Origin of the sequence: Cohaesibacter marisflavi (genome assembly GCF_963665895.2) — a bacterium.
GTDB lineage: Bacteria > Pseudomonadota > Alphaproteobacteria > Rhizobiales > Cohaesibacteraceae > Cohaesibacter > Cohaesibacter marisflavi.
In genome coordinates, this window is sequence record NZ_OY762534.1 from 2,698,837 (window position 1) to 2,756,117 (window position 57,281).

Below are 57,281 nucleotides of genomic sequence, written 5' to 3' on the forward strand. Positions count from 1 at the left end.
TACCTTATCCAGATAATCGGGGGCGTTATCCATCGCCAGCTCCAGATGCTCGGGTGCGATGCGGTTGGCCAGCGCCATGCCGGTTTCCCAATCGGGCACAGTGATCACGGCACCATAATCGGCCCAACTCGCTCCGGCGATCTCGGCCTTTGGCAACGTGGTCAACAGGCGCTTGACAGCTTCCTCGACGGCGTCGGCTGTGGCTGCATCATCGGTGATCAACATGGCTTGCGCCACCTTGTCATGCTCGGCCTGCGCCATCAGATCGACAGCCAGCCAATCAGGGTCATTATTCTTGTCGGCCAGAATGAGCACTTCGGATGGCCCAGCGATCATGTCGATGCCCACGAGCCCGAAGACGCGGCGTTTGGCAGCCGCCACAAAGGCATTACCGGGACCAACAATCTTGTAGACCGGCGCGATGCTTTGTGTGCCATAGGCCAGCGCAGCCACGGCCTGTGCGCCACCGATACGGTAGATCTCGTCCACGCCAGCCAGCTTGGCTGCGGCCAGCACCAGCGGGTTGAGCACATCATCAGGGGTTGGCACCACCATCACGAGGCGTTCAACACCGGCCACCTTGGCCGGCACCGCATTCATCAGAACCGAAGAGGGGTAAGCCGCCAGCCCGCCAGGCACATAGAGCCCGACCGCCTCAATGGCGTTCCAGCGCGAGCCGAGCTTAACCCCGAGCGCGTCTTCATAGAAATCGTCTTTCGGCAGTTGGCGTGCATGGTGAGAGCGGATGCGCTCTGCGGCCAGCTCCAGCGCCTTCATCACCTCAGGATCAACCTTGGCGACGGCAGCCTCTATTTCAGCCTCGCTAATGCGCAGGCCTTTTGAGCGCGCATCAAAGCGATCGAACTTGGCGGTATAATCGTAAAGGGCGTCATCGCCTCTCGCCCGGACCTCATCGATAATATCGCGAACGATGGCATCGACATCATCGGAGACTTCCCGTTTCATTGCCAGCAAATCAGCAAATGCGGCATCGAAATTGCTCTCGGTTGCGTCAAGACGAATGGCCATGGCGGATCCTCTCATGTGCGGCTTTTCTTGCAGACGGACGCCTCGGAGCACAAGAGATCGCCTGTGCGGACGTCGGCGCATTTATGAGAGTTTCTTTTGTGAGAGGCAAGGGAAAATCTGTAAGAGCGGCAAGTTTGACATGCGCAGCCGGACGACAGCCAGATTAAGCCCCGTCACCCGATGAATTTTTCACATACCGGACGCGGCAGTCAGGTCATGCTGGAAGACGCCTTACGTCAGGGACCAATCCTTGCGCCTTGCGAAAAGCGCGCAGCTTTTCCCTCTTCAGGCAACCGCCCTTTTGATATACGGCACGGCTTCCGGTCTATTTCTCTCCACGAGACCAGCGGCCATCCTTGGGTGATCGAAACCACATCATGAACAGCCAGAAAGCGCCCAGAGCGATAACCGCCCCAAAGATGATCCAATAGATATTTTCTAACATTTCTCTTCTCCCCTATAATGCAAGCCTACACCACAGCAATCCTGAAGCATATTCGGCTTTCCGTGCAACCCTATAAATATATGAATATATTCTGTTGATGACGGCTGCTTTTACGCGCAGCACCGTCCTCCTTTGCTCAAACCATTCTGAGATAAGTCCGGCATTCAAAATCGGTGATGGCTGCCGATACGATCCGTTCCTCTGCTTCGCGCGCGTGCGTGTAGCAGACATGGAAATCCTGCCCGAACAACGCCTCGGCCCATTCAGAAGTTCCAAAGCTGGCGATGGCTTCCTGCCAGATGGGCGTCAGCGGTTTGTTGGCAGCCACATCCTCCAGCGTTTCAACCGGCTCACCTGGATCGATGGCTTCGTCAAAGCCGGTCAGAGCGCCAGCCAGAAGGGATGCAATCACCAGATAGGGATTGGCATCCGCCCCCGCAACCCGATGTTCAAGGCGGGCTGCTGCGCCCTTGGCGGTGGGCACGCGGATGGCCACGGCTCGATGGTCATAGCCCCAGCATGGGGTTGTCGGCGCATAGCTTTCGGGTTGAAAGCGTCGATAGCTGTTGGCGTGAGGCGCATAAAGGATCTGGCATTCGCGCATATGTTTGAGCAAGCCACCGATAGCGTGGCGCAAGGGCAGATTGGCCTCAACGTCACTGTCGCCGCCAAAAATGTTGGTGCCCTCTTCATCCTGCACAGACATGTGGATATGGAAGCCATTCCCCGCCGAATGGGCATAGGGTTTGGCCATAAAGGTCGCATCCAAGCCATGTTTACGTGCCACATTGCGCACGACCCGCTTGAACAGCATGCAGTGGTCCGCCGCTTCCAGAGCGCTTGGCACATGCAACAGGTTCATCTCGAATTGACCGGGACCGAATTCGGAAATGGTCGTCTCGGCGGGAATATTCTGGATCTGGCAGGCCTGATAGATTTCGGCCAGAACCGGTTCAAAGGCGGCGATGATGTCCATATTATAGACCTGACTGCCCGTCAGGCGTTCGCCAAGACCGGGCACCATGGGCCCTTGCGGGTGACCGGTGGCGGTTGTTTCGCCATCTATGAGATAGAATTCCAGCTCTGTGGCAACGACCGGCGTCAGCCCTTTTTGAGAAAAACGCTGCTGCATACGGGCGAGAGTGCCACGGGTGTCATAGCCGCAGTCTTCCCCCGTCACCAGATCCTTCATGGTCACCAGCACCTGCGCGGTGGGCTCGCTGGCCCATGGCACCATGCAAAGGGTGCCGGGCACTGGCATGCAAACCCCATCCGGGTCTCCCTTCTCCAGCGCAATGCCGACTGCTGGCACATCATCGCCCCAGATATCAAGGGCAGCGGTGGAACGGGGCAGGCGCACGGCGCCATCGGCAAGCTTTGTCAGCATGTTTGCAGGCAACCATTTGCCCATCAAGGAACCACAGAAGCGGGGCAACAGCATTTCCACCTTGACCAGATCCGGGTGGGCCTTGAGGAAGGCCTCGGCCTCTGCCTTGAAGCTGATGGTTTGCTGGTTTGTCTTTTCGGTCTTCAGCATGAGTGTCTCGTTTGTTCAATTGGCCTTAGCAGCCCGGATCGATTGGATAAACAGGCTTACAGGGTTAGCCGCTTGCAAGCAACGGTTTCGCGCCTGAGACCGTTGCGTCCTTTTCTACCTTGTTTGTCATTTAGGTGTTTCTCAAGTCGCCATAAGCCTAAGCTCAAGCCATAGACCTAAAGATCACCCCTTTAGCCACCTGCAACAGCAGCCCTCTCCTCGCGACGGCGTTGCACTTCGCGCCGTTTGGTCAGAAGCGACGCAGCGATGACACCCGTTGAAACCAGCACCACGAGGATGGTCGAAAGGGCGTTGATTTCAGGGGTCACCCCAAGACGCACCTGAGAATAGATCTTCATGGGCAAGGTCGTCGCCCCCGGACCGGAGGTAAAGGAGGCGATCACCAGATCATCCAGAGACAATGTGAAGCTCAAGAGCCATGCAGAGACGATAGATGGCAGAATGATCGGCACGGTGATCTGGAAGAAAGTCGCCATGCGGCTTGCGCCCAAATCCATGGCCGCTTCTTCCAGAGACATGTCGAATGTGACCAGCCGCGAGGATATCACCACGGCGGAGTAACACATGGAGAAGGTGACATGAGCCAGTATAACCGTCCAGAAGCCACGATCGAAATCGAGCGAGACGAACAATAGCAACAGTGATAGACCGGTGATCACTTCAGGCATCACCAGCGGCGCATAGACCATGCCTGAAAAAAGCGTCTTGCCGGGGAAGCGCCCTGCCCGCACCAGCACGAGGGCCGCCATGGTGCCAAGGATGGTGGCAAGCGTTGCCGAAACAAGCCCAACCCGCACCGTGACCCACGCTGCATCCATGAAGCCCTTGTTGGCAAAAACGGTGCTGTACCACTTGGTCGAGAAACCACCCCAGACCGTCACCAGCCGACTTTCATTGAAGGAGAAGATCATCAGCAGCACGATGGGCAGGTAAAGAAAGGCAAAGCCCAGAGTGAGCGCGGAGGCATTGAAAAAGCTGAACCGTCTCATGAGTTACGCTCCCTTTTCCTGTTGCTTTTCCTGCTGCCGCTGGAACAGTACGATGGGCACCACCAGCAGGATGAGCAGGATAACGGCAACGGCAGAGGCCACCGGCCAGTCGCGGTTGGAGAAGAATTCCACCCACAGGGTCTTGCCGATCATCAACGTGTTGGAACCGCCCAGAAGATCGGGGATGACGAACTCTCCCACCGCCGGAATGAAGACAAGGAAGCAACCGGCCAGAATGCCGGGCATGGAGAGCGGCACAGTGATCAGCCAGAAGGCCTTGAAGGGCGAGCAGCCCAGATCGGTTGCGGCTTCAAGCAGGGAATCGTCCATCTTTTCCAGTGATGAATAGAGGGGCAGCACCATGAAAGGCAGATAGGAATAGACTATGCCGATATAGACCGCGATGTCCGTGTTGAGGATCGTCAATGGATCGTCGATGATGCCCAGATGCATCAGGGCCATATTGAGTAGCCCCTCTTTCTTTAGGATGCCGATCCACGCATAGACGCGAATGAGGAAACTCGTCCAGAAGGGCAGGATGATCAGCATCAACAATGTGGGCCGCCATTCGCTGGGAGCCCGCGCCATGGAATAGGCAATCGGATAGCCGATCAGCAAGGCCAGCAGGCTGGACACCACCGCAATTTCGAGACTGGAAAGATAACTCTTCCAATAGAGATCATCCTCCATCAGCCATGTGAAATTCTCCAGATCCCAGCCTGAAATCATATTCCAGAAGCCCGTCCAACCCTCGGACCAAGCGAAGGTTGGCACATAAGGTGGCATGGCAATGGCAGTATCAGACAGGGAAATCTTGACCACGATGATGAATGGCACAAGAAACAGAACCAGCAGCCAGATATAAGGCACCAGAATCAGCAGGCAACGGCCCCAGTTTTTTGGCAAGCTCATGCGGCGCTGTGTTTTCGGGCTGTCCGGCGGACCATTGGTCATCAGGCCAGCCCCTTCGGTGATGTTGCTCAATTCGCTCATGGCCTCATCGCTCCAACAACACGCAGCCGCCTGCGCGCCAATGCACAAAGACTTCATCGTCCCATGTGATGGCACGGCGATGCAGATGCTCCAGATTGGCTTCCTGCGACTTGATGATCTGACCGTCTTCTGTCTCCACATGATAGGTGGAAATGTTGCCGGTATAGGCGATATCGAGCACCTTACCCTTGAGGATATTGTGGGTGTCGGTGGGATATTCCTTGGTGATGCGCACTTTTTCAGGACGCACGGCCACCCACCTTTCCGTTCCCCTTTCGGGGAAACTGATCGGCTGCGGCAGGCGAATGCGCAAGGGGGCATAATCTTCATGCCATGCGAGCTGAACGATGTCGTCTTCCTTGTCGTCCGGCCCCAGAATGTGCCCGCCGATGATATTCACGTCGCCCAGAAAATCAGCCACATACCGACTGTTCGGCGTTTCATAGATTTCCCGTGGCGTACTGACCTGCACCAGCTTGCCCTGATCCATCAGCGCAATACGGCTCGCCACCGTCATCGCTTCTTCCTGATCATGAGTGACGATTACAAAGGTCGTACCGAGCTTCTCCTGAATGGTCATCAACTCGAACTGGGTCTGCTCACGCAGCTTTCTGTCGAGCGCCCCCAAGGGTTCATCGAGCAATAAAAGCTTGGGTTTCTTGGCGAGGGAACGGGCCAGCGCCACGCGTTGCCTCTGACCGCCTGAAAGCTGGTGCGGCTTGCGCTTGGCAAAGGCCTGCAACTGCACCAGCGCGATCATTTCCTCGACCCGGTCTTTGATCTCTGCCTTGGGGCGCTTCTCCTGCTTGAGACCGAAGGCGATATTCTGCTCCACACTCATGTGCGGGAAGAGCGCATAGGACTGGAACATCATGTTGACGGGGCGCCGATGGGGCGGGATGTCTGTCAGATGCTGCTGCCGCATCATGATGGAGCCCATGGTCGGTTGTTCAAAACCGGCAAGCATGCGCATCAGCGTCGTCTTGCCACAGCCGGAGGGGCCAAGCAGAGCGAAAAATTCACGCTCGTAAATTTTCAAATTCAAATTGTCGATAGCGACGAAGTCGCCGAATTTCTTGGTGACGGCGTCAAACCGTATCAGCGGCTTTTCTTTCGGATCACTCCAGGGCGCAAAATTGCAGCCGGATCCGGAATTGGGGGAACCATTCATTCTCACTCTCGCTATCCAAATGCCCGATGGACACCATAAAGGGAGGCTTTAGGCGATGCCCTCGAACCACATACAATGCCAATTTACGCCACTGGCTCACGCAGAAGCCCGGCACGCGGCCACCACGCTGCGCGCCTTGCCAAATGTCTGACCGTGCCCTGCAATCGGCAAACAGTTTGCCTCACCGCAAAGGAGGCTCAGACCGAAATGCCGGGCCAAAAGGGCCCGGCGCTTCTTCCTTACTGTCCTGATTTCACCTTGGTCCATGCGCGGGTAACCACACGCTGGATTTTTGGCGGGTAAGGCATATGTACAAACAGCTTTGCCGTGGTTTCCTCATCGGGATAGACCGCAGGATCGCCGATAACATCTTCTTCAAGCAGCTCCTGGGAAGCCTTGTTGCCATTGGCGTAATAGACATAGTTTGAGGCTTTGGCGATCACGTCCGGGCGCATGATATAGTTGAGGAAGGTGTGGGCTTCTTCCACATTTGCCGCATCGGCCGGAATGGCCATCTGGTCGAACCACATCTGAGCCCCTTCCTTGGGGATGATGTAATTGACTTCGACGCCATTATCAGCTTCTGCCGCGCGGTCGCGGGCCTGGAAGACATCGCCAGACCATCCGATGGCCAGACAGATGTCACCATTGGCCAGCGCGTTGATATATTCAGAAGAATGGAATTTCTGAACATAAGGGCGAATGGAAAGCAGCAGCTCCTCGGCGGCGGCGATATCGTCCTTGTCATGGCTGTTGGGATCTTTCCCCAAATACATGAGGGTCAGCGGAATGACTTCGGTAGGCGCATCCAGAATATAAATGCCGCAATCGGCGAATTTGGCCGCGACTTCCGGTTTGAAGACCATGTCCCATGTGTTGAGCGGCATATCGCCCATGCGTGCCTTGGCTGCTGCTACGTTAAAGCCTACGCCGGTGGTGCCCCACATATAGTTGATGGAATAGTCATTGCCCGGATCATAGGCCGCAGTGCGTTCGGAGACCGCGTCCCACATATTCTTCAGATTGGGCAGCTTGGATTTGTCCAGCTTCTGAAAAACGCCGGCCTGAATCTGGCGCTGAAGGAATGTGCCGGTCGGAACCACAATGTCATAGCCGGTGGAGCCTGCCAGCAATTTGGTTTCGAGCACCTCGTTGGAATCAAACACGTCATAGGTGACCTTGATTCCGGTTTCCGCTTCAAAATCGCTAATAATGGATTCGTCGATATAATCCGACCAGTTGAAAATATGGAGTTCTTTGTCCGCCGCGATCCCTGTGCCTGTTGCGGTAAGCAGCGCCGCTACAGCGAGTGCGGTTTTGGAGAAAAGCTTGCCTGCTTTGTCTGCCATCGTGTAAGTCCCCTCGATTCTATCGGGAATTGTGATGATTGCGATGGGCTGTTGTCGCCCGATTGGCCTTTTTGGCCATTATTGCAAAATTTGATCACAAAATTTTCCCTGCTGCAAGCCTTTTCGATCAAATTGTCTTTGCATGTTCGAGAAGCGCCGGTATAAAGGAGCCATGACCAAGGATGAGATCGCAGTAACCGACAAAACAATCGAAAACGCGGATGGACAAGATGCCAAACCGTTGACCGCGCACGAGCGGATCTATCAGGCCTTGCGCGAACGCCTGCTGTTTGGTGGCTTCCTGCCGGGTAAAGCAGTGACCCTGCGTGGTCTTGCGGATAACTTGGAAGTTTCCCCCATGCCGGTGCGTGACGCCGTGCGTCGTCTGACAGCAGAAGGCGCGCTTGAAAGTCACGGCAACCGGCGTGTTTCCATTCCTGCCATGACCGAGAAGAAATATCACGAGATCAACCTCACCCGCTCCCTGCTGGAGCCAGAACTGGCAGAGATGGCCCTACCCAATGTGACCGAGGCCGACATCCAACGTTTGATCACCATTGACGATGCCATTGATGCCTGTCTGGAAAATGGCGATGTTGAAGGCTACATGCGGGGCAATCACGCTTTTCACTTTGCCCTTTATGAAATGGCCCGGTCCGATGTCATCATCAAACTGGTGGAAAATGTCTGGATGCAATTTGGTCCTTTCATGCGTCTTGTTTATGGGCGACACGGCACAGCGAACCTGATTGACCAACACAAACAGGCTATTGACGCCCTGCAACAGGGCGATAGCGCAGCCCTGCGCACAGCCATCTCGGAAGATGTACATCAGGGCACTTTGCTACTGAGCGATGATCTTTAAGACACCCCCTTTCCAAATCCTCCGATTACCCGCAGACTGACCGCTGCCAGCCTTTCTTTGCGCTTCCGCGAAAGGGGCAAGGCAATAAAAGTGCAAAGTCTCTCAATTTGTGATCACAAATTTTCCTTGCTTTGTGATCACATCCTGCGATACGTTACAAATGCAATCGCACTGGCTGCGATTTGACTTCAACAGGTAATTTCATGACCAGCTCAGAAGACAAGACACCCAAAGCTCCTACCCCTACCCCGTCCGACAGTAGCAGTCTGGGAGACGGCATTCCCTTGCCGCAAAAGGCAGAAGAGGTGCGCGAATGGATGCGCTCGCGCCACATTGATGAAGTCGAGTGCGTCGTGCCCGACATCGTGGGCATTGCGCGCGGCAAGGCCATGCCAGCCTCGAAATTTTCAGGCCTCAATCCGACCTATCTACCGACATCCATTTTCTTCCAGACCATCACCGGCGCCTATATCGAAATGGAAGACCGGCAGGATTTCATGATGGAACGGGATATCCAGCTGGTGCCGGATCTCTCCACGGTGCGTTCAGTGCCCTGGGCCAACGATCCGACGGTGCAGGTCATCCACGATCTGTACACGCTGGAAGGCGAGCCGGTGGAGCTGGCCCCGCGCAATGTTTTGCGCCGTGTGATCGGCGGCTTTGAGGCGATGGGCTGGAATGCTGTTGTTGCGCCAGAGCTGGAATTCTATCTGACCAAGCGCAATTCCGACCCTGATTACCCACTTGAGCCCCCCATCGGGCGCTCCGGACGGCAATCTGTTGGGCGGCAGGCCTATTCCATTGCTGCGGTAGACGAATATGACCGCATTATAGAGGATATCTATGATTTCGCTGAAGCGCAGGGTCTGGAGATCGACACGGTCATTCAGGAAGGCGGCGCTGGGCAGCTTGAGATCAACCTCATTCATGGCAATCCGCTTGATCTTGCCGACCAGATTTTCGTCTTTAAACGCCTTATTCGTGAAGCGGCCTTCCGGCATGATTGTTATGCCACCTTCATGGCCAAGCCGATGGATAACGAGCCGGGCAGCGCCATGCATATCCACCAGAGCGTGGTGGACGCCAAGACCGGCGCCAATGTCTTCTCCAATGAAGATGGCGAGCCGAGTGAGCTGTTTTATCACTTCCTCGGAGGCCAGCAGACATATCTGCCGGACGTGATGAGCATCCTTGCGCCTTATGTGAACAGCTACCGCCGTTTGCTGGCGGGCGATTCCGCGCCCATCAATCTGGAATGGTCCATTGACAACCGCTCCGTTGGCTTGCGCATTCCCAACTCTTCGCCCAAGAACCGGCGCATCGAAAACCGCCTTGTTGGCGCGGATACGAATCCGTATCTGGCGATTGCCGCCAGTCTGGCCTGCGGCCTTCTGGGCATCATCAACAAAGACAAGCCCAAGCCGCAATTGCAGCATCATGCTCATCACATGCCCTTCTCGTTGCCGCGCTCGGTGCATCATTCACTTGGGCGGCTGGAGAAGAACGAGCAGTTGCACGATCTTTTGGGGCCGGATTTCGTCACCATCTACAGCCAGATCAAGCTGCATGAATCGGAAGAATTCAATCAGGTCATCAGCCCATGGGAGCGCGAGCACTTGCTGCTGACTGTCTAATTCACCCTTTGCCTTTGCCAATCGCCATCTGTCCAGCCGCCATCAAAGAGCGGCATCCAGAGACGGGAGACCAACATGACTTTCATGGCCAACCTGCCACCGACCCAAGAGCTGCAACAAAAGGATGCCGCCCATCATCTGCATCCTTTTACAGATACCCAGGAGCTCAATGAAAAAGGCGCGCGCATCATCACCCGTGCCGAGGGCGTGTATCTTTATGACAGCGAAGGCAACCGGATGCTGGATGGCATGGCCGGGCTCTGGTGTGTCAATGTCGGCTATGGGCGCAAGGAAATTCAGGAAGCTGCGATGCGGCAGATGGAGCAGCTGCCCTATTACAACACCTTTTTCATGACCTCCCACCCGCCAGTGGTGGCCCTTTCGGAAAAACTTGCCTCGTTGGCACCACCTCATATCAATCATGTCTTCTATGGCAATTCCGGCTCGGAATCCAACGACACGGTGGTGCGCATGGTGCGCCATTATTGGGCCAGCATGGGCAAGCCTGACAAGAAGGTCATCATCGCTCGCAAGAATGCCTATCACGGCTCCACGGTGGCTGCGGCCTCTCTGGGCGGCATGAAGGGCATGCATGCTCAGGGCGGTTTGCCCATTCCCGATATCACCCATATTGACCAGCCCTATTGGTATGGCGAAGGTGGGGACATGGATCCGGCAGACTTCGGCCGGATGCGCGCCCGCGCACTGGAAGAGGAAATTGACCGGATCGGCGAAGACAAGGTTGCGGCCTTTATCGCCGAGCCCATTCAGGGGGCCGGAGGCGTTGTCATTCCACCGGACAGCTATTGGCCGGAAATCCAGCGCATTTGCGATGAACGCGACATTCTGCTGATTGCCGATGAAGTGATCTGTGGCTTCGGGCGCACGGGCAACTGGTTTGGCTCGGACACCTACCAGATCAAACCCGATCTGATGACCATCGCCAAGGGGCTCTCCTCTGGCTATCTGCCTATAGCAGGTGTGCTGGTCTCGGATCGTGTGGCCGAAGGCTTCATTGCTCATGGGGGAGAATTTGCCCATGGCTACACCTATTCAGGCCATCCGGTCGCTTGCGCAGCTGCCTTGACGAATCTCGAAATCATGGAGCGCGAACATATCGTTGAGGGCGTGCGCGACCGGGCAGCGCCTTATCTGGCAGAGAAATGGGCCGCACTGGGCGATCATCCACTGATCGGAGAAGCCCGCTCCAAGGGGCTCGTTGCCGCACTTGAGCTAACGCCAGACAAAACTGCCCGTGCGCCTTTTGCCGCCAGCAAGGGAACCGTCGGCCTCATTTGCCGGGAACATTGCTTCAATAACGGTCTGGTGATGCGCCATGTGGGCGATACCATGATTATCGCGCCGCCACTGGTCATCTCCAACAGCGAAATTGATGAGCTGGTCAGCAAAGCCGCCAAATGTCTTGATCTGACGCTGGCCGACATCAAGGCCCGCGATCTTTACAAATAATTATGTCCTGCGGGAGAGACATAGGGTCAAGGCCAAAGGCCTAAGCGCAAAGCCTCTCCCACACAGCACGCATTGCAATAGGTGCTTTCATGAGTCTTAGCAGCCCCAAGGGCGGTTTTCTGCATGGCAACGACAAGCAGGGGACCTATCCAGACAGTTATTACGCCGCCACAGCCAACCCGCACGATCCTCTGCCCTCTCTGAAGGGAGAGCAACAATGTGATGTCTGCGTGATTGGTGGAGGCTATGCCGGGCTTTCATCGGCCCTGCATCTTGCCCAACAGGGGCACAAAGTCATTCTGCTGGAAGCCCATCGTGTGGGTTGGGGTGCTTCGGGGCGTAATGGTGGTCAGGTCTGCACCGGCCAGCGCCTGGAGCAAGATACGCTGGAGAAAATGGTCGGAACCGCCGATGCCCGTCTTTTGTGGGATATCGCGGTGGATGGCATCCAGATGGTCAAGGATCTGATTGCGGATCACGACATTGCCTGCGACCTCAAGCCCGGCACGCTGCACGCCGACCACAAGCCCCATTATGCCGAAGACTCCAAAGCCTATGTCGACAAGCTCAATTGCGAATATGGCTATGAGCATATTCGCTATGTCAACAAGGCTGAGGTGGAGGAGATGGTTGGCTCGACCGCCTATTATGGGGGTATGGTGGATATGTTTGCCGCCCATCTGCATCCGCTCAACTATGCCTTAGGTCTTGGAACTGCTGCGCGTAAGGCAGGCGCGATCCTTTTCGAGAATAGCGAAGTGCAGTCTATTGAAAAGGGAGACACCGTCACGATCAAATGCACCCAAGGCCACGTCAAGGCCAAGCATCTGATCATCGCCTGCAATGGCTATATCGAAAGTCTGGTCCCGAAGGTCGCCGCTCGCGTGATGCCAATGAACAATTATATCATCGCCACCGAACCGCTCGATGAGGGACTGGCGCGGGAGCTGATCCGGGATGATCTCGGCGTGGCAGACAGCAAGTTCGTCATCAATTATTATCGTCTTTCTGCAGACAAGCGTATGCTGTTTGGGGGAGGAGAAACCTATAGCTTCAAGTTCCCCGAGGATATCAAGTCCTTCGTGCGTCAACCGATGCTGGAAATCTATCCGCAATTGAAGGATGCGCGGATCGATTATGGCTGGGGTGGTACGCTGGGGATCACGGTCAACCGCATGCCCTACTTTGCCAAGCTCGACAAGAATATCATCAATGCCAGCGGCTTCTCCGGTCATGGCGTGGCGATCGCCACCATTGCCGGAAAGCTGGTGGCCGACCTGATTGACGGACAGGCAAGCCGGTTTGACGCCATGGAACATGTACCGACCTACCCCTTCCCCGGCGGACGGCACTTGCGCCATGCCCTTCTGGTCATGGCGATGCTCTATTACAAGATGCGCGACAGGATCGGCACGCCAGCACGACCATAAACCATCTTGAGATTTGCTTTGTAAAAAAGGGGCCTTGTGGCCCCTTTATCGTCTGGAATTGATCGTCCCGATCAGGGGCGCGAGACCGCCTTGATCTCAAGAAAATCATCCATGCCGAAATGGCCGCCTTCACGGCCCAATCCGCTCATCTTGTAACCACCAAAGGGGCTGCCCCAATTGATGTCGGAGCCATTGAGGCGCACCATGCCGGCCCTCAAGGCCTTGGCGACGCGCATACCGCGCGCTTCGTCTCCCGTTTCGATGAAAGCAGCCAGACCATAGGGTGTGTCATTGGCAATGGCGATGGCTTCCTCTTCGCCCTCAAACGGGATCATCGTCAGCACTGGGCCGAAGATTTCTTCCCGCGCGATGGTCATCTCGTTGGTGGCGTTGCCAAAAACGGTTGGTTTGCAGAAATAACCCACATTGCGCCCTTCCGGTTTACCCGTTCCTCCCGCCAGCAGGGTGGCGCCTTCGTCAATGCCTTTCTGAATGAGAGCCTGCACCTTGTCATATTGCATCTGACTGACCAGCGGACCGATATGGCGTCCATCTTTTGCAGGATCACCGACCTCGGTTGCTTCTGCTGCGGCCTTGGCGATCTGCATTGCCTCGTCATAGACGCTTTTCTCAACCAGCATGCGGGTTGGCGCATTGCAGGACTGGCCGGTATTGTTGAACACGGCGCGCGCGCCTCGGGTGACCGAGCTTTGCAGGTCTGGCGTATCGGCAAACACCACATTCGGGCTCTTGCCACCCAACTCCAGAGCCACGCGTTTGACGGTATCCGCAGCATCCTTTGTCACGGCGACCCCACCACGTGTCGAGCCGGTAAAGGACATCATCTGCACATCCTTGTGGCGCGAGAGAGCCGAGCCGACCACAGGCCCTTCACCATTCACAAGGTTGAACACGCCTTTTGGCACGCCCGCCTCATGCAGGATTTCCGCATAGAGCATCGCCGAGAGCGGCGTCAATTCGGATGGTTTGAGCACCATGGTGCAGCCCGCGGCCAGCGCCGGAGCGATTTTCAGCACCATCTGGTTCATCGGCCAGTTCCACGGCGTGATCAGGCCGCACACCCCGATGGGTTCGCGCAGAATGATATCGCCACAACAGGTGCTTTCAAATTCATACTCTTTCAGCGCATCAATGAAGCCTTGCAGATGCCCGACCCCGACACCGGCCTGAGCCGCATGGGAAAGCTTGCAAGGCGCCCCCATCTCGGCGGAGATGGCGTCGGCCATTTCATCGTAACGCGTTTTATAGACCGCCAGAATGCTTTCCAGCAGGTCAATGCGCTCGACCTTGGTTGTTTTTGAAAAGCCCGGAAAAGCGGCATTCGCGGCCTTCACAGCGGCATCTGCATCGGCTTCACTGCCCATGGAAATGACCGCGATCACCTCCTCGGTTGCCGGATTGATGACATCCAGATCCGTAGCAGAGATCGGGGCTACCCATTCCCCGCCGATAAAGAATTTGCGTTTGTCCAACATGATTGCTGCGCCCCTCTGCGCTTATCTTATATTATCCGGCGTTTGCCGCCTTTTTGTTGATCCATTCGGCTTCTCGCGCTTTGAGAAATTCCACGATCCCCGCACCGATGGCCACTCTGTCGATTGGTTGTGCGAGTGACGTTGCTGCCTTGTCTGCGATGGACGCCCCCAGAACATCGTCCCGCTTTTCCTCGATCAGATCTGCAACGAAGTCGGCGCTGAATTCGGGATGTCCCTGAAAGGAAAGCACCTGATCGCCATAGACGAGCGCGGCAGCCGGGCAGAAATCATTCGACGCGATCACCTCCGCTTGTGGCGGGACTTCAACCACCTGATCCTGATGGAAGGCAAGAATAGAGAAGGCATCCTGTCCGGCAAGATCCGTCGCGGCCAGCCAATCGGGTTTGGTCGTGCTCCATTGATAGGCCTGATGACCTACGCCCCAGCCTTTTTCAGATTTGATTACCTTGCCACCGAGCGCCTCAGCCAATATCTGATGCCCAAAACAAATACCGACCATTGGCACCCCTGCGACATAGGCCTTGACGATGAAGGCCTTGAGCGCATGAATCCATGGATAGTCTTCGTAGGCACCAAATTTGGAACCGGTGATCAGCCAGGCATTGCAGGTGTCGGGACTTGGCGGCAATTCGCCTTCAAGAGCCACATAATACTCAAATTTCCAGTGCTCAGGCGCGGTCGCGCCGACCATCTGGGCAAACATCTCGGCGTAGGACGGGAATTTTCCTGCCAGAGCCTCGGGTGGTCGCCCGGTTTCCAAAATGCCGAGCGTAAATGGTTCAGTCATGGGTGCTATCCAGAGCTCTGGCCTCAGAGCTATCTTGAAATTAAATTGTGATCACAAAATACTGTGTCAGCGGTCACACGTCAATCGTCCTGAGGCACTCTTTCTCCTCGGTTTCAGGGGCTAAAAAGCCTTAAAATCCATCAAGTATCGGCCACTTTCCTGCGTTTTTCGGGCAAAAACAGGAAGGATTGATCATTGTTTGATAGAATTTGTGATCAGAAACAATCGCATGAAGCCTCTTGCTGCAAGATCCATTCCTGTTTCCGTCCTCTGGCATGACTCCCATGAGAGTCAGATTCTGCGTATTGTCTCTCGATAAAGAATATTCTCAAAATTTAGAATTGATTGCCGCCTTTCAAGATGGCATACACAAGCATAGGCGTGATTTGTTCGCTCCGAGTCATCGTCGCTTGGCCCGGTCATAAAATGAGGTTGTTTCATGGACATAGGGCAAGGCATCTCGATCGAGGAAGTTGGTCAGAGGCTTAAGGCATTTCGGGTTGGCGCTGGGCTCTCACCCGAGGAAGTCGCTCAAAAGACAGGCATTTCACGCGCAGCCATCTATCGTTACGAATTGGGGCAGCCGATCCGCGTCGATACGCTGGGCAAGATCGCGACCCTGTTGGGGATTTCGCTTCCCACGCTGCTTGGCGTCGGGGTTGAATATATCGCCTCGGCTGTCAGCTTCTTTGAACGCATGCGCCAGATCGAAGAAAAGGTCGACCAGATTCTAGTTCTTTTCGGGCCGGTTTCCTATCTGCTCACCACTGACGCTTATGATGCCATTCTCCCTGATGTTCTCAAGGAAAGCATCCCGCTTGACGTTGAAGACCGAGCCAAAGCACTGCAGGATATTGAAGCCCTTCTGGATATCCTGCATGCGCGCAAGGTCTGCTACCATAATCGGATGCCGAGCATCATCAGCCTTGTGTCTGCGGCGGAGCTGGAACAGTTTTTCCGTAACGGCTTTATTGGAGCTTATGATCCGCCCGCGGCTGACATGAAGCTGCGCCGTGAGGTTGCCCGCACGGAAATCGAGAATATTGTCAAGATGTTGCGCGAACCACCAATCGGAACACAGATTGGTCTCGTGGTGGATTCCATGCCAAGTGCCAGCTTCCAGATTTTCAAACAGGCCGACCGATCACAGGTCGCCGTCAGCCCCTTCCGATTGGGTGCCTTTGCCAATATCCGTCTTGGCGTTGCCACCATTTCGGCCGCTCCGGAAGCCACGACCCTTTATGGCGCCATGACAGACAAACTATGGCGGCGAAGCCTCAAAGGGGATCAGGCTGCAGACTTTATTGAAAAGACCATTTTGCGCGCCTGATTTTCAGCCTGGCGGCATTTTTTCCTTCACCTTCTCTGCACATTACGCCCAGCAACTGACGAACCAACGTTCATCTTTCTCCAATGCACGGATTACAGCAGTCGGCATCTCTTGCCTATTTTCAAGGCAATTGTCATCAAATTGTTCCATATTCGAGATATGCTATATTAAATTCTCAAAATTGAGAAATTTCTTGACCAATCATGATCTACGGGTTTAATCTCTTTTTTTAAGCAACAGCGAAACTAGGAACAGGCGATGAATCTTCCCTTTTTGCGCTTTGGCCACTCCGCCGACTTTTCGGCATCTGCCAAGCAGACATTGCGGGTTTTAGACATCCGGTTTTTCAAGCATCACGCCACTGCCCAGAGCGCCATCCCGGTGGCTCGCCTTTTCCATGCTGTCACCCGGACATTGCGTATAGCTGGTGTTGTAAAACATCGTGCTTCCCATGACGCGATTTGGCGAAAGTGCCACTTTCTAGACCATCGCCGAAGCTTAACACTCAGCTTCAGATAGGTTTTCGGTCCCAACCGTTCCCCAAAATCTCCCTGCAACCGCTTTCTTCATTCCAAATGCCTTTGGAGTGAAGGGAGAGTCTTTTCTTTTTCCCAAACAGTTCCGTGACCGATATGACCCTGAATCCCATTTTCGAGACCATCTGTAGAGTCAAAAGCAACGAGCCGATCAATCGCGAATACAGGCTCATCGTGCTGGATGCACCGTCTCATATTCTCAAATGCGAGCCGGGGCAGTTCTTCCATCTCTTGTGTCCGACTAAAGGGGATTTGCGGCCCTATCTGCGGCGCCCCATGAGCATCTACGGCTTCTATCCCGAAGCGGGCGAGCTGCATTTTCTCTACAAGATTGCGGGCGAAGGCACGGCAGCTCTCTCTGCCCTTGAGGCTGGCGAAAACCTTAATGTGGTCGGCCCACTCGGGCATGGGTTCGACATCCAGGACGACTGGCAAAAGCTGATGGTCGTGGCTCGCGGTGTTGGTCTGGCGACTTTGGCCCCGTTGGCGCAAAAAGCCCAGCAGATGGGGCGCAAACTCACTGCCATATGCAGTGCGCGTTCTCCTGATGTGCTTATGTCCATTGACCATTTCAAGGCGCTCGGAGCGGAGGTCATTACGGTCACAGATTCCGAAGGGACATCCGGCGTCGAGGCGCTTGAGCAATTGATCGAAGCGCATATCCAGGCGGAGGGCGTGGATGCCTTTTATACCTGCGGCTCCAACCGGCTTCTGACGATGCTGCAAACCATTTGCGCCCGTCATGGCATTCCCGGCCAGATCGCTCTTGAGCAACAGATGGCTTGCGGCGTGGGCATGTGTCAGTGCTGCGTCCGGTCCTTCCGGCGCAAGGATAAAATCATTCATGAGCGGGTCTGCAAGGAAGGCCCCGTATTCAATCTTCAGGAGGCAATGGGATGCTAGATCTTTCAGTCAATATCGGGGCTTTGCGTTTGAAAAACCCGATCATGCCTGCCTCGGGCACCTTCTCGGAAGACTGTGCAAAGCTGTTTGATATCGATGTGCTGGGTGCGCATGTGACCAAGACGATCACCCGTGACATCAGAGGCGGCAACCCGACCCCGCGTGTTTGTGAAGTGCGCGGCTCAATGCTGAATTCGATCGGCATACCCAGCAAGGGTGTCGACTATTTCAAGACCAATGTCATCCCCTTTTATGATCAATATCAGACCCCGCTGGTGGTAAGCATTTCGGCTGGTAGTGCAGATGAATTCGCGCAGATCTGCGAAGAGGTGAGCGTGCCCGGCGTGGCAGCCATCGAGGTGAATATTTCATGCCCGAATATCGAGGCAGACGGCAAGGCCTTTGCCATGCGCCCCTCGACCACTGAAGCGGTTATGCGCAAGCTGCGGGCAGCAACAGATCTGTCACTCTGGGCCAAACTGACGCCCAACACGGGCGAAACAACCGAAGTGGCCCAAGCGGCAGAGGGGGCCGGAGCGGATGCTCTCGTGGTGGCCAATACCATGCTGTCCATGGCCATTGACATCCACACACGCAAGCCCAAGCTGGGCAATCTGATGGGCGGCCTTTCCGGCCCGGCCCTCAAACCGATTGCCCTGCGCATGGTCTATCAATGCGCCAAAGCGGTCTCTATTCCTGTGATCGGCTGCGGCGGCATCGCTACGGTTGAGGATGTTGTCGAATATCTGATTGCCGGAGCAAGTGCCGTACAGGTTGGCACGGCAACCTTTATCAGCCCGACGGTGATGGTGCGGCTTATCAGCGAACTGGAAGCATTTCTTCGCACAGAGGGGCTTTCAAGCGTTTCGGAGCTCATTGGCTCCATTAGGGATGAGGAAGCCAGTGACGGCGTGTTCTTTGCGGAGGCAGCAGAATGACCATGGTTTCCATGACACAGAGCCCAGCCCTCACAGCGGCAGACTATGAAGCAATGGCGGCACAGCTCTTTGACGATATCGCAGCTTTTTCTGCAGACACGCAAGGCATCAGCCGCCCTGCCTTCTCCGATCTGGAAACAAAGACCCTCGCCTATCTGGAACAGTTCGGCCTCAGCCACGGGCTGACTGTCACCTATGATGCGGGCCAGAACGCGGTCTTCTCCCTTCCCTGCGATGCGGAGGCTGATGCGTTTGTACTGGTCGGCTCTCATGTGGATACGGTGCCGCAAGGCGGCAATTTCGATGGTCTGGCCGGTGTCATTGCCGGTTTGATGTGCCTTGTACGCGCCCAAAACGAGGGAACCTCGTTTGCACGACCGGTGATGGTACTGGCTATGCGAGCTGAGGAAAGCGCCTGGTTCGGGCCATGCTACATTGCCTCCAAGGCCCTATTGGGCCGGTTGAGCGAAGCTGAGCTGCGCACACGCCACAAGGGCGACAATCAGACGCTGGATGCGCATATGGAAAGCATCGATATCGACATGGCACCCGTGCGCGATGGCACGCCGCTTATGGACGCCAACTCGGTTCTTGCCTATATCGAACTGCATATCGAGCAAGGCCCGCTGCTGGTCCAGAAAGACCTCCCAGCCGCTGTGGTTTCGGGCATTCGGGGCAACTTCCGTTACAAAACCATTCGTTGCGTTGGCGAAGCGGGGCATTCCGGCGCCGTTCCGCGCGCTTTCCGCCGCGACCCGGTTCTGGCGATGGCAGATCTCTTGACCCGCCTAGATGAAAGCTGGCTGACGGTCGTCCAACTGGGCGATGACCTTGTTTTGACCAGCGGCATGATTTCAACGGATGTGGAACGCCACGCCCTTTCGCGCATTCCCGATCAAGTGGATTTCAGCCTCGATGTGCGCAGCCAGAACGCCACAGTGCTCGATGGCATGCATGATCTATTGGCACAGGATATCCGCACAATCGAGCGAGAGCGAAAGGTACGCTTCGAGCTTGGTGAAAAACTGAGCACTGCCCCTGCCCTGTGCGACCCTGCCATTGTCGAGGCCATGTCAGGCGCCATGCAGCAGGTTGGACTAGAGCCTTTTATCATGCCTTCCGGCGGTGGCCATGATGCGGCTGTCTTTGCCAATGCAGGCGTGCCGACAGGCATGGTTTTCGTGCGCAACAGGAATGGCTCTCACAATCCGGCAGAAGCGATGGACGTTTCCGACTTCATGATCGCCTCGGAGATCATCTACGCCTATCTGATGGATGCGCAAGGATGAGGAAGAGCAAGAGACAATATCTCTGACTGTGCCTCTCGCCCCCAATAACGGGCAGGCACATAGACCCAACAAAGCAGATAAAGACCCTAATGAAAGGCAATCACATGTTCAAAAAATTTCACGACATCCTCATTGATGGCAGCAAGGGCGTCAGCGCCTACAAGAAATGCGCCAGCGTTGCACGGGAAAGCGCTCTGGAAAATCCAGATTATGCTGCTCCCTATTTCCTCATCAGCATCATAACGCAGGATTTCGCCGACAATTATGACCGCGAACCCCTCAGCAGCAGCGTCGCAAAGGACCAGATCGACCGCATCGAACGCTACACCAAACTGCTTGACGAAGCCTTTTCCACTGGTACGGCGCAGGATCAGGTTGCAGCGCTGAACTCGATTTCTCAGGAAATTGTCAAAGAGATCTCTTCGGCCTCTTAAGGCCGATTGCTCTTTGGCTTTGACATTGCGCTTATGGGCGATCCAGCCTTGAAGATCGCGTCAGCAAAGGGCTATCAGGCCCTTCGCTCAAACGGATACTTAACAGCAAGGAGGCGCGCAGCTTGTTGTGACGCGCCTAGCAGCCCAGATGCCCGGCAACCAGATCGGCCACAAAGCCGAAGGGCTTAATCACTTGTGTGCTCTCAGGCTTGATGCTCGGGGATTGTAAACCATGCGGCACCTCATGGATCAGCAGGGGTACACGTTCACGCGTGTGGTCGTTGCCGTGCCATGTGGGATCATTGCCATGGTCTGCCGTGAATAACAGAAGATCTCCCGCCTTCAGCCTGGCAAGAATCTCGGGCACACGCCGGTCAAACCGCTCGAGCGCCTTGGCATAGCCGCAAATGTCGCGGCGGTGTCCATAATGGCTGTCAAACTCGACGAAATTGGCAAAGACCAGATCGCCGCCTGTGGCCGTATCACAGGCGTCCAGCAGCTGGTCAACCAGCCCCATATCATCCGCTTTCGGGCCGACAACCGAAATACCCCGCATGGCAAAGATGTCGGCAATCTTGCCGACGCTGCGCACATCGCCCCCTTTGGCGATTACGCGATCACAGATGGTTGGCTCTGCCGGTTTGATGGCCAGATCCTTGCGGTTCTTGGTGCGCTCAAAGCCGGTTTCCACTGTGCCGACAAAGGGTCTGGCAATCACACGTCCAACACCGAGCGGATGGAAAATATCCGCCGCGATTTTGCAAATCTCATACAGTCTTTCCAGCCCGAAGCTCTCTTCGTGCGCTGCGATCTGAAACACACTGTCAGCCGAGGTGTAGGTGATCGGATAGCCGGTTCTCAGATGTTCCTCGGCAAAGCGATCAATCATCTCTGTGCCTGAGCCATGAATATTGGCAAGGGTGCCTTCAAGACCGGCACGAGCCATGAATTCCTGCATCAGATCTTCCGGAAAGGCCGGATCGGTATCGGGAAAATAGGTCCAGTCTTTAGCTAGGGGCAGCCCGGCCAGTTCCCAATGTCCGGTCTGGGTGTCCTTGCCCTTGGAAACCTCTTGCAGAACGGCCCAGTCGGCCTCTTGTGGCGCGTCATCGATGCCCGGTGCACGAGAGCCCGAAGCGAGATTGATGCAGCTTCCAAGGCCCATGTGGGCCAGATTTGGTAGATGCAACAGTCCATGCCGACCATCTTCGCATTCTCCCCTGCTACAAGCCTCAGCAATATGCAGAAGGGTGTTGGCGCCCTCATCACCAAAAGCTGCGGCATCTGGTGCGCCGCCACATCCGACAGAATCGAGGACGCAGAGAAACACCCTGCGCTCAAGAAGAGATGCTATATTGGTCATAAGAACCGGTCCTCAACGCGTCTGCGTGCGAAATCAAGAATGGCAAACAGAGCCCATCCAACGAAGGACAACAGAATCACCATGCCCATGACCGTCGCCGTATCGGCATTTTCCTGACCTGTTGCCAGAACGAAGCCCATGCCCTTGTTGGCCCCCATTAGCTCACCGATAACCGCAGCAGTCATGGCCAGAGTGGTGGCCACGGTGGCCCCGGCAAACAGAGTTGGAATGGCGGCGGGCAATTCGATATGCCAAAAGCGCTGCCATGGCGAAAGGCGCAGGACATGCGAAAGGTCCGCATAGGATTTGTTCATGTAACGGATGCCGGAAAGCATCGCGGTCATGACGGGGAAGAAGGTAACCACCGCAACGAGAGCAACCTTGGGTGCAGCCCCCAGACCAAGCCACAACAGCAGAAGCGGCGCGATTGCGATTTTCGGGATGGTCTGCAGAAGCAGAATAAGCGGCGTCAGCACGCGCTCAATCAGAGGGAAGCGCGCAAAGGCGAGCGCCGCTGCAATACCCACCACGGCCCCGAGGACAAATCCTCCAAAGACTTCGGAGAGCGTCACATAAATATGCCATGCCAGATCACCCCTCTGAAAGAGGAAGATGAGGCGTTCGGCAACGTCGATCGGCCCCGGAAGCAGATAGTGTGGCACATCGAAAATCGGAACCGCCGCGCCCCAAAGCGCGGTGATTCCTACGAGGCCAATGATGGCTTTTAAAAACATGGTCGATTACTTGATATCGGAAGGATCGACAACGAAGTCAGCCGCCTTTACGCCGCCTGAGATAACATCATATTCAGAGAGAATGTCGATGTTATTCTGCCATGCGTCCAAGTCAGCTGCGCCAAGGCCTTTTTCCTTGGTCAGATCGCTCTGCCATACGGATGCAACAAAGGTGTTTTCAAAGGCAGTGGACAGCATTGCGGTCTGCTCAACCCAGGTCGGGGTATATTTGTCCATGGAGATCTTCAGAGCGTCATCGATATGACCATCGATAACCCACTGGTAAGAAGCGCTAACTGCATTGGTCATGCGTTTGACGAGATCAGGATTGTCCGCAAGTTTCTCTGCGCTGGTTACCAGCACGTTGCCGAAGGATGGCAGGAAGTCGTTGGACAGGATCATGGTAACGTCGAAGCCATTGGCTTCCAGTGCATATTTACGCAGCTCGGAGAAGATGATGGCGTCTACATCGTCAGACTGCAGCGTCTGTACGATCGCACCGGAGGAAACCACTTCAACCTTGACGTCGTCAACGGTGAGACCAGCCTTTGCCAGACCAACCTGCAGCTGAAGATAGTTCGGGCTGCCCAAAGAGGTCACTGCAACGGTTTTGCCCTTGAGATCTGCATAGGTCTTGATGCCGCTTTCGCTCTTGGCAAGCAGAGCGCCAATGCCGCGCTGGTAGGTGGTGTGAACGACCTTGATCGGCAGGCCGTTGGAGGCAGCAGCAACAACAGCGTCACCATTGGGGAAGCCGAAATCCACGTTGCCAGCAGCAATGTTGGTCAGAATGTCGGAAGCGCCGCCATAGAGAAATTCAACTTCGATATCCTGATCGGCAAAGAAGCCATTTTCAACGCCAGCATAAAGCGGAGCGTAAAAAGGAACGACGTTGCCGTCGATCTGCAGAACGACTTTATCAGCTGCCGAAGCGCCTGATGTGAAAACGGATGCAGCAACAAGCGCAAGCGATGCTGCAAGGCCTTTGAGGGTGAAAGACATGATGGTTTCCCTTTTCGGTTTAGTGATTGTCTTGAGATCTGGCCAACGCGGTACCAGCAATATCGAGAAGTTTGCGTTGTGTAGGCTCATAGTCGACGAGCCAGTCATTCGTTGCCCGGTTACCATGGACTCCCAGAAGGCAGGCAGCCTTCAACCCCAGGCTCGGCGCAACAGACAGCACGGTCTGGCATTCCATATCCACGCCAACAGCGCCGCGTTCTTGCAGGTCTTTAAGATAGCTGATTTTAGGGGCCGTGCCGCTTGATGGCTTTTGGGTCCGGTCCTGACCGTAATAGTAGCTATCTGTGCTGCCTACCATGCCGGAGACGATCCGTGTATCGTCGCCAAGATTGGTACGCAGCAGAGCCTGGTACAAGTCGCGATCAGCATATGCCGTGGCATTCTCATCGCCGGAATAAAGCTTGGCGAGAGAGGAATAGCCTGTCGCCTTTTCCACGCACAGAAAAGCACCTGTAGGAATTTCTGCAACAAGCGAGGACATCCCCCCCGTACGCACCACACGCTTGGCGCCCAACAGGGACAATTCCATCAGGGCGATCTCCGTTGAGGAGCCGCCGATGCCGGTGGAGCAGATGGTCAGCGGATGGCCCTTATAGGTGCCCGAGATGACCGCAAATTCACGACGCCGGCCAAAGTCGCGCACATCGTCAAGACGCGCAGCCAGAAGAGCGACCCGATCCGGATCACCCGGCAGCAGGACATCTTCGCAGATATCCCCCGGACCACATGGCAGATGCGGTGGTCGTCCATCGGTAAAAGGATGTTCAGCTGTCGGTTTTGAACTAGTGCTCATTCGGTGTGCTCCAGGAAAGAAAGCGCGCTTCGATCTCGTTCAAAATCGCATGCATCGCGAGCCCCAAAAACGCAGTCAGCAGAACGGCGCCAAAGAGCAAGGGTGTTTTGTAGGTGGCGGTGGCGAAGGTCATGAGATAACCCAGACCATCAGAGCCGGACATCCATTCGGCCAGAATTGCCCCAACGAGAGCCTGAATTGCGCCAATCTTGACCCCAACGAAAATGCCTGGCAGAGCGGCTGGCAAATCGATCCGCAAAAAGCGCTGAAAGCGTGACAGATTCATCAACTGAGCTAGGTCGTGCAAGCGACTGTCTATCGAGCGGAACCCCGCAAGGGCTCCAGCAAAGACAGGGAAGAAAACAAGACTGAAGATGAGGACGATCTTGGCGGTAAGGCCCAGACCGAACCAGATTATAATCAGGGGGGCGAGCGCGATCTTGGGCGCGGTCTGGATCACCACCAGCGGGCCCTCAAGATAATCGCTCAAGGCTGGCGTCTTGAAAAAGGCATAGGCCAGCAACACGCCGAATACGGAACCAACCACCAGACCAATGACAATATTTTGCATCGTGAAGGCAAGATGGGGCAGCAGCTTGCCGTTCATCAGCATGGACCAGAGCAATTCAGCAACCGAAGCCGGAGACGGCAGCAGATAGGCAGGCATGCCCATCGGGCCGCTGACATACCACCATGCAGCAAGCAGAACCAGAAGCGCCGCACTATATTCCAGAACGGGTTTGATGCGCCCCTTCATGACGTCATCTCCCGCATCAAGGTGCGCAATTCGGAGACGAGATCAAGGAACTTCGGATCTCTTTTTGTCTGCTCGCCACGCGGCTGGGCAAGATCTACATCATAGGTGGCCTTGAGGCGCCCAGGACGGGGGCTCATGACCATGACGCGGCTGCCCAGATAAGCGGCTTCCTCAACCGAGTGGGTGACCAGAAGAATGGTCTTGCCGGTTTTCTGCCAGATTCGGCTCAGCTCATCATTGAGCGTTTCACGGGTAAGCAGGTCGACTGCGGAGAAGGGCTCATCCATCAGCAGGATCGGAGGATCATCGGCCAGAGCGCGGGCAATGGCGGCGCGCTGGCGCATACCGCCGGACAGTTGTTTGGGCAAGGATTTTTCAAAGCCCTTGAGGCCAACCAGCTCCACAAGCTCGGCCACCTTCTCGTTGGCCTGCTTGCGCGAAACACCGGTCGTGTCCAGCGGAAAACGGATATTCTCAGCAACAGTCTTCCAGGGCAACAAAACCGCATCCTGAAAAACAAAGCCGACAGGTCGTTTCAGATTGGCTGTTTCCAGCGTCACGCTGCCCGAAGTTGGATCTTCCAGACTGGCAATCAAGCGCAAGAGAGTCGATTTTCCGCAGCCGGACGGGCCAATGATGGAAACGAATTCGCCTGCATTGATCTGCTGGTCCAAGGGCTCCAGCGCCACAACCTGATCGTCTCCTTGCCCATATATCTTGCTGAGCTGTTCTATTTTAATCAATGCAGTTCTCCCGCGTTCTCTTTGGTGCGACGGTTTCAAGCTGGAAGGAGGCCTTGGTGAGAGATGAAGGCGTCGCTTGCCCTATGTTTTCCACGCCCCTTTCTCCATGTCAAGAATATTCTCAAATTTGAGAATATTCGCACCTTCTTCGCGATACGTGCGATATTTTGCATAACCACCTCTTGCGTGCTACCGTGCCAATCGGCTCTGCCTGAGCCGCACGATTTAGGGCATCAAGAACCTGATTTGAGGTCTCTTCAAATTGCTCCGGCTTTCAGGTAAGGCTATTGCAAAACAATCAGTAAGCTAGAAAGACGGATGCATGGCAAAGCAGTACGAAACGGCTCTTGATATTGGTGATCGGCTGAGATTGGTTCGTGTTGGCAAGGGGTTGTCACCTGAAGAAGTCGCATCCGCCACAGGCTTGTCTCGCGCCGCCATCTATCGCTATGAGGCGGGCAACCCTATTCGGGTTGACGCGCTGGGCAAGATTGCAGACTTTTTCGACGTATCGATTGCCTCCCTCTTCGGGGTCGGTTCGGAATTCATCGGCTCTGCCAAAGAGTTTTTCGAGCGGATGCGGCAGATCGAAGCCGTTGCGGATCAGATCACCGCTCTGTTCGGCCCCGTCGCCTTTCTTCTCACGACAGAAAATTTCGACTCGCTGCTCAAGCAGCTGCTGCATGAAAGCGTCCCTGAGGCAGCTCCGAATCAACACAGCCTTGATGACGAGATTGCCCAGATTCTGGAAATCCTCTACCAGCGCAAAGAGGCCTATCTTTATCGCCGACCCAGCATTGTGAGCCTTGTCTCCGCTCTGGAGTTGGAGCAAATGCTGGTTACAGGCCTTGTTGGCAAATATGGCCTACCTGACGATGTGGTGGCCCAGCGCAGAGAAGCGGCGATGATCGAAGCAGAGAATGTCTTGCGCATGATGGTTGACCAGCCCATGGGCGTGCAAATCGGACTGGTGGAAGATTCCCTGCCGGGTGCCAGTTTCCAGATTCTGAAGAATGGTCCCAGCTCCGTGGTCGCCATGAGCCCGTTCCGTCTGGGCCTTTATGCCAATATCAGAGTGGGCGTTGGTACCATTACTTCAGCTCATGAATCCGTGGAAATGCATCAGAAGGTAACGTCTGACTTGTGGCACAACAGCAAGAAAAGCGAAGATGCCATTCAACGGGTCAAAGACATCATCAAGCAGCATACGCGCTAAGGCAGCCAATGGCCCCTCTCCAGAATTCCGACCTTTGTCACTCTTCCTCAAAGCTGCTTAGGCGGCTTTCGAGGTGATGGGCATCCAGCATGGCGGCGCGGGCCTGTAGCAGGTGATATTTCATATAGCCCGCGGCCGTGTCTCCATCCTTGGTATCGATGGCATCGCGAATGCGAGAATGCTCTTCGATAATACGCAGGCGGCGGGTCGGTGCAGCCTCTCTTGCCAGCTCCAGACCGATATTCATGGTTTCCATTACTGGAGCGCGCAGATCTGTGAGCAGATCGACAAAGAAATCATTATGCGCAGCCCGTGCAATGGCGTCGTGGAAGGCCATGTCTTCCTTCTGACCCAACTCCCCCTTGGCAATTGCCTTATCAAGAGCCTCGACGCTTTCTGCTATTTCCTCCACTTCGGCCCGTGTGCGCCGGGTCGCAGCCAGCCGCACCGCCTCCACTTCCAAAACAATCCGCGGCTCAAAGGATCGAATAAAGCGCGACAGATCGAACGCATTGGCAAAGTCTGTCAGCCGCTTGGAGGGCTTGGTCGCCACAAAAGAACCAATGCCGCGCTTTGAATAGATGAGCCCGTCGGTGCCCAGCCGCGAAAGCGCCTCACGCACGATGGGGCGGGAGACATGGAAGGTCGAAGAGAGCTCCGCTTCGGAAGGCAACTTGTCTCCCGACGAATATTCCCCGGCAGTGATCTGCGAGAGAATATGAGCATAGATCGTGTCGGACAGTTTCTGTTTGCGCGCAGGCATTACCGGTATTTTTGCCATATCCAAACTTCTTCAGCTCTACTCGGTTCAATATCTCAATAACAACTGGCTCTCTTTGTAATTGGAAACAACCAGACAAGCCAGAGCGAAGGCTCCATCTTGATAAATTATTTTACAAGGCCTGTCTATTTCCTCCCTCTTTAGCAGTCGACCTTCCCTTACAGCCAGACTTAGGGCTCTTCAATCCAGCAGCGTTGTGGGCGGCGTCTCCGCCCGCTTTCCCCACGCTGACGGGTCGGAAGCGGCTTGTTAGTCACTTTCCAAGAGCGCTTATAGCAATCTACTTAATACCAATGAAGAGCAGAATTTTGCGCCTCTTTTTGGTTTCATCAGCGGCGGAGCATTCATCCACAGGCCTGCTTTTCTTGCGCTGATATTGGTGCCATCGCCAAATCCTTTGCAGTTACCGTCAGTTGTCTTTGACTTCTATCGCACCAAACTGTCCAAAAAATCGCAAGACTCCTTTCATGTAAAATATAATTACAAGTTACCTGTAAATTTTATTGACAACAAGCAAAGCCAAATCTACGCTTCCTGCACCGTTAAGCGTTGCCATCCACTGCACGCGAACCTGTGGTGGATCCATAGCTTTTCAATAAGGGAAGACCAATGGAAGCTCACGAATCTGCGCCTTTGAAGGAATTTGAAAAGACTGGGTCGACACGCATTGTGACGCTCGGCAATGCATTTCTGGATACGATCCTCTATTTGCCGGAAATCCCTGACAAGCCAACCAAGATGCGCGTCATGGATGTAAAGATGACAGGAGGCGGCATCGCCGCGACAGCCGCTTGTGCAGCTTCCAAGCTGGGCGCGGAAGTATCCTATTGGGGACGGCTGGGCGTGGATGACGTCGGCGACCGGATCGTCGAACGCTTATCCCAGTGCGGCGTCCAAACCCACGGTGTGGCTCGTGTCAAAGGCGGACGCAGCCCGATGGGCACCATATTGGTCGATCAGGGAGGCGAACGCACCGCCCTTGGTTTCATTGGCCGCAATCTGGGTGATGAGGCAGACTGGCTGCCGCTTGAGGATGTCTCCGGATTGTCCGGCGTCCTGGCCGACTATAGCTGGTGGCAAGGGGCGGCGGCCCTTTTTGAAGCGGCCAACCGGCAGGGAATCGTATCTGTTCTGGATGCCGATGTGGGCGACATGAATGCCGTGCATAATTTGCTGGCCTTGCCCGAGCATCTGGTCTTTTCCGCCGCGTGTCTCAGACGCCTGACCGACCATAGCGACCTGTCCGACGCCCTGAGGAAGGCGGACGGCATGTGCCGAGGCGTCGTTTCTGTAACCGATGGGGAGCGGGGCTTCTTCTGGTGTGCCGATGGGCAGATCCACCATGTGCCCGCCTTCAAGGTGGACCCGATAGACACCAACGGGGCTGGCGACATTTTCCATGGCGCCTTCACCCTCGGACTTTCCGAGAAAATGACAATTGAGGAGGCCGCGCGCTTTGCAAGCGCCGCTGCAGCGCTCAAATGCGCTTGTGGCAGCGGCTGGGAGAGCATTCCCGACCGACAGCAGGTCGAGACTTTGATAAATGGAGGAAACGCATGAACATTACCCCCGGTAAATATTGGAGGATGCGCCGTCTGGCCGACGATAATGGCCGCTTCAAGATGCTGGCCATGGACCAGACCGGTCCGATCGTCAATCCGATCAAGGAAATCAGGAAGACAGACAAGGCGCCGTTTAAGGATGTCGCTGCTGTCAAGTCGATGCTTGGCCGCTATCTGGCCCCCAAGGCTTCGGCGGTGCTGGTAGATCCTCCACTGGGTTACGCCCCGACGATTTCCCAGATACCAGCCCACCGAGGCCTTTTGATCGGCACCGAATGGGCAACATGGGAAACCACCGAAACCGGCCGCAAGTCATCCAGCGTTCCCGGCTGGGGACCTGATGTAATCCGCACCATTGGCGGTGATGGCGTCAAGGTCAATCTGTGGTATCGCCCCGATGCCGATGAAGGGGTCAAGCTGCACCAGCTCAATTATCTCAACGGCATCAAAAAAGCCTGCCGTGAAAATGACATCCCCTTCATTCTGGAATATCTGGTCTATCCCTTCCCGTCCGAAACACAGGAAGAATTTCTGGCCCGTCGTCTGGAGTTGGTCAGGGGCTCACTGGCAGACAAGGACATTATGGACCCTGATGGTGTGGATGTGTTCAAGCTTGAACCGCCGACCGAAACCACCAATGTGCCAGACCCGGACGGTCCGCAAGCGGCGACCATTCAGGCCCGTTTCGATGATATGGCCAAAGATCTCGGTCGCCCATGGGTACTGCTCAGCGCAGGCTCGACGCCTGAAGACTTTGTCCGCCTGCTGACCTATGCCTACAGGGCCGGCGCCAGCGGCTACCTCGCAGGACGGGCCATCTGGCTTCAGCCTTTCTCCAATTTCCCCGACATCGCCACGATGGAAAAGGAATTGTCAGAAACCGCGCCTGCCCTGATGGATCAGCTCAACGCCATGACCGATGACATGGCAACCCCATGGACAGAGGCCGCACCATGGCATGGCTCAGTGGAAATGGCCCCGACAGGGGAAAGCTTTGCGCCTGACTACTCCAAGAAGCTGGCTGCCGGTTTCTAAGATGGATTTGGAGTGAATAGAATGAATTATCTGGACTTTGGCGGCGTCTTCTCTCGCATGGATCTGCTCATATCGGGCGCAATCCTGACAATGCAGATCTCGCTCGTCGCAATGCTCTTTGCACTGGTCGTGGCCACGCTGGTCGCTGTCATGCAACTTAGTTCCTTTCGCGTGGTGCGTTTCATCGCGGTGGCCTATATCGAGGCCATTCGGAATACGCCGTTCATCGTCCAGCTTTTCGTTATCTATTTCGGCCTACCCGCCATCGGGTTGAGCTTGGAACCCCTGCCTTCGGCGGTGTTGGCCATGACCTTTTATGGCGGGGCCTACACGTCCGAGATCATCCGTGCGGGTATCCAGTCCATCGACAGAGGCCAGGTGGAAGCAGGACGGTCTCTGGGGATGTCGCCTCTTGATATCTTCCGCTACATCATCATAAAGCCTGCGCTTGCTGCGGTGTTCCCGTCGATGGTGTCCCAGTTCATTCTGCTTTTGCTGTCTTCCAGTGTCGTCTCTGCCATATCCGTTCCCGAATTGACGGGCATCGGCAACGACATTCAGGGCATGACCTTGCGTAACATGGAGGTCTATCTGGTGATTGCCGCCATGTATGTGGGGCTTGTGGCCTTGCTCAAGGGCGGATTGACCCTGCTGGAGCGCAAGGTCTTTCCCTTCAAGTTTCTAAGAGGATGAGGGCACTGTCATGATGTTTCAAGACTTTACCATGGCGCATGTCTATTACATGCTCAATGGCCTTCTCTGGACGATAGGCCTTGCCCTGATCGCCCTTACCGGCGGCTCGATCGCCGGGTCTATTCTGGCGCTGATGGCAGTTTCGCGCAACAAGTTGGCACGCCGCATCGCCAAGCTCTACATCTTCGTGGTACAGGGCACGCCCCTGCTGGTCACACTGTTCATCGCCTATTTCGGCGCCAACTATGTCGGCGTTGACGTGCCGCCACTGGTGGCCATTTCAATAGCCTTTTCCTTTTATGCCGCTGCCTTTCTGGGAGAGATCTGGCGTGGCTCCATCAATTCCGTGCCCATGGGGCAAAGCGAAGGATCGCACGCACTGGGGCTCAGCCGCGTTGATTCCATGCGCTTCATCATCATTCCGCAGGCGGTGAAGATTGCGACCCCGCCAACGGTCGGCTTTTTCGTGATGCTCATCAAGAATACATCGCTCGCTTCTGTTGTGAGCATCACCGAACTGACGCGCACGTCCCAGATTGTCAGCAACGCGACCTTCAAGCCGCTGCAGGTCTATCTTCTGGCGGCCCTATTCTATTTTCTCGTGTGTTTTCCGCTGACGATCGTCAGTCGCAGGCTCGAAAAAAGACTTCATAAATCTTGATTATCGTAGGAGGAGTTTAAAGATGATCAAATTACTAAAAACCGCAATGGCAAGTGTGGTCGCCACCGCGCTGCTTTGCACCGCCGGGTTGGCTCAGACAACCGACGAATCCCTGCAGAAAATCATTCAGCGCGGCAAGCTGATTGTCGGCATTTCGCTCTCTACGCCACCCTATGGCATGACCGACGCAAACATGAAGCCAGCCGGTTTTGACGTTGCCATGGCCAAACTGATTTCACGCGACATGGGGGTGGAGCTGGAAATCGTTGATCAGGTATCGCAGGCCCGCATTCCGAACCTGACAAGCGGCAAGGTCGACATTCTGATTTCGTCCTTCGGGGTAACTGCCGAACGCGCCAAGACCGTCATGTATACCAATTCAATCTATGTTGACGAACAGATGATTCTGGCTCCGGCCCAGTCTGACATGGAAAGCCTCAAAGATCTCGTAGGCAAACGCGTTGGCGTTACCCGCTCGACGACGAATGATACCCTGATCACCGAACGGGCTGTAGAAGGCACGATCATCCAGCGCTTTGAAGATGATGCCGCCACCAACCAGGCACTCTTCACCGGCAAGGTAGACGCCATTGTTTCGGGCGTTGCAGCCGCCATCGCCATCAGCAAGCATACCGATAAATTCGACCGCAAATTTGCCGTTCGCCAGTCACCAATGGCAATCGGGGTACGTCATGGCGAGTTCAATCTGCGCCAATGGCTCAACACCGACCTCTTGATGCTGTGGAACTCGGGTGAATTGCAGGCTGCCCAGAAAGAATGGCTCGGCGTTGTAAACGAAGAATTGCCACGCTTCTGAGGCTCTTTTAAGCAGCAGACCTGCCGAAGGCCCCGCATCGTCAGGGCCTTCGGGATCGCCAGACGTCCCCAGATAAAACAAGACCATTCCTGTGTTAAAGACCTTTTCTCGAAGGTGGAAACAATGACGAGCTCACAACAAGAAGCAACTCCGATCATCCGCGCCAACAAGATGAACAAGTTTTTTGGTGTCTTCCATGCGCTAAAAGATATCGACCTGACCGTCGCAAGAGGGGAAACGGTGGTGCTTTGCGGGCCGTCCGGATCGGGCAAATCGACACTGATCCGCTGTCTCAATGCCCTTGAAAATCACCAGAAAGGTGAGCTGGAAGTGGCGGGCGTTCAATTGACCGGCAAGCGGCGGGAAATTGACATGGTGCGCCGGAAAACCGGCATGGTCTTCCAGAGCTTCAATCTATTCCCGCATATGACGGTGCTTGAGAATTGCATGATTGCACAGATGCGCGTCAAGAAGACATCGAAGGAAGATGCCAGAAAGGTCGCAGAGCGTTTTCTTGCCCGCGTTCATATTCCCGAGCAGGCAGGCAAATATCCAGCTCAGCTCTCCGGTGGGCAACAGCAGCGCGTGGCCATTGCCAGAGCTCTGTGCATGAGCCCTGAAGTGATGCTGTTCGATGAGCCGACCTCGGCGCTGGACCCTGAAATGGTGCGCGAGGTTCTGGAGACCATGGTTGAGCTCGCTCGCGAGGGCAGCACCATGATCTGCGTGACCCACGAAATGAACTTCGCTCGCAAGGTGGCAAACAAAGTGGTGTTCATGGATCAAGGAAGCATTTTGGAAATCGCGAAGCCGGACGACTTCTTCACCAATCCGCAGCATGAGCGGGCCAAGGAGTTTCTGGCTCAAATTCTGCACTAGCGCATCAGGCACCGATCAAGAGCGGCAAGCATAAGCACAAAACGAAAAAAGCGGGCTTGAGACCCGCTTGTTTTTGGTGGAGCTATATTTGTGACGGTTTTGCTCCGCCCGTCGGGTCTTCTCTTTCTGCCATCAAGTAAAACCAAGATAATCAGAAGAGAAGCTTCGCAGCTATTAGCCGCGAAGATCGTTCGACATGTCGATCATTACGTCAAGACCACGGTCAGACATGAATTCGTCAACAAAACGCTGAGCCTGTTCTTCACGAGCTGCGACAACTTTTTCAAATGCACGGTTAAAGAAGTTCATGATAATTTCCTTTTTGTTTCTGTTCGGTGTATTTCTTCTTGTTCTTACGGGAATGAATATGATCCTTTTCACACGATTAGAAAAGATCCAATTGCTCAAGCTTGATATGCGTTAAATGCATATCAAAATTTTTAGCTATCTAATTCACGCAATATAGCATCAGAAAAGTGCAGAATTCTGCAGATTAACAGCACTCACATCTTTGTTTTCCAATGTCAAAACGGAGCTAAAAAACCTTCAACACGCCGACGTGAGGCATTGGGTAAAAACAAAAAAGCCCCGCAGTGAGAATTGCGAGGCTTCCATACTCTTGCTGATCTTAGTGACTAACGCTTCAGTAGACCCGAACAATGGCGCGGTTCATATGGATATTGCGCACATCGCGGGCCCATGCATCCCGCACGCGCTTTAATGTCTCTCGCTGCCAGGCATCACTCAGAGCGTTTTTGTCAGTGATGCCATCAGGAAGCATCAGGCGTTCCAGACTGGTGGACAGCTGACCATCCTGCCAACTGGTATCCATCCAGTAGACATGCGCATCATAGCGCAGGGCAAGGGCAAAAGCCCCCGCAGGCAATCTGGCGTCAACCCCGAATTCCGGGAAGGATTTTGTTTGTGCACCGGACTGACCATCTGCGGTGACGAATGTGCACCCGCCCCCTTTGAGGACTTCTATCAGCCTGCGCGCCATAAGGTTGACCGGACGCGCATCCAGCGATGCATAATGCATGTCAACATATTCCGGCACGGTTGCGAAAGCATGCTTGGAGGAGATGATGCGCACATCAATACCACTGCGGTGAAATTCCAACGGCATCGCAAATCTGAAGCTTGCATGGCTTGAGGCCAGGATTACAGGATATCCATCAGACAGGCTTTGTTTCACTGCGCTCCAGTCCACTGACGGCAAGCTGCGGGCCAGTTTTTCCCGATAGGCAGGCACGCCCAAGATGGCAGTGGCAAGCTTGTTGTTGGCCTCCTGTGCGGATGCGACACGCTCAAGCCAGTCCGGACGTTCATCATCTGGCACACCCAGCCAGTCAGCCACCAGAGAAATGCTTGGGCCGATGGGGCGAGAGGGCCCTTCTCCAGATTGAAAGGCATTTGGGTCAATTTCGTCTGGAGAGAGCTGACTACACAGCCTGTCCCAAATCATGGCGCTCAGTTTTGGCGATTGCGGTAATCCTGTGACGATACTCTGCTTTATTTCCCAAAGCTCGGAAAAATTGGACGCGAGCGCAAAGTAGACTTCCAAAAAGGAATAGTCGACCGCTTCCCCTTGCTCCGCCCTGTGATCAAGCACAAGAGCTGCTTCTCTAAGCGCAACACCCAGAATGCGCACAGGTACCGGCTTGCAAAGCTTAAGCCGCTCACGTACAGCCCCTACATCGTTGAGCAGGATCAGCGCTGACAGATCTGTTCTGAAATAGCGTATCGGCTGAAGTGAGGAGTTTCTCAGTTCCAGCCCCCATTGCGCCGCTGCGTGATAGTCACCAGCGACGAAGGCCGCAAGCGACAGACGCCTGAAGAAGTCTGGCAAATGCTGAGGCTTCAAAGAGTCCCGCAAGACAGAAAAAAGCTGGCCCGCCTCGGCCAGTCGACCTACGCCAATCAACGCTCCAAGGCGCAGCCTTTGCAAGCGCCCCGTTTCGGGGGCCTTCTCCAGCAGCTGCAATGCCTCATCAGGGCGACCGATTCTCAAAAGAGCATGTGCTCTGAAGTAAGTCTGAATAGGGACCGGAATCTGCGCTCCTTCCTTGTCGAGGATGGCAAATACGGCCTCATAATCCTGCGCTTTTGTCGCCTTCTCCAATTGCTCGCGAACCGCTTTTACCCTGCCTGGCTTTCGCGCCTGTTTGGCAGGCATGCGCCTGATCATCGAAAGAAGCCTGCGGGATACGGGCGTGCCCTGCCGCGCCGCATTCTGCATAATCTTGAGAGACTGAGGATCCGGCATGAGATCCAGAAAAGGCCGAAGAAGGGCGTACTGGACTTTTTTGCCCTCGACTGCCCGACGATCAAGTACCACTGCAGCCTCTCGGAGCGCATGCCCCAATATTGCGGCCTGATTTGAGCCGCACAGAGGCAATCGCTCGCGCACGGCCTCCACATCGCCTAGCAGGATCAAACTGGATAAATCGGCATTGAACCGGGGCATTGGTCGGGGCGAGGCCTGTCGCAGTTTGAAACCCCAATTCGCTGCTGCCCGATAATTTCCTGCCGCGAACGCAGCATTCGTTAATCGACCTAGACAAACTCTATGCTTTTGCGATGCCAAGCCCAGAGTGGGGAGAAGTTGATTGGCCATTCTGATCTCCCCCGCATCAATGAGAGCATCAAACCGCAAAAGCAGAAACAGCCTGTTTCTGGGTCCTTTTTTCAACACCTCCAACGCCTCGGCCGGACGACCGGTGCGCACGAGCGCCAGAGCCCCGAAATAGACTTGCAGGCGCAAGGGCAGACAATCACCCTGAGCATCAAGCATTTGGAATATGGTTTCGAAGTCACCTGCCCTTGCGGCGGAGCCAAGGGCTTCGCGCATGGCCTTGATGCTCTTGGCCCCTTCGCCAGAGGTAACAGTCACAATTGCATCCTCAATTCGTTTTTCGCCACCTTGCCTGTGGTGGTCTGCGGCAGGGTTTCAACAAATTTGATACCCCGCGGGCATTTGCCCGAAGCGAGATTTTTCTTGCTCCATGCAATGAGTTCAACCGAGGTCAGTGTATGTCCCTTTTTGGGCACAACGAAGGCAACAACCACTTCCCCCAGAGTGGCGTTTGGCTTCCCAAGCACGGCAACACTGTGAATACCGGGATGTTGCGACAAAACCTTCTCGACCTCTGGCGGATAAACAGACAGCCCGCCCGTCTTTATGACTTCCTTGGAGCGACCGATAATGAAATAGTTTCCGGCTTCATCGCGATAGCCGAGATCTCCCGTGGCAAAGCGCCCGTTGAAATGCATGGAATCGTCATTCTCGCCGGTCCAGTAGCCGATGGCTACTCTCGGGCCAGAAACCACCAGCTCTCCGGGTTCGCCTTGGGGCACGCGCTGTCCATCCGGGTCCACGATCTCGATATCAACGCCCGGAGCGACAGGTCCGGCTGCGCCATCCGGGGCACTCTTGCGATCAATAAGATAGGTTGTGGGCGCCACTTCAGTGGACGCATAGATGACGTCGATACGCACACCAAATGCCTCAGCCAGACGGTCTGACAGAGCAGCCGAAACATAGTTGCCCCCGATGGTCATGATCCTCAGATCAGGAAACGGATCGTCCATGCCTTCGGTCATTTTCAGGACAAATTCGGCAACGGTCGTCACCGTCATCATCATGGTAACCTTAGCGCGTTGCAAAGTCTCTATGATCGCGTCAGGACGATGGGAGCGTGTGATGACCAGCGTTGCCCCGACATGGCGCGTTGCGGTCACCAGCGTGATGGAAATGATGCTCGATACTTCCATGGGCAGCAGAATGACATCCGTTTCATTCAGACCAAACAACTCTTCGCCAAACTGTTTGCCGTTGCCATCGAGATAAGATCGAGGGAAAACGACACCCTTGGGATTGCCCGTTGAACCAGAGGTGTAAAGAACCAACGCCGGGACCTCAGGCTTGATCTCAGCAAATGCTTCTGGAGCGTCTTCCTTGAGAAGATCATCCAAGCTTAAAATATCGACCGTTGCATCAACGCCACCGGTTGCGCGAACATTCTGCTTATCTGTCAGAATCGCAACAGGCAGCGCGTCCTCAAAGATGCGCTTCTTTTCCGGGTCAGGCAGCGCTGTGTTGACCGGCACGATAATCAGGCCGGTTTCCAGTCCCCCCAAAAGCGCAGCGACAGCATTGGCACAGTTGCTGGCCAGCAGCACGATGCGGGCGCCGGATTGATAGCCCCGGGCAAGAATGGCATTGCGTATAGCGGCGGCGCGCCATGACAGGTCTGAAGATGAAACTCTCGTCTCCCCCTCGATGACAGATGGACAACGAATTTGCGGGGGGCATGCAGAAAGATCTTGAACTGACATATAGACGGCACTCTTATAGATGAAACTCTGGATCGATTGATCCTTGAATAAAAAGACTCTGTTTTTCAAAAATCTATTGCAAAATTTGACCGAGGAGCAATAGCGTTTATCAAATCACCAAGGCGATATTCGAACGGTGCATTTTACAATTTTCAAGTGACAGAGCAACGGCTTCTCACTGCCGGGTCAACACATTTGAGTGAGCCCCGCCAAATGCGCTAAAAACAGCAAGATATCATCAACACAGAGAAACATTATACCCGGCATATATCGCTGCATGTGCGTAATAAGGGGCTCTTACTGAAGGCCACAAGAGTGAGACAGGGTCAACACCCCCTTCGAGCCAGCGTCAACGCGAGGGCGAATTCAAGACAAATTATAAAAGGGAGATGGTGCTGCAAGAGAGAATTGAACTCTCGACCTCTCCCTTACCAAGGGAGTGCTCTACCACTGAGCTACTGCAGCGTTCCTAGGTGTTTTGACCAGATGTTGACCACCTGATGCGGGGCGGTTTTTTGCATACAGATTTCGAATATGCAAGCGCGATTTTGAAAAAAGGCAACAATTTTGTGAATTTGATGACACCTGTGAAAATCCTGCCCGCAAAAAACATCTTCCATAGTGTGTGAGTGCCTTGCCATGTGGCAATAGACCATGGCTTCATAAAAAGCGCATTTCAGCCCTTAAATGGCCTCATTGTGGGCTTTCTTGGCGCACACTTTTGGTATAGAACCTGCCAACAGACAAATTCAATGATCCTTTCATTGCGCACGCATAGCAGAAACCATGTCCTCTAAAGATATCAACACCTCTGGCAAACAGTCCTCCGGCCCCGCCAAGGGCAAGGGCGATGAACGCAAGGCGCGCCTGTCGCAAGCCCTGCGTGACAATCTGAAACGCCGCAAGGCACAGACCCGCGCCAGACGGACGGAAAGTGCGCCTCAGGCACCAACGTCTGAGGGGAGCGAAGACTAGAGGGCTTTGAGCTGCGGCTTGGCTGTTCGGGCCATCCGAATATATCCAGTTTGGATCACCGTGCCAGTTCAACGATAGCCTTTTGCTCATGAGGCAGGATCAGGAAAACAGAATCAGTCCCTTATCGGGTTTTACAAGAATTATCGGTCAGGCAGGCACAACAGGATTGCCCAACAGGCCGACAACAGAAAGAGTTTGAAATGGACGCAATTCGCATTGTAGGCGGCGCAGAATTAAACGGGGAGATTCCCATTTCCGGAGCAAAGAATGCGGCTCTTCCCTTGATGATTGCCTCGCTTCTGACCGATGAGGCGTTGATTCTGGATAACCTGCCGCGCCTTCGCGATGTGCAGCAGCTCCAGCAGATTCTTTCCAACCATGGCGTCAGCTACATGATCGAAGGCAAGCGCCCAGGTCAGGACACCATGGCAGGCCAGACCGTTCATCTTCAGGCCGAGGAAATCATCGATACCTGCGCCCCTTATGATCTGGTTTCCAAGATGCGTGCCAGCTTTTGGGTCATCGGCCCGCTTCTGGCCCGCATGGGCCATTGCTCGGTTTCTCTCCCGGGAGGCTGCGCCATCGGCACCCGTCCGGTCGACTTTTTTATCGACGGACTGGCCGCGCTTGGGGCCAAGATCGAAATCGAGAATGGCTATGTGGTTGCCGATGCGCCCGACGGGCTGGCAGGCGGCGAATACACCTTCCCGCGTATTTCCGTTGGTGCGACCCATACGCTGATGATGGCGGCGACCCTTGCCAAGGGCACCACAACCCTGAAACAGGCCGCCAAGGAGCCCGAAGTGGTGGATCTGGCCGAATGCCTGATTGCCATGGGTGCAAAGATTTCCGGCGCAGGCACCGACACCATCACCATCGAGGGTGTCGAGAAACTGCACGGAGCACGCCACAGCGTTTTGCCAGACCGCATCGAGACCGGCACCTACGCCATGGCCGTGGCGATGACGGGCGGCGATGTTTTGCTCACAGGCGCCCGTGCTGACCTGTTGCAGTCTGCGCTTGACGTTTTGACTCAGACAGGCACCACAGTGGAAGTGAACGACAAGGGCATCCGGATTGCCCGCAACAGCGCCGCCCTGAAGGCGGTCAGTGTTGCAACCGATCCGTTCCCCGGCTTCCCGACTGATCTGCAGGCCCAGTTCATGGCGCTGATGACCATGGCCGAGGGCACCTCGACCATCACGGAAACCATTTTCGAGAATCGCTTCATGCATGTGCAGGAACTGGCGCGTCTGGGTGCCAAAATCTCCCTAGACGGCCAGAAAGCCTATGTCACGGGCGTGGATACGCTGAAGGGCGCTCAGGTCATGGCCACCGATTTGCGTGCGTCGGTCTCGTTGGTGATTGCCGGACTGGTCGCCGAGGGCGAAACCAAGGTGAACCGCGTTTATCACCTTGATCGCGGGTTTGAACGGCTGGAAGACAAACTGGCCGCTTGCGGCGCCACGATTGAGCGTATTTCTGCATAAAGTCATATCTTTAGGGGCGCACAAGGGTGCGCCTCTCTTGCATTTGGCACCTTTCCTGCCTATGTGAATCCCAGAGCGGATGACTGACCCGTCCGCTCCTATCCCCGACAGGGCTCGAATGCGACTTGGGCACTGTCACACGCGTCGGGCCTTGGCGCTCACGCGATCAAGAAGAGAAGCAAAACTGCTTTGAGAACTATGTTGTAAGGAGAGTGCCATGACCATGCTGAAACTCGCCGCTCTGGATTCAGACGACCTGAATGTGCTTTCCAGCCAGACGCAGGATGCTGTGGTCAAGGTTGGTGACATCAATTGGCTCAAGGATGAAGGCCGACTCGTGGTCGCCATGCACCGCTTTGCTTGGGAAGAAGCAATCCGACAACAGCGCCGCGTGTTCGGTTCCAAACCATCCTATGAGCGCCATCAGGCCGTTTTGCATTTCGACCGGGTGACCGGTGTACAAAGCCGCAATATTCGCGTGGCGGCCAAAGATGCCATCCTCAATCTGCTTGCGCTAACCTTCGAGCCCAATGGTGAAGGTCCGGACGGCTTCATTTCCCTGATCTTTGCAGGCGATGCAGAAATACGCCTCAGCGTGGAATGCATTGAAGCCCAGTTGGCAGACACAGGCGCAGCTTGGGAAACCGAGAATCTGCCCGAGCATGAAGCTGCAGAAACTTTCGAACAGCAGGCAGCCTCGCAGGGAAATTAGGCGAGCGGTTACAGCATCTCCTTAAAGCGGGTGCCTTGAGAGCCGTTTAAAGTGGCTCGAAAGCCTTCGATGAAATCACGACTTCTCAAGTTGGTTGGGGCCTCCCCTATCGACGGCTTTGTTGCATCCATCTGCCAGGCTAGGGATCGTCCAGACTGGCAAACGCCAACGCACCTACCGCGGTTAATCTGGCGCTCTCAATCCATTGCATATGCGCGTTTTCCCATATCGGGAGAAATCGCATCGCAGCTATTCGCTTTCATCCATGGCATTTAACAGACTACTTAGTCTATTAAATCAAAAACCAAGGAGAAGCCATCACGATGAGTAATCAACCAATGCCTGCACAGACAAGAAGACCACGAGGCCGCCCGCGCAGGGCGCCTGATGATCAACTTGCGCGCAAGGATCTCATTCGGGTTGGTCTGGTCTGCCTCACCGAGCGTGGCTTTACCGATGTCAGCGTTGATGAAATCCTCAAGGCATCGGGCAAGACCAAGGGCACTTTCTATCATCACTTCAAATCAAAGGCCGATTATGGCGAAGCGCTGATAGAGGCCTACAATGCCTATTTCGCCGCCAAACTTCAAAGCTGCTTTTCCGATGAGAGCCTGTCACCACTGGATCGCCTGCGCAAATTTGTCGATGGCGCCGAGGCCGGCATGGCCAAACATGACTTCCGGCGTGGTTGTCTGGTGGGCAATCTCGGGCAGGAGATGGCGGCTCTTACGCCGGATATGTGTGCCCATCTCATTTCGGTCCTCAAGGGCTGGCAGAAGCTTACGGCGGATTGCCTGACGCTTGCCCAGTCCGAGGGCCAAATTGCTCCTGATCAAGCTCCTGAAGCTCTTGCAGAGTTCTTCTGGATCGGTTGGGAGGGCGCGGTGTTGCGCGCCAAACTTGAACGCCGCCCGGAGCCCCTGAGGCATTTTGCGCGCGGCTTCTTCTCACTTCTTACCAACACACCCTTTTCCAATCCTCCATTTCAAACTGAAGGAAAACACAATGTTTGATGCCATTCTGATCGAAAAAGACGACAGCGGCCAGACCGTTAGCAAAAGCCAGGTCACTTTTGAGCCCCTGGCCGAAGGTGAAGTGGCAGTGGACGTCGCCTGGTCAACCCTCAACTACAAGGATGCTCTTGCCATCACCGGCTCTTCGCCTGTCGTGCGCAGCTTCCCGATGGTGCCCGGCATCGACTTTTCCGGTATCGTCAGCGAGAGCCGTCATCCGGACTACAAACCCGGCGACAAGGTCATTCTCAATGGCTGGTCTGTGGGTGAAAAATATTGGGGCGGCCTTGCCAAGCGGGCACAGGTCAATGGCGATTTCCTGATCCCGCTGCCAGCCGGCATTTCCATGCGGCAGGCCATGGCCATCGGCACCGCTGGCTACACAGCGATGCTGTGCGTGCTGGCACTGGAAACTAACGGTGTGACCCCTGATGTGGGCGAAGTGCTGGTCACCGGCGCAACTGGCGGCGTGGGCAGCGTTGCCGTCGCTCTGCTGGCCGCCAAGGGCTACAATGTGGTCGCCGTAACGGGGCGGGCCAGCGAAAGTGACTATCTCAAGGGCCTGGGCGCAAGCTCTATTCTGGATCGTGAAGAGCTTAGCGGCAAGCCACGTCCACTCAACAAGGAACGCTGGGCAGCTGCCATTGACGTGGCAGGCGGACAGGTTCTGGCCAACCTGCTCTCCATGATCAAATATGGCGGCACCGTCGCTGCTTGCGGTCTGGCAAACAGCATGGATCTGCCCACTACGGTGGCGCCATTCATCCTGCGCGGCGTAACGCTTAAAGGCGTCGACAGCGTCATGGCACCAAAGGCGGCCCGTCAGGCGGCATGGGCGCAGCTTGCAACCGATCTCGACAAGGAAAAACTTGAAGCCATCATCAAGACGGTGGAGTTTGAAGATGTCATCGACGTGGCTCCACAGTTCCTTGAAGGCAAGATCCGCGGACGCGTCGTCGTTCCGGTTTCCCCCGAACTGGTCTAAGCAAAGTCGTCTGCACAGCGGGTCGCCGTTGAGCTATCCGGTTTGATCTTATCTGATCGCAGACAGACAAAAAATAGCCCCGCATCATATGCCTGATGCGGGGCTTTTCATTGCTTTTTTGCTTTGTTTAATATCCAGAGGGATGCAAAAGAGGGTTATTCTTCGCCTTCTTCTTCGCCGGTAGACATGAATTTGGCGCTGTAGGTTTTCTCGCCAAGGCGTTCAATCAGGTCGAGCTGCAGCTCAAGCCATGCCTTATGGCCTTCTTCGTCAATGACGATTTCTTCGAACAGGGCCTTGGAGCCAATGTCGCCCACTTCATAAGCTTCCTTGGATGCCTTGGTGTAGGTCTGGATCGCATTTTCCTCATCGGCGAGGTCTGCCTTGAACAGCTCAACCAGCGAGTCATGTAGCACAGGAGATTTTTCAAACGCCAACTCAGGCGTGCCTTTCAAAAACAGGACCCGTTCAATGAAGCGATCGGAATGACCCCATTCTTCGCGCATTTCTTCGCGCATCTGATTGGCAAGTTTGCCCAGACCCCAATCGTCCAGACGTTGCGCATTGAGCTGATACTGATGAGCGGCGCTCATTTCCATTTGCAGGGCTGTGTTGAGATTCTCAATGGTCTTGTCGTTTGACATATTGTGATCCTTTCATTTACAGGCGCGATTGCGTCAATCCTAACTTCTATTTGAGATAGATAGCGCCGCTTTCAAGGTCTCTAAAATGGTTTCAATCAAATTCTCACTGATTAATTTTCTTAGTTATTTAATTATCAAAAATTAATACTACAAAATACTTAGATAAACTCCCTTAAATTCTTATTTCTAAATTTCTGACCCTTATTGCGTTCCCTTGTTAGACCTGCCAATTGCGTTTTCTGACCTTTACACAACCAGATACAACTTTTCTGATAGGCGTCACATTCTGGCCCATCAAACGGTTTATTTAACCTTTTGTTAACCATCTTGATTAACCATAAAATGTAGCTTTTCTGCCATTGTAGGCCTCTTTGCCTCTTTTCTCTGTTTTAGAGATAGGTGGAATTCTTAACAGGCAACATCTGGGGAGATAGGATGCCCAAATATATTTCAATCCGGCCACATCTACTGAACGAAACCGAAATCGAATCCGTTATCCTGCATTCCGGCATGGACCCGCATGACAGAGGCCTCATTGTCGACTTCCTCGTTGAGAATTATGCTGTTGATCTGGACCTTCTGGCATCTGTTTTCTCACATTTCGAGTGTGACAGTCTTCAATCCATCCCCATGCAGGAAGCTGCCTGACACGACCCGACGGTCCTTTTCTTTGCCTTTATCAAGCCCATCGCCATAGCGTGGACGTTTGGATTTAGCGCGCTGAATTTTCCGCATCGCTTCTTGCCTTCAAGCATCAGACCTCTTGCGCTGCGAGCAGTTCTCCCCGCCTACTCGCATACGCGCCCTTCCCCTTGATGGCTCCTCCCCTTAAAAATCCTTTCCGCCAGCCTGCTGCAATAAGAAAAATTCTTTCGTTGTGCGGCCTGCAAAAATCCTTCATTGATCTTACCTTAAGGTGACGTTTGCAATCTCAGTTCGTTTCCACTCTTGTTGCGTGTGAAACGGGGCAATTTTTCGGAGAAATTCATATGATCGACCCAAAGAAACTGTCTGATTATCCCATTACAAAACGGTGGCCAGCGCAGAATCCGGATGTGATCCAGCTTTATTCCTACCCGACTCCCAACGGCGTGAAAGTATCCATTGCGCTGGAAGAAATGGGATTGCCCTATGAAGCGCACAAGGTGACGCTTTCAGACGCGGATGTGAAAAGCGAAGAATTCCTGTCTCTGAACCCCAACAACAAGATCCCGGCCATCATCGATCCGGTCGGCCCGGACGGTGATCCCATCGGCCTGTTCGAAACAGGTGCCATTCTGCTTTATCTATCAGACAAGACAGGTAAGTTCATCGGCGCAACAGAGCGGGATCGCGCCAAGATCATCCAGTGGCTGATGTTCCAGATGGGCGGTATTGGCCCAATGTTCGGCCAGCTCGGTTTCTTCGTGAAGTTCAAGGGCGCCGAAATTGAAGATCCACGCCCGCGCGAGCGCTATATTGCAGAAACCAAACGCCTGTTGAATGTCCTCGATGGTGTGCTGGCTGACCGCGACTGGATCGCTGGTGACTATTCCATTGCCGACATCGCGATTGCCCCTTGGCTGCGCCCGATCGGCGGCATTTATGAAGCTACAGATCTGGTCGATTTCGACAGCTACACCAATGTGGTTGATTATCTCAAGCGTTTCATGGATCGTCCGGCAGTGCAAAAAGGCATCAATATTCCGTCTCGGGACTAACCCGCGCCGCGAGGGCTTTTGGCCCACATCCATTTTTTCTATCCGCCAGCTCTCATAGACCTTAGGTCTTTTGGGTCTGGCGGATTTTTCCTGTTTAAGAGAGGCCCGCTCAGGGTTAGGCGACCTGCTCCAGATCGTCATTGTCTGGCAGGATAACCCGGTTCTTGCCCTGCTGCTTGGCTGCATACATATGCAGATCCGCCTGACCGAACAGGGCCTGAAAATCATGAGCACTGCTGGTGAAGGCAAGCCCGATGCTCACCGATAGGTCATGGGTAACGCCTTCTCGGGGCTTAAAGGTCATCGCTTCAACGGCAGTGCGGATACATTCCGCAACCGAGCGGGCCGTTTTGAGATCTGTCGGCTGAAGAAAGACCGAGAATTCCTCGCCCCCCATGCGTGCAAGCAAGGCATCTTGCGGCGTGGCGCTAGAGATGGTTTCGGCAATCATCTTAAGGGCTTCATCCCCGACCAGATGCCCAAAGCTGTCATTGATTTGTTTGAAATTATCGACGTCGATGCACAGGATGGCCCCTTTATCGGTCCGTTCGCATTGCTCGTTGACCGCCTGCACAAAATAGCGTCGGTTCAGGAACCCGGTCATGAAATCGAAACGCGCCTGCTTTTCCAATTCTCCATTCAGCGTTTCAAGCTGGCCGTGCGCCTCTTTGAGATCAGCCAGGGCCACGTTGAGCTTACGCCTCTGGCTATCAATGAAGAAGGTAATCGGCAGACCGGCGAGAATGGGAACAAGCGCTGCGATAATCAAACCGGCGCGCGGTATATTGCCAAACATGAAATGCATCAGGATGGCGGTTGAAAGCACGGAAACCACGATCGAAGCAAGTGTAATAACGCACAGACGCAACAGACGCTTTTTCATTTCAAACAGAGTTCCCCCAAGAACTATTGCGCGCTATTTTAAGCAAATTGGTATAAAGACGTATTAACGCAAACGAACAAAACCGTCCAGAACCATAAATATTCACGATGACCCTAAACTCTGACAGTATCCGTAAGATGCGCACTCGCCGACAGGTTGCAAGATGCAAGCTTAGAAACTCAAAACCATACCTATATAGACAACTGGATAATTCATTTATAAAAACTATCGTTTTTATATTTGTTCTAAACTTCTAACCCGAGGCCGTGAATCAAAGGTTATTAAGAAGCCACATAAAATGCTGTTTTGGGGAACGCATCGGAAATGTCAGATTATGCAGCAATGAAAAGCGGGAAAGATAGCTAGGCTGATAGCCATCGACGCAGCAGGCGGTCCGCAAGGCGATGCAATAGCAATGTCATGACTACGATGACAACCAGAGCAGCGAACATCAGGGCGATGCGCGAGCGCGCATTTGCCATGAGCATCAGATAGCCCAGTCCCTTGGATGCGCCGATCCACTCTCCGATTACGGCTCCCGTGGGGGCATAGGTTATGGCAATGCGAATGCTTGCTGCGAGCTGCGGCAAAGCATGAGGAAAGCGCAACCAGATGAGTTCACGCCAGCGGCTTGCCTTGGCAATGCGCGCTATATCAAGGCTTTGTTGTGGTGTTGCAAGCATCCCATCCAGAAGGCCCGAGGCAATCGGGAAGAACACCAGCAGAATGGTCATAATGATCTTGGGCGCCAACCCGTAGCCGAACCACAGGGTCAGAATGGGAGCGAGCACAAACACGGGAATGGCCTGAGAAGCATTGAGCACCGGCCTGAGATTAAGGCGCACAATCGGCGACAGCATCATGAGTATCGCAGTGCCAACACCGAGAAGCGCTCCTATGACAAAGCCGTAGGCCACCTCTTCCAGCGTTATCAGACTGTGAGTGAGCAGTAAGGCCCGATCGGTCCATAGGGTACCAGCGACTTCGAGTGGACCGGGCAGGATAAAGGCAGGCAGCAACCCGGCAGAGACGCCCCCCTGCCAGAGTGCAATCAGCGCCAGAGGAATCATCAGCTTTCTCATTCACACATTCTCTCTCTTGCTGACATTTGTGCAGGTGAACCAATTCATGGTCAGGCGCTTTCCCTGATGTCGTCCAGAAGGCGGGCTGTTGTTGCCAGCAGAGAGGGATCAGCCAGATCATGAGGTTTGGTTCCTGCCAAGGGCTCGAGCGGCTGCAACTGGTGGTCTTCAAGACCCCAGATGGTCTGGCAAAGACGCAGGGCCTCTGCCGGATCGTGGGTGACAAGCACAACCGTGCGTCCAGCAAACTGATCGAAGGCCAGATCCTGCATGGTCGCCCGCGTGGCCGGGTCAAGCGCCGAGAAGGGTTCATCCAGCAGAATCAATTCGGCATCGCTCATCAGCGTGCGCGCAAGGGCAACCCGCTGTCTCTGTCCGCCGGAAAGGGCCGATGGCTTGCGGCTCTCCAAGCCCGAAAGCCCAACGGCGGCCAGCAGGTCGCGGGCGCGATTGCGATCCGGCTTGCGTCCTGCCAGCATTTCAATCAGCATGACATTCTGCAAAACCGAGAGGCGCGGCTGCATGAGATCGGATTGCGCCATCCAGCCGATACGCTCGGCTCCCCTTCGGGTACCTTTAAGCTCGGCTTCACAGTCGAGCCCCCCCAAAAGCCGCAAAAGTGTCGACTTGCCCGACCCGGAAGGGCCGAGCAAGGCTGTCCAGCCTGCCTGAAGCGACAGCGTGAAAGGGGCAATCAACGTTTCCCCATCCAGCAGGATCGTTCCAGACAGGCCGTAAGGATCCACTTCGGCCACACTATTCGCCGGATAGATCATGGGTGATGCCATCGAGCGGTGGAGTGGCCTCAATCATACCGATTTCATTGAGATAAGCGCCAAAGGCTTCATACCGAGCCTTGTCCAACGCCATCGGCTTGACCGAGAATTTGGGATAGGTATCAAACCATGCATCATGATTGAGCTGATCATCCAGCTCGGCCGCATAGCCTTTGAATTCTTCCCAGGTGCCTTCGGGGTCTTTGGCAATTTCTTCAGCAGCACGGGCCGTCACCTTGAGGAAGGTCTTGATCGCGCTGAAATCCGTGCGGTCGGCCGCCGTTTCATAGATAAGCTCTTCATAGACCGGTACGCCATTCTCCTCGGGGAAGAAGCATTTTCCCTTGCGCCCGACCATGGCCATCTGGTGCAGTTCGAAATTGCGGAAGGCACCGCCAACGGCGTCCACCTTGCCTGCGGCCAACGCAGACGTCAGGGCGAAATTGACATTGACCTGTTCCACCTCATCGGGCTCGACACCGTTGGTGCGCAACATGCGATGCATCAGGGCTTCCTCGATGCCGGGAACGGAAAAGCCAACACGCCCCCCCTTGAGATCGGCAAGGCTTTTAACCGGCCCATCTGCATCCACCATGATGCAGTAGAGCGGGCTATCGATCAGCGAACCAACCCGCACCACAGGCAGGCCTTCCTTATGCTGCAGATAGAGCTGGGGCTGGTAGGAGACCCCCAGATCAACTTCACCGGCTGCAGCCATCTTTGGAGGATCAGACGGATCGGCGGGGGCGATGATTTCAACATCCAGCCCGGCTTCCTTGAAATATCCCCGTTGCTTGGCAACGATGATCGGGCCGTGATCGGGGTTTACAAACCAGTCGAGCATAACCGAGAAAGGAGTACCGGCGGATGCGGGCAGAGTGAGGCCAGCGAGCATAAGGGCCGCTGCGAAGCTTTTGATCGGAAAACGAGACATGGGTTACGTCCTCAGCATGAAAAAATGATCTGTCGGTCCATGACCTGATCCGACATCGAGATTGGCGCTGCCTTCAATCGCTTTGGAGATGTAGGCTTTGGCGGCTTTGGCAGCAGCAAAACTATCCCCGGTGAGCGCGAGTTGGGTGGCCAGCGCGGAGGACAGGGAGCAGCCTGTGCCATGGGTGTTTTTGGTTTCGATCCGCGGGGCAGAAATCCATTCGCGCTGATCGGCAGACAAGAACAGATCCGGGCTGTCTTTGGCCATCAAATGACCGCCCTTGAGGTAAACCACCTTAGGTCCGAGAGCGATGAGCGCTTCTGCCTGATCCTGCATGTCATCAGCATTGCGCGCCTCCATCGTGCCCAGAAGATCCGCCGCTTCAGGCAAATTCGGCGTGATGAGCGTTGCCATGGGCACGAGAACACGTCGCACAGCGTCAACGGCTTCCTCATTGAGCAGGCGAGAGCCGCCCTTGGCGACCATCACGGGATCGAGCACGATGGGCGCGGAACAATCCTTGAGGACTTGACCAACGGCCTCGACCGCCTTGGACGTGCCCAGCATGCCGATCTTGATGGCATCGACGCGAATATCTGACAGAATGGCCTCGATCTGCGCGACGATGAAATCCGGCTCGCTCGGCACCCAGCCGCTCACCCCTTGGGTATTTTGTGCCGTCATGGCGGCGATCACCGCCATGGCATAGCCACCATTGGCCGATATGGCCTTAAGGTCAGCCTGAATGCCCGCCCCGCCCGACGGATCGGAACCGGCAATCGAGAGAATATTCGGGATCATGCGGCCTCCCAGGCGTCGACCAGTTCACGAGTTGCCGCTTCAGGGTCTGGCGCTTGCGAAATAGCTGAGACGATGGCAAGACCGGCGCAGCCTTCCGCCTTGACGCGAGGAATGTCTGCCAGTTTGACGCCACCGATGCCAACACATGGGAATGGTGCGGCGCGCGCAATCCGCCCCATGGTTTCCAGCCCGATCGGAGTGGCATGGTTTTTCTTGGAAAGCGTCGCACGAACCGGCCCGCAGCCGATATAATCGAGCGTGCCTTCAGGTAGTGCTGCCGCGATGGCCAGCTGGTCTTCATTCTCGATGGACAGCCCCAAAATCTTGTCCGGCCCCAGCGCCTTGCGCATGGCGACAGGATCACCGTCGGACTGGCCCATATGCAGGCCAGCGGCTCCGCTCTCGAGCGCCACATTGATGCGATCATTGATGATGAAGGGCACGCCATAGTCTTGAGCCAGCTTGTTAAGGCGCGTAGCCTGCGCGATCAAAACGTCATCAGGCGCAGTCTTGTCGCGCAGCTGAATGATGGACGCCCCACCCTTTAACGCAGCGAGCACGAGGGAATCGTCAGGATTGTGAGGGGTTACGAAATAGACGGAGAGATTCATGATTCCTGTATCCTTGCAGCATCGGAAAGCTGATCGGGGGTGATGGTGTAAAGCGCGTCAATGAAGGCAGTGGCAAAAGACCCCGGCGCGGAGGTGGTTTCTGCGGCGAGCTGTCCGGCGAGCCCGTAATAGGCGATGGCCGCAGTCGTGGCTTCCAGATGAGGCTTGCCCACAATGAAGGAGGCGATCACGCCATTGAGCGTGCAGCCAAGCGCGGTGACGAGTGGCATCATGGCATGGCCATTGTCCACTCGATAGGCGCGTGTACCATCGGTGATCAAATCTTGTGGGCCGGTTACGGCCACGATGCCACCGGTAGACGCGGCCAGTGCACGGGCACCGGCTTCTGCTTCGGTTACGCTGTCAGCGCTATCGGCGCCTTTGCCTTTGGTCATTTCGCCACAAACGGCGAGAATCTCAGAGGCATTGCCGCGAATGACGGAGGGTTTCAGTGCCAGAAGAGCCGAGGAGGTTTCCCGGCGAAAGGCCGTTGCGCCCGCCGCGACCGGGTCAAGCACCCAAGGGGTATCGTTTTCATTGGCGCTTTCAGCGGCAACGATCATCCCGCGCACCCAGTCAGTGGAGAGCGTGCCGATATTGATCGTCAAAGCGGACGCAAGCGCAGCGAACTCCCCTGCCTCCTCTTCTGCATGAAGCATGGCCGGTGACGCACCCGACGCGAGCAGCGCGTTGGCCATGACATTCATGGCGACATAGTTGGTGATATTCTGGATAAGCGGCGCATTGGCGCGCATATGAGAGAGATAGTGGCCCCAGTCGGTCATTCTTCGCTCCTACTGAGGCGGAAGAATTGACATCGGGTCTGAGTGGAAACCATCGGGCTCCCTTGGGACCTAAAGCGCAACTTCCTCCGCCAGTATGATCTGGTTCAGGTTCGAAGGGTTCATCTCAGCCCGGTCTCCCGGACGCCCCTGTTACACGCTCGATTTAAACGTAATTTGCGATCGATTACCAGTGGCCACCTGCACATTCCCCCTTATGCCAGCAAGAAAAACCTGCGTACCAGAGGCCCAGACACACTGCAAAAACCGGATTTTCCACCACCCATCGTATTGAAATAAAATATAAATTCATTTATGAGACGACTTACCGTTCAATAAAATCTCTCTTGTGTACAAGCCCTCTCAGGGGAGGTGAGCTATGAGCATGCACCCTTCTGATTATTTGACGAGAGTTACAGGCTCTGTGCGATTTCCGAAATAAATGTACCAAGCCACTTTCCATATCATCAAGAACAAAATAATGTTGTCTTTATACTTCGCTACTTTATAATAATTCTGTTTTTTTTAAAATATTGACGGAAATTTTTGAAAGTACTCAAGAATATTTTACGGGTAAAAAAATACTATTCACTCGTAACACTATTTATTTTTGCAAGGCAAAACACACGCATGAAGCATACCGATAAAATTCCCCTAGACGATATGCAACGCACCAAGATTCGCGTGCTCAAGCAGCTTTTGACGCAAAATCCTGATCTTGTCGAACAGTATGAGCAGGCCAAGAAAATTGTACGAGTCTTTCGACGACCCGCTTTCTATGAAATGTCGACACGCTGTAACTTGCGCTGCGAGGGATGTTATTTCTTCGACAGAGAACAGCAGAACCCACATGATGAAGAACAAGATCTTTCGGTCTGGGACAGTTTTTTCGCAGCAGAAGCAGAGCGAGGCGTCTCCATGGGCTACTTCGTGGGGGCAGAACCTTCCCTTGAGCAAGAACGCCTGAAAGTGGCCGCGCGTTACATCAGATATGGCAATGTGGGGACAAACGGAAGCGTGTTCATCTCCCGCGAGATCCCCTTCAAGATCGGTATTGCCCTGTGGGGAAGCGACGACGCTATGGACCGTCGCATGCGGGGAGCCAGCGTCTTTCGCAAGGCTCTGAAAAATTATGCCGAAGACCCGCGCGCAATTTTTTTATTTACAGTGAATGCATGGAATTTCGATCAATGTGAAACCGCAGTCCAATTATGTCAGGATGCCGGTGTTCCCATTACCTTCAATCTGTTTTCGCCAACCAAGTCTCTGCTCCACAAACTGGGCGAGGCGGCTCCCAATGACAATGAGTTTTTCAGAGTCAGCCGACCGGAGAAGAACCCATGTATCGAGGCCGAACATCTCAAGCCGATAAGGAATACCCTGGCCCGCCTGATCGATGCTTATCCGGAGACCGTCGTTTACTCCCACGCCTACAACAAATGGTCCACATCACCGGGGCCATTATACAGCATTGATGAGCGAACAGGCATCGCTGAGGATTGTCACTCACGCATCAGAGACCCTATGAACTATTATACATCGGCCCTTGAAAAGGTCGGCGTGAAATGCTGCACACATGAAATCGATTGTCAGCACTGCCGCATGTATTCCGCAGGCTGGTCAAGCAAATTCGAACCAAGCTTGAAAGACCTGCAATCCAGAAACAGTTTTTGCGACTGGATGGAAATGATCGGTGTTCTGTCTGATATATTTGTCTACTGAAATGAAGTCCCGTCTTCCCTTCCAAACGACAGTCTCGCACCAACGCGCTGTAGCTCCCGCTTTATTCCTGCACCATAACCGGAAGGAACGCCTGTGAATCCGATCATGCGTCACATGCGACGGCTGAGCGCATTTGTCTTCGACAAGGGCTCCAGACCCCTCGCCCTCTATCGGCAGGGAATCAAGGCTCTCCGGAATGGTGACCAGAAACAAACCATTGAGACATTTCGTGCCATTCTGGATGTCTGGCCGGAATTCCGACCGGCTCGCAACAGCTTGCTCCGGGCCCTTTTTGCAGAAGGAGTCATGGATGACGCCCTATCCTTGTCGCGTAAGGTGCTATCCACGCACCCTGAAGATAAACAGGCCCTGATGACACTTGGGCATGTCGCCAGTCAACTTGGCGACCACGAACAGGCTGCATCATGGTTTCTGCAGGCAACAGAGGGCCATCCGTTTTTCTCCCACGCCCGCACGGCTCTCGCATCCGAGCTATTTGCTCTTAAAAGAAATGATGAAGCTGAGGCCTTGTGCAAGGATGTTATCGGGTGGGACGCCAAGAACTATCAGGCTCTCATGACGCTTGGCTTAATCGCCCGCAGCAAGAACATCCACCGGCAAGCCCTTGAATGGCTGCGCAGAGCCAGAAAGGCTCATCCAGACGGTCTGGAAGTCCGTGTAGAAATAGCCACGTCACTCATGGACCTGAAGCGCTATGCCGGATCGGCAACCGTGTGTCGCGCGATCCTGCAAGAAGACGCCAACAATGTGCGCGCTCACGCCATACTCGCCATGATCCCGAGCAGAAAAGGCAATCACGTACTGGCGCTCAAGCGTTTCAGCAAGCTCCGGCGCACTCTACCCGCTGCCTTTGAGGCGCATATAGAAGACTATGATGAATGCAAGATGGCGCTGAGCGAAGAGATCCTCCAGAAAGTCACAGAAGCGCTTGAGCAGGGGAATGAGAAGCTCGAAGAGCGTCTGGATGCAATCTGTACCACCTATGCCCACACGGCCAGCCGCTCCATTGGAGGAAGGGACATCGGGAATGTGTTGTCATTCGTTGAAACACTAAAAGATGGGAACAACCGGCAAGATCGCAAGATCTGGTCGAACGAAAGCAAACTGTTCGTCGCAGAAACCCCTAACGCCGAAAATGTGATCCTTACGTTCCGGACAGGTATGGAGCTTCCTGTTCTTGATGCATTGCTGGCCCAGTATCCCTGCTCGCACATCCATGTCCCCGCTCAGGAAGGATTGAACTGGGGACTTTCGGGAATCAATGGCTTTTCCAATTCCTTTGACGAGTCCATTGCCTTGTTACGCCCTATCATCGATCAGCTCGGCGCAAAGCGACTCATAGTGGTGGGTTTTTCCGGCTATGGCCTGACTGCCATTCAATATGGCATTGCTCTTGAAGCAGATATTGTTGTTGGCTTCAGCGCGATCACCAATTTTGAAGTACCCACCGTTGCCAAGCTCTATACGGGTCGCAGACCGACTGCACTTGCCCACAGATTGGCCAAGACGATCGATCCGTCCCTTCTGGACGCCAAACAGGCACTCGCCAGGGCACAGAAACCGCCTGACGTGAAGCTCTTCTACGGAGCTGATAAAGAGAGAGATTTACAGTTCGCTCAACTTCTGGCCAAGCTGGATTGTGTAACCATTGAAGCATTGCCGGGCTGTCGCGTCCACCACAGCGTGTTGCACCAGATGCAAAAAGGCAAACTGCAGGCAACGCTCGAGCGAGCAATGAAGATACACCCCAGCCCATCAAGCCACTGGGGCGCGGCTCAGAGCAGCGGCACATAGAAAGGGCTTGTAATCATTTGGCTTAAGAAAACAGAAAACCCCGCCAGTAAGCGGGGTTTTCTGTTTCCGAAACTCTTGGCGCCCTAACGATCGGATGAACCACTGCGTTAAAGCGCTGAAAGCCTTTTATCAACGAAAGCGTTTTATCTCTGGCGGCTGAGATTCAATATAGCCAACGGGGCATTCATCCACGTCAGATGTTTGCACACGGAAAAGCTTGCAATCGTTATAGCTCGCATTCTCTTCGCATTGCTGACGTTGATTTTTGCTGAATACAAGCTCAAATCCACGGTTGATTCTCAAAGGATAGCTAACAAGAAGAGATCCACGATCAATGACCATTTGTTTCATGGTTTGACAGCTATATTGGGGGCTCCATACGCGTTCAGCAGCGAAAGCGGCTTGCGTGCTGAATAAGAACGCAGAGGTCAGAAGGAGTTTGCTGATTTGTTTCATTATACCTTCCTCTATTGGGTGCCAAAATTTGGCTTTAACTTACCATCTCATATCACCTGACTTAGTCATATTCACTAAGAGATCCCTGATTTACCCCTTAAAAAATGTTCACATTCAAGCTCAATTAAGGTATCCGAGCCCAATCCCATAAATCGAATGCCTCCGGTGAGAACCTGCATAGTGCTGTCCGGAGAACGAACAACATGAAAATCCGACACATCTAACAATGTGTTCTTTTCATTATATTTTCGGGGAGTTTTAAAGCTTACAGGTGGTACAGTCGGGTGGATTTGAACCACCGGCCTTCGGAGCCACAATCCGACGCTCTAACCAACTGAGCTACGACTGCATGGGTTCCCTGTAGTGCGCTGTTTTTTAGGGAAGCTTGGCGCAAAATGCAAGAGCAGATGTAGAGACTTCCCACAGCTTGTCAAAAAAACGTCATCAGAAGCCGTTTCACGCCCTTTTCACGCCTTTATGCGACCGTTGCTTGTGGATTCCTGTTTGAAAAGGCTCTGCATGACGGTTCAGCCAGCCCCGTTTCAGCTTCTTGGCGTGAGTCTATTGCCCCAGCCCCATGGTTCAGAGCCTAGACAGCCTCCTAAAACTCCGGGCTCTATTCATCAGGTAATCGGCCGTAAAGCTTTCAGAGGGGCGTCCCATTCTGACACAAGGCCCGCAAACCGGGATTTCGGCCAAAGTGGAGACTTAGCCCTTCCGATTCCCTCGAAAATGCGGGTGATTTTGTGCCCATGATCGGTCTTGCAAAATGCAACAGTCCTCTCAAAATTCAGTGATCAGACACTCACCAAAGCACATGGTCTGCACCAGCCCGCAAAAGCACCGACACTGATTAGCATGGCACCTATTTCACGTTTCGCGCCTCTGCCTCGAATATTTTGCAATGCACAGTTTTCCTCCCCCTCTTGGCAGCGAGTGCTCCCTGAGGGCATCAGAGCCTATTCGCTCTTGTTCTGCGGTGTCGCACCTACAGACATTCTGGTTGCCATCTCTGCCATGGCGCTTGCCATTTCGCCAAAACGCATCATCTGGGATTGCATATATTTGGTCTGTAACATCATGGCTTCTTGAACAGATGTTGCCTTCGCCAGATCATTGGCCAGCTCGAATGAGGCCTTCATGCCCTCATCAGCCGCAGAAAACGCCTTTTTGTTGGCGTCAACCAGTGCACTATTAATGGCTCTTGCCGGTTTCTCAAATCGCTCGGCAGTGTCGCTTGCAGCATCCCGAAAGCTTTCGTAGGCCTGAAAGGAGTGTGCGATGCCCCGCTCTGTCAGGGTGCGGAATTCTTCGGGGATCTCAAAGAAGCCAGAGGCTGAGCTCATGGGTCTGTCTCCTGATTTGGGGGATTGGAACAAATATTGTGCACCGCAACATATCAGCAATCTTTTCGCAACGCAACATCAGCTTATAGCCCTCTATTTAGCATGAGTTGTCCTGAGAAAGTTATCTCGGCATCCCAGAAATCCGCCTCCGTAGGCCGCCAAATCGGACATTTTTATTTGTAGAAACAACTATGCAGGAACGGGGCGATTGATTTATAATTCGTTAACGGGTCCAGCTTGGGTAGATTAACCATGCTACCTCTTTGACGGGTCGAAATGTCTCGAATTATTGGACCTCGTGGGACGAAAAATGTAATAACACTTTATTAACAAAAGCGGTTCTTCAAACCGGGTTTGAAATCCGCTCCACCCATAAAGCAAGATATTTGAGACCCCATGCCCTCATTCCAACCTGCCTCTTTGGCGAGCCCCTATCTGACGCTGTCGGCCCATCCGACCATCGGCGCCGTATTGCTGGATTCCCGCCCGGCC

53 protein-coding genes, 2 tRNA genes, 1 pseudogene and 1 riboswitch (2 of these 57 only partly in view) are annotated in these 57,281 nt (G+C 54.5%); of the genes and pseudogenes, 26 read left to right on the forward strand and 30 right to left on the reverse strand.

Annotation, left to right across the window (positions count from 1 at the left end; translation table 11 throughout):
• The 6 genes from hisD to ACKPCT_RS13355 all read right to left on the reverse strand — a co-directional run.
• Positions 1-1,029, reverse strand: the 5' portion of a protein-coding gene (gene hisD, locus ACKPCT_RS13330) for a histidinol dehydrogenase (RefSeq protein WP_319567131.1). Its footprint begins 267 nt before the window's first position; only the first 1,029 of its 1,296 coding nucleotides appear in the window; the start codon lies at positions 1,027-1,029; its stop codon lies beyond the left edge, outside the window.
• A 581-nt stretch (positions 1,030-1,610) separates the two neighbouring features.
• Complete coding sequence (locus tag ACKPCT_RS13335) at positions 1,611-3,011, reverse strand: glutamine synthetase family protein (protein ID WP_090070271.1); 1,401 nt, start codon at positions 3,009-3,011, stop codon at positions 1,611-1,613.
• 191 nt (positions 3,012-3,202) lie between these two features.
• The gene (locus tag ACKPCT_RS13340; RefSeq protein WP_319567132.1) at positions 3,203-4,021 is read right to left on the reverse strand and encodes an ABC transporter permease; all 819 of its coding nucleotides are present in this window, start codon (positions 4,019-4,021) and stop codon (positions 3,203-3,205) included.
• A gap of 3 nt (positions 4,022-4,024) precedes the next feature.
• Positions 4,025-4,933 carry an ABC transporter permease subunit gene (locus tag ACKPCT_RS13345; protein WP_090070455.1) on the reverse strand — a complete coding sequence of 303 codons (909 nt, stop codon included), beginning with the start codon at positions 4,931-4,933 and terminating at the stop codon, positions 4,025-4,027.
• Between the two features lie 85 nt (positions 4,934-5,018).
• The gene (locus tag ACKPCT_RS13350; protein ID WP_319567133.1) at positions 5,019-6,185 is read right to left on the reverse strand and encodes an ABC transporter ATP-binding protein; all 1,167 of its coding nucleotides are present in this window, start codon (positions 6,183-6,185) and stop codon (positions 5,019-5,021) included.
• Positions 6,186-6,424: 239 nt separating this feature from the next.
• Complete coding sequence (locus ACKPCT_RS13355) at positions 6,425-7,534, reverse strand: polyamine ABC transporter substrate-binding protein (protein WP_319567134.1); 1,110 nt, start codon at positions 7,532-7,534, stop codon at positions 6,425-6,427.
• Positions 7,535-7,706: 172 nt separating this feature from the next.
• Here ACKPCT_RS13355 and ACKPCT_RS13360 point away from each other — a divergent pair, with 172 nt between their 5' ends.
• The 4 genes from ACKPCT_RS13360 (at position 7,707) to ACKPCT_RS13375 (ending at position 12,933) form a co-directional block, all read left to right on the forward strand.
• Positions 7,707-8,399 (forward strand): GntR family transcriptional regulator, encoded by a 693-nt coding sequence (locus ACKPCT_RS13360; RefSeq protein ID WP_319567135.1) that lies wholly within the window; start codon positions 7,707-7,709, stop codon positions 8,397-8,399.
• A 203-nt stretch (positions 8,400-8,602) separates the two neighbouring features.
• Positions 8,603-10,033 (forward strand): glutamine synthetase family protein, encoded by a 1,431-nt coding sequence (locus ACKPCT_RS13365; RefSeq protein WP_090070263.1) that lies wholly within the window; start codon positions 8,603-8,605, stop codon positions 10,031-10,033.
• Positions 10,034-10,108: 75 nt separating this feature from the next.
• Positions 10,109-11,503 carry an aspartate aminotransferase family protein gene (locus ACKPCT_RS13370; protein WP_319567136.1) on the forward strand — a complete coding sequence of 465 codons (1,395 nt, stop codon included), beginning with the start codon at positions 10,109-10,111 and terminating at the stop codon, positions 11,501-11,503.
• Positions 11,504-11,592: 89 nt separating this feature from the next.
• Positions 11,593-12,933 (forward strand): NAD(P)/FAD-dependent oxidoreductase, encoded by a 1,341-nt coding sequence (locus tag ACKPCT_RS13375; RefSeq protein ID WP_319529458.1) that lies wholly within the window; start codon positions 11,593-11,595, stop codon positions 12,931-12,933.
• A 71-nt stretch (positions 12,934-13,004) separates the two neighbouring features.
• On the opposite strand, the gene ACKPCT_RS13380 is transcribed toward ACKPCT_RS13375, so the two are convergent.
• On the reverse strand, positions 13,005-14,429 hold the full coding sequence (locus ACKPCT_RS13380) for an aldehyde dehydrogenase family protein (RefSeq protein ID WP_319567137.1): 1,425 nt from the start codon (positions 14,427-14,429) through the stop codon (positions 13,005-13,007).
• A 31-nt stretch (positions 14,430-14,460) separates the two neighbouring features.
• Positions 14,461-15,237, reverse strand: a complete 777-nt coding sequence (locus ACKPCT_RS13385) for a glutamine amidotransferase-related protein (protein WP_090070255.1) — start codon at positions 15,235-15,237, stop codon at positions 14,461-14,463.
• Between the two features lie 439 nt (positions 15,238-15,676).
• Between ACKPCT_RS13385 and ACKPCT_RS13390 the strand changes: the two genes are divergently transcribed.
• From ACKPCT_RS13390 to ACKPCT_RS13410, 5 genes are all read left to right on the forward strand, one after another.
• Complete coding sequence (locus ACKPCT_RS13390; protein ID WP_319567138.1) at positions 15,677-16,567, forward strand: helix-turn-helix domain-containing protein; 891 nt, start codon at positions 15,677-15,679, stop codon at positions 16,565-16,567.
• Positions 16,568-17,199: 632 nt separating this feature from the next.
• Positions 17,200-18,006, forward strand: a complete 807-nt coding sequence (locus ACKPCT_RS13395) for a dihydroorotate dehydrogenase electron transfer subunit (RefSeq protein ID WP_319567139.1) — start codon at positions 17,200-17,202, stop codon at positions 18,004-18,006.
• A complete protein-coding gene (locus tag ACKPCT_RS13400; RefSeq protein ID WP_319567140.1) occupies positions 18,000-18,944 on the forward strand; it encodes a dihydroorotate dehydrogenase in 945 nt (314 codons plus the stop codon). Before ACKPCT_RS13395 ends, ACKPCT_RS13400 begins: the two co-directional genes overlap by 7 nt.
• Entirely contained in the window at positions 18,941-20,233 is a 1,293-nt protein-coding gene (locus ACKPCT_RS13405; protein ID WP_319567141.1) for a Zn-dependent hydrolase, read from the forward strand. Before ACKPCT_RS13400 ends, ACKPCT_RS13405 begins: the two co-directional genes overlap by 4 nt.
• A gap of 104 nt (positions 20,234-20,337) precedes the next feature.
• Complete coding sequence (locus tag ACKPCT_RS13410) at positions 20,338-20,667, forward strand: hypothetical protein (RefSeq protein ID WP_139229214.1); 330 nt, start codon at positions 20,338-20,340, stop codon at positions 20,665-20,667.
• Between the two features lie 136 nt (positions 20,668-20,803).
• Here ACKPCT_RS13410 and ACKPCT_RS13415 read toward each other — a convergent pair whose 3' ends face one another.
• The 6 genes from ACKPCT_RS13415 to ACKPCT_RS13440 are packed head-to-tail and all read right to left on the reverse strand — an operon-like array spanning position 20,804 to position 26,080.
• Entirely contained in the window at positions 20,804-22,030 is a 1,227-nt protein-coding gene (locus ACKPCT_RS13415) for a phosphopentomutase (protein ID WP_319567142.1), read from the reverse strand.
• Positions 22,027-22,764, reverse strand: a complete 738-nt coding sequence (locus ACKPCT_RS13420) for an ABC transporter permease (protein WP_090070238.1) — start codon at positions 22,762-22,764, stop codon at positions 22,027-22,029. The genes ACKPCT_RS13415 and ACKPCT_RS13420 overlap by 4 nt, the downstream gene beginning before the upstream one ends.
• A gap of 6 nt (positions 22,765-22,770) precedes the next feature.
• Positions 22,771-23,766, reverse strand: a complete 996-nt coding sequence (locus ACKPCT_RS13425; RefSeq protein ID WP_319529451.1) for an ABC transporter substrate-binding protein — start codon at positions 23,764-23,766, stop codon at positions 22,771-22,773.
• A gap of 19 nt (positions 23,767-23,785) precedes the next feature.
• Positions 23,786-24,580, reverse strand: a complete 795-nt coding sequence (locus ACKPCT_RS13430) for a nucleoside phosphorylase (protein ID WP_090070234.1) — start codon at positions 24,578-24,580, stop codon at positions 23,786-23,788.
• The gene (locus ACKPCT_RS13435) at positions 24,570-25,337 is read right to left on the reverse strand and encodes an ABC transporter permease (RefSeq protein ID WP_244544612.1); all 768 of its coding nucleotides are present in this window, start codon (positions 25,335-25,337) and stop codon (positions 24,570-24,572) included. Before ACKPCT_RS13435 ends, ACKPCT_RS13430 begins: the two co-directional genes overlap by 11 nt.
• Complete coding sequence (locus tag ACKPCT_RS13440; RefSeq protein WP_244544611.1) at positions 25,334-26,080, reverse strand: ABC transporter ATP-binding protein; 747 nt, start codon at positions 26,078-26,080, stop codon at positions 25,334-25,336. The genes ACKPCT_RS13435 and ACKPCT_RS13440 overlap by 4 nt, the downstream gene beginning before the upstream one ends.
• A gap of 322 nt (positions 26,081-26,402) precedes the next feature.
• On the opposite strand from ACKPCT_RS13440, the gene ACKPCT_RS13445 reads away from it, so the two are divergent.
• A complete protein-coding gene (locus ACKPCT_RS13445; RefSeq protein ID WP_090070229.1) occupies positions 26,403-27,296 on the forward strand; it encodes a helix-turn-helix domain-containing protein in 894 nt (297 codons plus the stop codon).
• 37 nt (positions 27,297-27,333) lie between these two features.
• Here the strand turns inward: ACKPCT_RS13445 and ACKPCT_RS13450 are convergent, their stop codons facing one another.
• The gene (locus tag ACKPCT_RS13450; protein WP_090070227.1) at positions 27,334-28,077 is read right to left on the reverse strand and encodes a FadR/GntR family transcriptional regulator; all 744 of its coding nucleotides are present in this window, start codon (positions 28,075-28,077) and stop codon (positions 27,334-27,336) included.
• Between the two features lie 609 nt (positions 28,078-28,686).
• Here ACKPCT_RS13450 and ACKPCT_RS13455 point away from each other — a divergent pair.
• From ACKPCT_RS13455 to ACKPCT_RS13480, 6 genes are all read left to right on the forward strand, one after another.
• On the forward strand, positions 28,687-29,637 hold the full coding sequence (locus ACKPCT_RS13455; RefSeq protein WP_319567143.1) for a PfkB family carbohydrate kinase: 951 nt from the start codon (positions 28,687-28,689) through the stop codon (positions 29,635-29,637).
• On the forward strand, positions 29,634-30,674 hold the full coding sequence (locus ACKPCT_RS13460; RefSeq protein ID WP_319567144.1) for a tagatose 1,6-diphosphate aldolase: 1,041 nt from the start codon (positions 29,634-29,636) through the stop codon (positions 30,672-30,674). Before ACKPCT_RS13455 ends, ACKPCT_RS13460 begins: the two co-directional genes overlap by 4 nt.
• Positions 30,675-30,695: 21 nt before the next feature.
• The gene (locus tag ACKPCT_RS13465) at positions 30,696-31,367 is read left to right on the forward strand and encodes an amino acid ABC transporter permease (protein ID WP_090070221.1); all 672 of its coding nucleotides are present in this window, start codon (positions 30,696-30,698) and stop codon (positions 31,365-31,367) included.
• 10 nt (positions 31,368-31,377) lie between these two features.
• Positions 31,378-32,028, forward strand: coding sequence for an amino acid ABC transporter permease (locus tag ACKPCT_RS13470; protein ID WP_319515753.1), 651 nt, complete (start codon positions 31,378-31,380; stop codon positions 32,026-32,028).
• A 22-nt stretch (positions 32,029-32,050) separates the two neighbouring features.
• On the forward strand, positions 32,051-32,845 hold the full coding sequence (locus ACKPCT_RS13475) for a transporter substrate-binding domain-containing protein (protein ID WP_090070219.1): 795 nt from the start codon (positions 32,051-32,053) through the stop codon (positions 32,843-32,845).
• Positions 32,846-32,968: 123 nt separating this feature from the next.
• Positions 32,969-33,724: an amino acid ABC transporter ATP-binding protein gene (locus ACKPCT_RS13480; RefSeq protein ID WP_090070216.1), complete on the forward strand. Its 756-nt coding sequence runs from the start codon at positions 32,969-32,971 to the stop codon at positions 33,722-33,724.
• A gap of 174 nt (positions 33,725-33,898) precedes the next feature.
• Here the strand turns inward: ACKPCT_RS13480 and ACKPCT_RS13485 are convergent, their stop codons facing one another.
• From ACKPCT_RS13485 to ACKPCT_RS13500, 4 genes are all read right to left on the reverse strand, one after another.
• Positions 33,899-34,033: a hypothetical protein gene (locus tag ACKPCT_RS13485; RefSeq protein WP_280141751.1), complete on the reverse strand. Its 135-nt coding sequence runs from the start codon at positions 34,031-34,033 to the stop codon at positions 33,899-33,901.
• A 334-nt stretch (positions 34,034-34,367) separates the two neighbouring features.
• Positions 34,368-36,617, reverse strand: a complete 2,250-nt coding sequence (locus ACKPCT_RS13490; protein ID WP_319567145.1) for a hypothetical protein — start codon at positions 36,615-36,617, stop codon at positions 34,368-34,370.
• Positions 36,614-38,062 (reverse strand): class I adenylate-forming enzyme family protein, encoded by a 1,449-nt coding sequence (locus tag ACKPCT_RS13495; RefSeq protein WP_319567146.1) that lies wholly within the window; start codon positions 38,060-38,062, stop codon positions 36,614-36,616. The genes ACKPCT_RS13490 and ACKPCT_RS13495 overlap by 4 nt, the downstream gene beginning before the upstream one ends.
• A 390-nt stretch (positions 38,063-38,452) precedes the next feature.
• Positions 38,453-38,527, reverse strand: a tRNA-Thr gene (locus ACKPCT_RS13500).
• A gap of 321 nt (positions 38,528-38,848) precedes the next feature.
• On the opposite strand from ACKPCT_RS13500, the gene ACKPCT_RS13505 reads away from it, so the two are divergent.
• The 5 genes from ACKPCT_RS13505 to acuI all read left to right on the forward strand — a co-directional run bounded on the left by ACKPCT_RS13505 (position 38,849) and on the right by acuI (position 43,237).
• Entirely contained in the window at positions 38,849-39,037 is a 189-nt protein-coding gene (locus ACKPCT_RS13505) for a hypothetical protein (protein WP_319567147.1), read from the forward strand.
• A 200-nt stretch (positions 39,038-39,237) separates the two neighbouring features.
• On the forward strand, positions 39,238-40,527 hold the full coding sequence (murA, locus tag ACKPCT_RS13510; protein WP_319567148.1) for a UDP-N-acetylglucosamine 1-carboxyvinyltransferase: 1,290 nt from the start codon (positions 39,238-39,240) through the stop codon (positions 40,525-40,527).
• Between the two features lie 217 nt (positions 40,528-40,744).
• Complete coding sequence (locus ACKPCT_RS13515; RefSeq protein ID WP_090070200.1) at positions 40,745-41,239, forward strand: DUF2948 family protein; 495 nt, start codon at positions 40,745-40,747, stop codon at positions 41,237-41,239.
• Between the two features lie 323 nt (positions 41,240-41,562).
• Positions 41,563-42,252, forward strand: a complete 690-nt coding sequence (gene acuR / locus ACKPCT_RS13520) for an acrylate utilization transcriptional regulator AcuR (RefSeq protein WP_319567149.1) — start codon at positions 41,563-41,565, stop codon at positions 42,250-42,252.
• On the forward strand, positions 42,245-43,237 hold the full coding sequence (gene acuI, locus ACKPCT_RS13525; protein ID WP_090070194.1) for an acrylyl-CoA reductase (NADPH): 993 nt from the start codon (positions 42,245-42,247) through the stop codon (positions 43,235-43,237). The genes acuR and acuI overlap by 8 nt, the downstream gene beginning before the upstream one ends.
• 155 nt (positions 43,238-43,392) lie before the next feature.
• Here acuI and ACKPCT_RS13530 read toward each other — a convergent pair whose 3' ends face one another.
• The gene (locus ACKPCT_RS13530) at positions 43,393-43,881 is read right to left on the reverse strand and encodes a bacterioferritin (RefSeq protein WP_090070191.1); all 489 of its coding nucleotides are present in this window, start codon (positions 43,879-43,881) and stop codon (positions 43,393-43,395) included.
• A gap of 435 nt (positions 43,882-44,316) precedes the next feature.
• Here ACKPCT_RS13530 and ACKPCT_RS13535 point away from each other — a divergent pair, with 435 nt between their 5' ends.
• Positions 44,317-44,529: a hypothetical protein gene (locus ACKPCT_RS13535; RefSeq protein ID WP_090070188.1), complete on the forward strand. Its 213-nt coding sequence runs from the start codon at positions 44,317-44,319 to the stop codon at positions 44,527-44,529.
• A gap of 341 nt (positions 44,530-44,870) precedes the next feature.
• On the forward strand, positions 44,871-45,581 hold the full coding sequence (locus ACKPCT_RS13540; protein ID WP_090070186.1) for a glutathione S-transferase family protein: 711 nt from the start codon (positions 44,871-44,873) through the stop codon (positions 45,579-45,581).
• Between the two features lie 115 nt (positions 45,582-45,696).
• Here ACKPCT_RS13540 and ACKPCT_RS13545 read toward each other — a convergent pair whose 3' ends face one another.
• The 7 genes and pseudogenes from ACKPCT_RS13545 to thiM all read right to left on the reverse strand — a co-directional run bounded on the left by ACKPCT_RS13545 (position 45,697) and on the right by thiM (position 51,453).
• Positions 45,697-46,464, reverse strand: a complete 768-nt coding sequence (locus ACKPCT_RS13545) for a GGDEF domain-containing protein (protein ID WP_090070183.1) — start codon at positions 46,462-46,464, stop codon at positions 45,697-45,699.
• A 362-nt stretch (positions 46,465-46,826) separates the two neighbouring features.
• The gene (locus ACKPCT_RS13550; RefSeq protein ID WP_319567150.1) at positions 46,827-47,546 is read right to left on the reverse strand and encodes an ABC transporter permease; all 720 of its coding nucleotides are present in this window, start codon (positions 47,544-47,546) and stop codon (positions 46,827-46,829) included.
• A 290-nt stretch (positions 47,547-47,836) separates the two neighbouring features.
• A pseudogene (locus ACKPCT_RS13555) lies at positions 47,837-48,334 on the reverse strand (ATP-binding cassette domain-containing protein); the annotation flags it as partial.
• On the reverse strand, positions 48,303-49,241 hold the full coding sequence (locus tag ACKPCT_RS13560) for an ABC transporter substrate-binding protein (protein WP_319569423.1): 939 nt from the start codon (positions 49,239-49,241) through the stop codon (positions 48,303-48,305). The gene ACKPCT_RS13560 and the pseudogene ACKPCT_RS13555, both read right to left, overlap by 32 nt.
• Before the next feature lie 18 nt (positions 49,242-49,259).
• On the reverse strand, positions 49,260-50,057 hold the full coding sequence (gene thiD / locus ACKPCT_RS13565) for a bifunctional hydroxymethylpyrimidine kinase/phosphomethylpyrimidine kinase (RefSeq protein ID WP_090070171.1): 798 nt from the start codon (positions 50,055-50,057) through the stop codon (positions 49,260-49,262).
• Positions 50,054-50,668 carry a thiamine phosphate synthase gene (gene thiE / locus ACKPCT_RS13570; RefSeq protein ID WP_319567152.1) on the reverse strand — a complete coding sequence of 205 codons (615 nt, stop codon included), beginning with the start codon at positions 50,666-50,668 and terminating at the stop codon, positions 50,054-50,056. Before thiE ends, thiD begins: the two co-directional genes overlap by 4 nt.
• The gene (gene thiM, locus ACKPCT_RS13575) at positions 50,665-51,453 is read right to left on the reverse strand and encodes a hydroxyethylthiazole kinase (RefSeq protein WP_090070168.1); all 789 of its coding nucleotides are present in this window, start codon (positions 51,451-51,453) and stop codon (positions 50,665-50,667) included. The genes thiE and thiM overlap by 4 nt, the downstream gene beginning before the upstream one ends.
• 64 nt (positions 51,454-51,517) lie before the next feature.
• Positions 51,518-51,612, reverse strand: a riboswitch (TPP riboswitch).
• Positions 51,613-51,996: 384 nt separating this feature from the next.
• Between thiM and ACKPCT_RS13580 the strand changes: the two genes are divergently transcribed.
• Both ACKPCT_RS13580 and ACKPCT_RS13585 read left to right on the forward strand, forming a co-directional pair.
• Positions 51,997-53,172 (forward strand): hypothetical protein, encoded by a 1,176-nt coding sequence (locus ACKPCT_RS13580; protein ID WP_319567153.1) that lies wholly within the window; start codon positions 51,997-51,999, stop codon positions 53,170-53,172.
• Positions 53,173-53,265: 93 nt separating this feature from the next.
• Positions 53,266-54,987, forward strand: coding sequence for a tetratricopeptide repeat protein (locus tag ACKPCT_RS13585; RefSeq protein ID WP_319567154.1), 1,722 nt, complete (start codon positions 53,266-53,268; stop codon positions 54,985-54,987).
• A gap of 129 nt (positions 54,988-55,116) precedes the next feature.
• Here the strand turns inward: ACKPCT_RS13585 and ACKPCT_RS13590 are convergent, their stop codons facing one another.
• The 3 genes from ACKPCT_RS13590 to ACKPCT_RS13600 all read right to left on the reverse strand — a co-directional run bounded on the left by ACKPCT_RS13590 (position 55,117) and on the right by ACKPCT_RS13600 (position 56,789).
• Positions 55,117-55,443, reverse strand: coding sequence for a hypothetical protein (locus ACKPCT_RS13590; protein WP_090070162.1), 327 nt, complete (start codon positions 55,441-55,443; stop codon positions 55,117-55,119).
• 272 nt (positions 55,444-55,715) lie between these two features.
• Positions 55,716-55,792 (reverse strand) — tRNA-His (locus ACKPCT_RS13595).
• A gap of 610 nt (positions 55,793-56,402) precedes the next feature.
• Positions 56,403-56,789, reverse strand: coding sequence for a phasin family protein (locus ACKPCT_RS13600; RefSeq protein WP_319567155.1), 387 nt, complete (start codon positions 56,787-56,789; stop codon positions 56,403-56,405).
• Between the two features lie 396 nt (positions 56,790-57,185).
• Between ACKPCT_RS13600 and ACKPCT_RS13605 the strand changes: the two genes are divergently transcribed.
• On the forward strand, positions 57,186-57,281 hold the 5' portion of the coding sequence (locus tag ACKPCT_RS13605) for an ATP-binding protein (protein ID WP_319567156.1). It continues 4,407 nt past the right edge of the window; the window shows 96 of its 4,503 coding nt (coding positions 1-96); its start codon is at positions 57,186-57,188; its stop codon lies beyond the right edge, outside the window.

Coding starts and splice junctions, on each gene's coding strand:
- ACKPCT_RS13345 (WP_090070455.1), bottom strand. CDS start 4,933: ATGAGCTTGCCAAAAAACTGGGGCCGTTGCCTGCTGATTCTGGTGCCT.
- ACKPCT_RS13460 (WP_319567144.1), top strand. CDS start 29,634: ATGAACATTACCCCCGGTAAATATTGGAGGATGCGCCGTCTGGCCGAC.
- acuR (WP_319567149.1), top strand. CDS start 41,563: ATGAGTAATCAACCAATGCCTGCACAGACAAGAAGACCACGAGGCCGC.
- ACKPCT_RS13360 (WP_319567135.1), top strand. CDS start 7,707: ATGACCAAGGATGAGATCGCAGTAACCGACAAAACAATCGAAAACGCG.
- ACKPCT_RS13415 (WP_319567142.1), bottom strand. CDS start 22,030: ATGACCAATATAGCATCTCTTCTTGAGCGCAGGGTGTTTCTCTGCGTC.
- ACKPCT_RS13545 (WP_090070183.1), bottom strand. CDS start 46,464: ATGAAAAAGCGTCTGTTGCGTCTGTGCGTTATTACACTTGCTTCGATC.
- ACKPCT_RS13455 (WP_319567143.1), top strand. CDS start 28,687: ATGGAAGCTCACGAATCTGCGCCTTTGAAGGAATTTGAAAAGACTGGG.
- ACKPCT_RS13375 (WP_319529458.1), top strand. CDS start 11,593: ATGAGTCTTAGCAGCCCCAAGGGCGGTTTTCTGCATGGCAACGACAAG.
- ACKPCT_RS13340 (WP_319567132.1), bottom strand. CDS start 4,021: ATGAGACGGTTCAGCTTTTTCAATGCCTCCGCGCTCACTCTGGGCTTT.
- ACKPCT_RS13450 (WP_090070227.1), bottom strand. CDS start 28,077: ATGGCAAAAATACCGGTAATGCCTGCGCGCAAACAGAAACTGTCCGAC.
- ACKPCT_RS13365 (WP_090070263.1), top strand. CDS start 8,603: ATGACCAGCTCAGAAGACAAGACACCCAAAGCTCCTACCCCTACCCCG.
- ACKPCT_RS13465 (WP_090070221.1), top strand. CDS start 30,696: ATGAATTATCTGGACTTTGGCGGCGTCTTCTCTCGCATGGATCTGCTC.
- ACKPCT_RS13405 (WP_319567141.1), top strand. CDS start 18,941: ATGACCATGGTTTCCATGACACAGAGCCCAGCCCTCACAGCGGCAGAC.
- ACKPCT_RS13445 (WP_090070229.1), top strand. CDS start 26,403: ATGGCAAAGCAGTACGAAACGGCTCTTGATATTGGTGATCGGCTGAGA.
- murA (WP_319567148.1), top strand. CDS start 39,238: ATGGACGCAATTCGCATTGTAGGCGGCGCAGAATTAAACGGGGAGATT.
- thiD (WP_090070171.1), bottom strand. CDS start 50,057: ATGATCCCGAATATTCTCTCGATTGCCGGTTCCGATCCGTCGGGCGGG.
- ACKPCT_RS13435 (WP_244544612.1), bottom strand. CDS start 25,337: ATGAAGGGGCGCATCAAACCCGTTCTGGAATATAGTGCGGCGCTTCTG.
- ACKPCT_RS13515 (WP_090070200.1), top strand. CDS start 40,745: ATGACCATGCTGAAACTCGCCGCTCTGGATTCAGACGACCTGAATGTG.
- ACKPCT_RS13410 (WP_139229214.1), top strand. CDS start 20,338: ATGTTCAAAAAATTTCACGACATCCTCATTGATGGCAGCAAGGGCGTC.
- ACKPCT_RS13380 (WP_319567137.1), bottom strand. CDS start 14,429: ATGTTGGACAAACGCAAATTCTTTATCGGCGGGGAATGGGTAGCCCCG.
- ACKPCT_RS13530 (WP_090070191.1), bottom strand. CDS start 43,881: ATGTCAAACGACAAGACCATTGAGAATCTCAACACAGCCCTGCAAATG.
- acuI (WP_090070194.1), top strand. CDS start 42,245: ATGTTTGATGCCATTCTGATCGAAAAAGACGACAGCGGCCAGACCGTT.
- ACKPCT_RS13540 (WP_090070186.1), top strand. CDS start 44,871: ATGATCGACCCAAAGAAACTGTCTGATTATCCCATTACAAAACGGTGG.
- ACKPCT_RS13430 (WP_090070234.1), bottom strand. CDS start 24,580: ATGAGCACTAGTTCAAAACCGACAGCTGAACATCCTTTTACCGATGGA.
- ACKPCT_RS13420 (WP_090070238.1), bottom strand. CDS start 22,764: ATGTTTTTAAAAGCCATCATTGGCCTCGTAGGAATCACCGCGCTTTGG.
- ACKPCT_RS13475 (WP_090070219.1), top strand. CDS start 32,051: ATGATCAAATTACTAAAAACCGCAATGGCAAGTGTGGTCGCCACCGCG.
- ACKPCT_RS13390 (WP_319567138.1), top strand. CDS start 15,677: ATGGACATAGGGCAAGGCATCTCGATCGAGGAAGTTGGTCAGAGGCTT.
- ACKPCT_RS13505 (WP_319567147.1), top strand. CDS start 38,849: ATGTCCTCTAAAGATATCAACACCTCTGGCAAACAGTCCTCCGGCCCC.
- thiE (WP_319567152.1), bottom strand. CDS start 50,668: ATGAATCTCTCCGTCTATTTCGTAACCCCTCACAATCCTGACGATTCC.
- ACKPCT_RS13480 (WP_090070216.1), top strand. CDS start 32,969: ATGACGAGCTCACAACAAGAAGCAACTCCGATCATCCGCGCCAACAAG.
- ACKPCT_RS13485 (WP_280141751.1), bottom strand. CDS start 34,033: ATGAACTTCTTTAACCGTGCATTTGAAAAAGTTGTCGCAGCTCGTGAA.
- ACKPCT_RS13385 (WP_090070255.1), bottom strand. CDS start 15,237: ATGACTGAACCATTTACGCTCGGCATTTTGGAAACCGGGCGACCACCC.
- ACKPCT_RS13350 (WP_319567133.1), bottom strand. CDS start 6,185: ATGAATGGTTCCCCCAATTCCGGATCCGGCTGCAATTTTGCGCCCTGG.
- thiM (WP_090070168.1), bottom strand. CDS start 51,453: ATGACCGACTGGGGCCACTATCTCTCTCATATGCGCGCCAATGCGCCG.
- ACKPCT_RS13590 (WP_090070162.1), bottom strand. CDS start 55,443: ATGAAACAAATCAGCAAACTCCTTCTGACCTCTGCGTTCTTATTCAGC.
- ACKPCT_RS13600 (WP_319567155.1), bottom strand. CDS start 56,789: ATGAGCTCAGCCTCTGGCTTCTTTGAGATCCCCGAAGAATTCCGCACC.
- ACKPCT_RS13550 (WP_319567150.1), bottom strand. CDS start 47,546: ATGAGAAAGCTGATGATTCCTCTGGCGCTGATTGCACTCTGGCAGGGG.
- ACKPCT_RS13425 (WP_319529451.1), bottom strand. CDS start 23,766: ATGTCTTTCACCCTCAAAGGCCTTGCAGCATCGCTTGCGCTTGTTGCT.
- ACKPCT_RS13400 (WP_319567140.1), top strand. CDS start 18,000: ATGCTAGATCTTTCAGTCAATATCGGGGCTTTGCGTTTGAAAAACCCG.
- ACKPCT_RS13535 (WP_090070188.1), top strand. CDS start 44,317: ATGCCCAAATATATTTCAATCCGGCCACATCTACTGAACGAAACCGAA.
- ACKPCT_RS13495 (WP_319567146.1), bottom strand. CDS start 38,062: ATGTCAGTTCAAGATCTTTCTGCATGCCCCCCGCAAATTCGTTGTCCA.
- ACKPCT_RS13370 (WP_319567136.1), top strand. CDS start 10,109: ATGACTTTCATGGCCAACCTGCCACCGACCCAAGAGCTGCAACAAAAG.
- ACKPCT_RS13470 (WP_319515753.1), top strand. CDS start 31,378: ATGATGTTTCAAGACTTTACCATGGCGCATGTCTATTACATGCTCAAT.
- ACKPCT_RS13395 (WP_319567139.1), top strand. CDS start 17,200: ATGACCCTGAATCCCATTTTCGAGACCATCTGTAGAGTCAAAAGCAAC.
- ACKPCT_RS13355 (WP_319567134.1), bottom strand. CDS start 7,534: ATGGCAGACAAAGCAGGCAAGCTTTTCTCCAAAACCGCACTCGCTGTA.
- ACKPCT_RS13335 (WP_090070271.1), bottom strand. CDS start 3,011: ATGCTGAAGACCGAAAAGACAAACCAGCAAACCATCAGCTTCAAGGCA.